We start from the raw sequence: 54,990 nt of genomic DNA on the forward strand, positions 1-54,990 counted from the left end.
AGGGCCAGGCAGCCGGGGTCGACGGTGTCCGGACCGTCTGCCCGGCAGTGGGTATCGGCCATGTACTGGTTGGGGTCAGCGGCGAGCGACGTGGTTCCGAGAGTTGGCTGGGATTCTCCCGTCTCAGGGTTAAAAACGAAGGTTCCTCCGACAGCCAGTGCGGTTTCGCCTCGTCCAACGCTGATCTGCCCACCATCATCCGGCAATGCATGTGCAGAACTATCGACTGTCGTGATGAAAGTGAAGAGCATGATGAGACAGACAACGCGTAATCGTCTCATGTCTAGCCAACGATCATTCCGTTGTCGGTAATCCGCCAAGAACCAGAGGCATATTCCGCGAAGACGGCTTCGGCTATGTTGGACAGAGGGGTTGATTCCTTGCCCATGGTCCCGTCGGCATTGATGTACTGGATCTCTTCCTGAACAACTTGAACTTTGGCTTCCTGAGTGCTCGCTCCTGGCGTCCAGAGTATTTCGATAGCTGGTGTCGTAATCTTCCCTCCGACCATCCACCTTCCTTGGGCGTAGTTGCGTTCCAGCGCATCCTTGTAGGCGGCGGCGACGACGTTTGTCGTATCCGTTATTGCCACCCATGCATCGATGTCTCCACTTTCCGTGGCATACGAGAAAGTGGCGTACCAATACCGTATAAACGCCTCAAGCCCTTCCTTGGAGTTCTCCTTCGCCAACTCCGGCATGACGGGGACGGGCACGTTCTGCGCTTTGCCCTTAGCATCCGCGGGCTTGTAGACACCGGAGGGAGCCGTGGTCGCGGAATGACCAACGGGAGAAGGTGAGCCGGTCGCGCCGGAGGTGGGGGACGCCGTCGTCGAGCTTGATTCCGAAGGTGGGCTGCCCGGTGGGTTGCCGCCCAGGCAACCGCTCAGAAGCAACGAAACCCCGGCGCCAGCAGCGGCGACGCGGACGGCAGCAACAGAAAAAGAGGCAAACGAAAGGCGTGGCATGACAGGCTCCCCAGCGGCTGTTTGGTGATGTGTCGGCCAGTCTAGGTGGCGCGGGCTCCAGGGACCCTCTCGAAGAGAACCGCCTGTGGATAACTCAACCTCTGTTCACTGCCTTCCACCCGGCGTATTCTTGCCCTCGCCGGTTCGTCATCGCACGCAATCCAACGGGGGACACCATGATTGAAACCACACGCTTCAGCACGTCCAGACTTCTTGGGCGAAATCGCGGAAAAGGTGCCCACCAGCGGCCCGTTAGCCCGCTGTTGCTTGGGTGTCTTCTCTCCGGAACCTTGGCGCTCAGTGCCTGCTCTTTCCCGCTGCCGGTTGCACAGCCCACGCCAATAGCGTCGTCGAACGCCGCAACAGCCAGCGCCCCACAATCCAATGCCGAGCCCTCCGCGGAGATCACAAACCCGGATGCGACCACAGGCACGGGCGGCGTCTATGGCGAATTCACATCGTTGTCTGAAGCGTGCATCTCCGTCAGTGCCACCATGCTGAGCGTAACCATCCTTCCGTTGGCGGCCTTGGTGGGCGGCAACCCGGAAGATATCAAGAAGGCCAAGGAAGAACTGTCGCAGATGCAGGGCAAAGTGCCTGACGAACTGAAGCCGAGCTTTGAGAAGCTGAGGGCGTATACGGAGTCGGCGGGGACGGATTTCCGCAAGTACGGGGAGCCCGAATTCGAGGAACTCATGAAGCCGATCCAGGACTGGATGGATAAGAACTGCAAGTAGCCGCCGCACACACTCGCTTCTCTCACAAAGCGTCGGAGCTAGACGCTAGGGTGGTACTCAAGAGAAGGGGAGTGCTTCGATGTCAGATCAGAACTTGCAGATCGACCCTGCGCCTGAGGGCGAGGTTCTCGGTACCGGACGCACCATCATCTCCGAGGCGGCAGTGGCAAAGGTAGCTGGCATCGCTGCACGCGCGGTTCCAGGTGTCTACTCCCTGGGCTCAGGTCCATCCCGTGCGCTTGGCGCTATCCGTGACGCTGTTGGCAGTTCGGACCATGCCGCGGGTGTTCGCGCCGAAGTGGGCGAGACCCAGGTAGCGGTGGACATCAACCTTGTGGCTGTCTACGGGCACCCTCTGCATGGGGTCGCCAACCAGGTCCGCGCTGCCGTTTACCGGGCTGTTGAGGAACTCGTCGGGCTCCAGGTCATCGAGGTCAACATCGAGATCAACGATGTCTATGTGGCCCCGCCACCCAAGCCCAAAACCGTCGTGGTCGAAAGGGATGCACTGCAATGAGCATGACTGTTGTGGGAATCGCGATTGGCGCCTTCGTGGCGTTCATGTCCTTCCAGTTCGGGCTGTGGGGCTTCCTTATCTCGCTGCTCTTTATGGGCATAGGCGCCCTTCTGGGCCGTGCAGCCGAAGGCAAACTTGATCTTCGCAGCGTCCTGGACGCCATTACGGGCCGGCGCTCTTCGTCATGAGCGTGGCTGAGGCTGTGGAACCCACCACCAGCCTGGCCGGCCATAACCGGATCAGTACCCAGGCTTTGACATCGCTGGCACAGGCCGCGGCCGCCGAGGCTCTCGGCGTGGAACCCAGCGACATCCGCGCCGATTGGTCGGACGACGACGGCATGCTGGCTTTATCCATCGTGGCACCTATCAGCATCCCCGCCTTGAGTGAGGTACTGCGAAATCCGCAGCGTGTCCAAGGCTTCGGTGGCTCCATCTGGGACCGTGCCGTGGCCGCAAAGGCAACAGTATTGGAGCGTGTCACCCGGCTCAGTGGTTTCCGCCTAAGCAGGGTGGACATCAGAATCAGTGGAGCCCACGTTTCAGAGGGAGGCCGCGTCCGGTGACACAAGACCAGGAAACAACCATTGAACCGTCTGACGCGGGCTCCGGAGCCAGCCCCATCGCCGGCGAAGACCCAGCCATGAGCCGTGTCCTGCGCAGGGAAACGCACTCGTCCCGGGCAGGAGCAGCCAGCATCGCCGCCGTGCTGGTGATCATTTTCTGTGTCATCGCGCTTCTGGAATCTGCGCTCCGGGCCATCGGGCAACCGCCATGGCTTGTTGACCCAAGCACGGCAGCGGAGCGCATCATCGCACTTCCGGCGGGCATCCCGCCGCTTCTGCTTGGCGCAAGCGGTGCTGTCATTGCCATGGTCGGACTGTTTTTTCTCCTTCACGCCGTATTACCAGGCAGACGGGCCCGGCATTTGCTGCGGGACCCACGCACCGCCGTCGTCGTTGATGACGAAGTGCTGGCCTCGGCACTTGCGCGTCGCGCGCGCACTGCCGCCAACGTGACACAGGAACAGGTCATGGTGATTGTGTCCAGGCAATCGGTGGTGGTCAACGTCCGGCCGACGTCCGGCAGCAGGGTCAGTGAAGAAGCCGTCCTAAAAGCAGTGCAGTCCGAGCTCGATGAAATGTCCCCCGTACCCATGCCCGCTGTTCGGGTGAACCTCTCAACGTCGGGGGTGGTGGGCGCATGAACGAAACACCGCGTGCCCTTAACCGGGTGCTTCTCTTCATCATTGGCGTGAAACTCCTGGCCATTGGGCTACTTCTTCTCCTGCTGGCGACTGTCCCGGCCGTAGCAACGTGGTGGCATGGTTGGGCCGCGGACATGTGGGCCCGTGCGGAGGATGCATTCCAGCAAACCCGGTTCCCGGGCCGTGAGGAAAGCTGGCTGTGGATTGTGGCCGGGGTGGTTTTGGTGGCCATCATAATTGCGATGGTCGCGTGGCTGTCGCAACAGGGTAAAGGCAGGGCCAACCTTCTGGTGGCCAGCGACGACGAGAGCCATGTGGAGGGTGAGGTCCAGATCGGTGGCGGCGTCGCAGAACAGGCCCTCCGGGCAGCTTTGGCAGATCGGCCGGACCTGGCGGGCGCGTCTGTGGCCACGTATGAGGTCAAAGGCCAGCCCGGATTAAGGGTGCGCATCCAGCCCCGGCAGGGAGTGGCGCCGCACCTCCTTGCTGCCGAAATTTCACGCCTGGTTGAAGCCTTGGACCTGGTGATCGGTAAGAAGACCCCCGTATTGGTCCATATGGCATCAGGGGCCCGTGCGAAATTTACAAAAGCTGAGCGGGTTCGCTGACTGCCCTGGCTAATTTTGCCGAATATTTCACTCCGGGTGTTTTGCGTTGCTTAACCCGCGCGTATGCCAATAGTTTGAAAGTAGAGGGGGAAAGCTCCCTGATGCGATTGATTGCTTTGCAGGACAAATGCCTCGAGCGATCAGCGTTCCAACCGTCACGAAGGAGAGCACCATGAGTGAAGAAACCACGGGAGCGGAAGCAGTAGAAGGCGCTGCGGGCAAGGCCAAGGATGTAGCTGGCGAGACGCTTGAAAATGCCAAGGAATTTGCCGGCGAGGCTGCGGAAAACGTCAAGGAGTTCGCCGGTGCGGCTGCCGAAAACGTTAAGGAATTCGCTGGAGATGCCGCAGAAAATGTCAAGGAATTCTTCTCCGGTGACGTTGGGGAAAATGCCAAGGAACTGGTTGGTGACGTTGCGGAGAAATCCAAGGAAATCGCCGGAGATGTTACCGAAAATGTGAAGGGCCTCGGCTCCAAGATCGCAGGCCTGTTCAAGGGCGGGAAGTAGCCCTACCCGCATAGCGCGAGGATTGCAGTTCAGGAACGTGCGGGAGCGCACCCCCTGAGCTGCAATCCCGCTTGCGGTTAAAAGGCGATCCATCACGTCCACGCCTACGCCTAGTAGGCTGAGCTTCACACGCGATGGACGGGAGGCTGCAGTGGCCGGGAAAACTGCGACTGGTACAACTGCACCTGGGACCACGCTGGCTGGAGTGATGGCCGAGTTGACCGCCTTGGAAGACCCGAGGTCGCGCGAGGTGAACGAAAAACACGGTGACGATCACGGTGTGAACCTCAGCAAGTTGCGCGCGATTGCCAAGCGGTTGAAGATACAGCCGGAACTTTCACGCGAGCTTTGGGAGACGGATGACACCGCGGCGAAGCTGCTGGCGCTGCTGATCTGCCGGCCTAAGTCCTATGGATCCGACGATCTTGACACCATGCTGCGCGAGGCCCGAACCCCCAAAGTCCATGACTGGCTGGTGAACTACGTGGTCAAGAAAAATCCGCACGCCGAAGAGCTGCGGGTCGCCTGGTTTGCGGACAAGGATCCCTTGGTGGCGAGTGCCGGTTGGGCGCTGACATCAGAGCGTGTCGTCAAGGACCCGGCCGGCCTGGACCTCACCGGGCTGCTGGACACTATCGAGGCCGGGATGAGGGAAGCCCCGGACCGCCTCCAGTGGGCGATGAACACCTGTCTTGCCCAGATCGGCATCGAACATCCGGAGCATCGCGCCCGCGCATTGAGTATTGGTGAGCGCCTGGAGGTGCTGAAGGATTACCCAACTCCGCCCAACTGCACCTCTCCGTTCGCGCCTGTCTGGATCAACGAGATGGTGCGCCGGCAGCAACTGTCAGCAACCAGCTAGCCCCTGTTGCGGTGCATCATCCGGTACGTCAGTTCGGCGAGCAGTTCCTCGTCTGAAAGATGCGAGGCCCGGGCTATAGGGGCTGCCGGCACTGTGACGTGAGGCCCCGGGTACTGGCGTGGCTCGCCGCTGCTCCGCATGTCGTCCGGGGTGATTTGGTCTGGAGCGAAGCTGGATTTTCCCTTGAGAACTTCAGACATTGATCCAGCGCGCCACCCCAGGGCGTGCTCGAGCTTGCGCTGATTGATTTCCTGGGTGCGCCGCGTGCCGGATTCCAGCGTCCGTACGGTCTTGATTGCCGTTCCAGCCTGCTTGGCCAACTGCACTTGGCTCAACCCCTGGGCCAGCCGTTCTTCTTTGATCAGGCGGCCGATAGTCTGGAGTGCTTCAAGTTCATCCACACTTCCCACTGTTGCATAGGCAATACTGGGCAACCAAATCTCATGACGTGCCTACTGGACCGGTCGCGGCTGATGAAAGCTGCGGATCCGAGACGTCGACGGCGGGTGGTTCCGACCCAGCCTAGCGACCCAGTGCGATGCAAAGGTTACTTTGTATCGTTGTGGTTACGTTAGGTGTAAGCGCTTGCATTCCTGCCCCGATCATGACTAGTGTGAGGGCCACCACATCAATTGCGCCACGATTTTCTTGTACTCAGCGAGGAGTCTTCAGCATGAAAAAAACCAAGTACCTGCTCCCGGTCGCAGCGGCCGGCGTTCTGGCACTTACCATGTCCGCATGTAGCGGAAACAGCGGCGGCGGCGGGGGAAGCACCGCGTCGGACGACTGTTCCGCATACGATACCTACGGCAAGCACGACGGCAAGACAGTCTCCGTGTACTCCACCATCGTCGACGTCGAAGCGACGAACCTCGAGGAATCCTGGGCACAGTTCGAAAAGTGCACGGGCATTACCGTCAAGTACGAGGGCAGCAAGGAGTTCGAGACCCAGATCGGTGTCCGGGCCCAGTCCGGTACAGCCCCTGACGTCGCGATCTTCCCGCAGCCCGGTCTTCTGGCCACGCAGGCCAAAGCCGGCTACCTGAAGCCCGCTCCCAAGGCTGTGTCCGATCTTGTGGACAAGAACTGGTCCGCAGACTGGAAGAAGTACGGCACGGTGGACGGCACCTTCTACGCCGCCCCGATGCTTGCGAACGTCAAGGGATACGTCTGGTACTCGCCCAAGACCTTCAAGGACAAGGGTTGGCAGGTCCCCAAGACGTGGGACGAAATGATGGACCTGACCAAGAAGATCGCCGACGACAAGACCATGAAGCCGTGGTGTGCGGGATTTGAATCGGGCGAAGCCACAGGTTGGCCGGGTACTGACTGGATCGAGGACGTTGTCCTGCGTGCCGAAGGCCCGGAAGTCTATGACCAGTGGATCACACACCAGATTCCGTTCAATGACCCCAAGATCGTCAACTCCTTCAATAAGGTTGGCGACATCCTGCTCAACCCGGATTATGTCAACGGCGGCTTTGGTGACCCCCGGTCGATCCTGAGCACCGCCTTTGCCCAGGCTGGTCAGCCGGTTCTGGACGGACAGTGCGCCATGCACCACCAGGCATCGTTCCAGGCGGCCAACTGGCCTGCTGGTACCAACGTGGCTGAGGACGGCGACGTCTGGGCATTCATGACACCTCCGGTGGATGAATCCAAGGGCACAGCCATCACCGGTGGTGGCGAGTCGGTTGCCGCTTACAAGGACACCCCTGAAGTCCAGGCATACCTGGCATTCATGGCTAGCGCGGACTTCGCCAACAACCGTGTGAAGCTCGGCGGGGCCATCAGTGCAAACAAGGGCCTTGACCCGAACAATGCACAGTCGGCCCTGGATAAGCAGTCCATCAAGCTCCTTCAGGATCCCAAGACCGTCTTCCGGTTTGACGGTTCGGACCTGATGCCGAGCGCCGTGGGTTCCAACTCGTTCTGGAAGGGCATCGTTGCTTGGATCAACGGCAGCTCCGCCCAGCAGGTAACTGACAGCATCGAGTCCAGCTGGCCCAAGGGCTAACTCCGAAAGCGCTGCCTCCCCTGGCTGGTTTGCCCAGCCGGGGAGGCAGCGTTTTTCCCGGAACTTAGTGATTCACTCACGCCCCGGAGGTTGGGTATGGAATTTATCGGAGGAAAGCTCCTTCAAGTAGTGATCGCCCTGGCGATCTTTGCCGCTATCATCGGCATCCTCATGCTGGTGGTGGATAGGGCACCGAAATCAGTCAAGGACAAAGTTACGGTGGCAGGATTCCTGGCTCCGGCTGGAATCCTGATGCTGGTGGGCCTTGTCTATCCCGCGGTCCGAACGTCAATGTTGGCATTCACGGACGCCAGCGGCCAAGGCAACGGATTCGACAACTTTGTTTGGATGTTTACGCAGCCTGAAGCTTTGACCACGCTGCGGAACACGGTCATCTGGACTATCCTGGTTCCCCTGTTGTCAACGGGATTCGGGCTGGCCTACGCGGTCTTCATCGATAAGGCCCGCGGCGAGCGGGTGCTGAAGTCCTTGGTCTTTATGCCGATGGCCATCTCCTTTGTAGGCGCCGGTATCATCTGGAAGCTCGTGTACGACTACCGCGGCCCCGGTATTGAACAGACGGGTGTCATCAACTTTATCCGTGACGCGCTGGGAATGAACCCCAAGCAGTTCCTCCTGGACGCCCCGGAAAACACGGTGTTCCTGATCATCGTCATGGTCTGGATCCAAACCGGTTTTGCCATGGTGATTCTCTCCGCGGCCATCAAGGGTGTCCCGGTGGAACTCATCGAGGCAGCCCGTTTGGATGGGGCCAACGCCTGGCAGCAGTTCCGCAACGTCACGGTCCCGGGCATCCGCGGGGCCTTGGTAGTGGTCCTGACGACCATCACGATCGCCACGCTGAAGGTCTTCGACATTGTCCGAACCATGACCGCCGGAAACTACGACACATCGGTAGTGGCCAATGAAATGTATACGCAGGCCTTCCGTGCCGGTGAGCCAGGACGAGGTGCCGCGTTGGCCCTGATCCTGTTCCTCATGGTGCTGCCCATCGTCGTGTACAACGCTCGAGTCCTTCGCAAGCAAAGGGAGATCCATTGACAGCCACGCCAGCCCCGAAAGAGGCCTCCAAGGCCGCAACCCGGCAGCGTCCTGGATCCGATCCCACGGAGGACGCCCAGCCGATCATGCGCCGGGTCAAGACCAAGCTCACTTCCAAGTGGGCAACAGCGGCAGCGATCATCATCGCCGTCGTGTGGTCTGTTCCGACTTTTGGCCTCTTTGTTACCTCGTTCAGGCCCGCAGCCAAGCAGGTTGGCCCCCGCTCAAACGGCTGGTGGAATGCCTTCGTTGACTGGGACTTCACCTTCAAGAACTACACGGACGTTCTTACCCCGGCAGGCTCTCAGTCTGCGAACCTTTCCCAGTACTTCATCAACTCCGTGGCGATCGTCATTCCAGTCACCATCTTTGTGCTGGTGCTGGCGTCGATGGCCGCCTATGTTTTCGCCTGGGGCAAGTTCAAGGGCCGGGACGCACTCTTCATTTTCGTTTTTGCCCTCCAGATCATCCCGCTCCAGATGGCACTGATTCCGCTCCTGCAACTCTTTACGCAAACCCTGCATTTGCCGGCGGGTTCGTATGCGCAGTTGTGGATCGCCCACACCATGTTCGGCCTTCCCCTGGGTATCTTCCTCCTCCACAACTTCATCTCCGAGATCCCTGGTGAAGTTATCGAGGCGGCAAGGGTGGATGGTGCGGGACACAGCACCATTTTCTGGCGGATCATCCTGCCGCTTTCCGTTCCGGCCCTGGCTTCGCTGGCGATCTTCCAGTTCCTGTGGGTCTGGAACGATCTGCTGGTTGCCCTGGTGTTCTCCGGCGGAACGGCCGATGTAGCACCTATTACCCAGCGTCTGGCCGAGATTTCCGGTACACGCGGTGCCAGGGACTACTTGAACCCGGCAGCGGCCTTCGTTTCGATCATCATCCCGCTTCTGGTGTTCTTCGGCCTGCAGCGGTACTTCGTCCGAGGCCTGCTGTCCGGCGGTCTCAAGGGCTAGACAATTGCAGCGTTGGTTACGCAGCGGACGACTCCGCTGCGTAACCAAGGCCTGCACAAAATAGACTGATTCTTCGCCGTGGGACAGAAAACGGCGAAGTGAAGGCAGCCGGAGAGGGGGGCCTGTGACACGAACAACGGGTAGGTCCCAGCGCGGTGGTCATACAGGCGTCAGCATCGAGGACGTCGCAGCAGCAGCAGGAGTGTCCACGGCCACCGTCTCCAGGGCCGTCAGGGGATTGCCTCGGGTTTCGCCAGCAACGCGTGAAAAGATCCTGGAAGTCGCGGCGTCACTGGGTTATGTGGCGTCGTCGTCGGCTTCGGGACTGGCCACTGGTCGCACGCGCACCATCGGGGTCCTGGCGCCCTTCGTCAGCCGTTGGTTCTTCTCCAAAGCAATCGAAGGCGCGGACAGGGAACTGCACTCACGCAAGTACAACCTCTCCCTGTTCAACCTCGGTGGCCATGGCAGCAACCGCGAGCGGCTCTTTAGCTCCACCATGGTTTACAAACAGATCGACGCGCTGCTGGTGCTGTGTATGGCACTCAGCGAGGACGAGCTGGAACACCTCCACAAGATCGACATTCCGCTGGTGGTGGTTGGCGGACACGTTGAGGATTGCGCCTACATCGGCATCAATGATTACGACGCCGCGACCACCGCAGTGCGGCACCTGCTGGACCTGGGACACAAGGACATTGCCTTGCTCCATGGCGACGACGAGACAGACCTGAACTTCGACGTTCCCCGCGTCCGGATCCGCGCCTTCCAGGACGTCATGACCGATGCCGGCTTGGAAGTCCGTCCCGAATGGGACGAATGGGGTGACTTCACGGTTGCCAGCGGGCAGCAGGCATTCAACCGGCTCTGGAACCAGCCCGGCCGAAAGCCTACGGCCATTTTCTGTTCCTCCGATGAGATGGCCATGGGGGTCATCTTCGAAGCCACGCGTCACGGCGTTCGCGTGCCAGAGGACCTCTCAGTCATCGGAATCGATGATCACGACTTCTCCGAGGCATTGGGCCTGACAACGGTGGGTCAGCGGCCGGACGACCAAGCCGAACTGGGCACCAAGATGCTTTTGGACGAACTCGATGGCATTGCCGGTGCCGTGCATTCGGAGGTAGCACCGCACAAGCTGATTGTCCGGGAGACAACAGCACCACCATGCCGGTGATGACAGCCTACGAGGCCCGCGCCAACTGCCGGATGGGGATCCAGCGCGAGGCCAGCCGGCGATAAGCTGCGGCCGCGCCCGTCATATCACCCTCGGCCAGGCATTCGATTCCGAGGCGCACATCCATGGGGGATTCGTCCGGGTACACCTTGTCCGCCACGGCCCCGTAATCCAGCTCCACCATGGACTGGACATGGAACAACTCCAGCCACTCGGTGAGCTGCGTGAGATCGTCCAGCATGTCCAGGTCCGGGGCTGCCAAGGCCAGATGGGCTACGGCAAAGCGCGCCCTGTCCAGGGCCTCCGTCAACGGCGTCCACACGCGGACAGTGAGGATATGCCCATCCGACTCCACCACATCCTTGCGGTCAGACTCAGCGAAAAGCGAGAACCAACTGAAGGGGATACCCCAGGTGGAGGCCCGGGTGTGAACACGCTTGGCTTCTTCCCCGGCGTTGATGCGATCGATCCTGGCTTGATGCTTGTCCCGCTGCGATACCGGAATCAGCAGATCGGCCAGCGGGCTGTGGACACCATCCATGAGGGCATTCGCTGCCAACCCGGCCCGAATCACCAGCTGGCTGGGGCAGTAAAGCAGCCGTCCGGCGTCGGGGGTGTCCTTATCCTGGGCCGACGCGCCAGTGGTCACGTCTGTGGCACCGTCCGCCGCGGCGTGCCGCCCGCCAGGGACCCGCGTCATTCTCACCAAATCAGTCCGGCCGGTGGGGAACGGGTCCCCGCCGGTCCGGGTGATGCGGCCCAGTGAGGCCTGGAGCTCCGCATTTTCGACGGCGGCCCGGGAACGTATCTTGCTGCTGTCCGCCACGAGTTGGCGCTGCTGCTCAGGCGGAAACGCCTCAAGGGGCTCGTAAACGCGCAGGGACGAAGAGAACGGCAGTCCTGCCTGGCCCCTATACAGGTTTCCAGTCATCTCCAGCCGGCCCCTTTCGTCCATCAGCGGTGATTAGTCTGCAAGCTCCACGATCACGGGAGCGTGGTCTGAAGCGCCCTTGCCCTTACGCTCCTCGCGGTCGATGGAGGCACCGGTGACCCGGGCCGCAAGGGCGGGGGAAGCGAGGCAGAAGTCGATGCGCATGCCTTCCTTCTTGGGGAAGCGCAGCTGCGTGTAGTCCCAGTAGGTATAGACGCCAGGGCCGGGTGTGTAGGGTCGAACGACGTCGGTGTAACCGGCAGCTTCGAAGGCGTGGAAAGCGGCGCGCTCGGGTTCGCTGACGTGCGTGAAGTTGTTGTTGCGGAACAGCTCGATGTCCCAGACGTCTTCATCGAAGGGAGCAATGTTCCAGTCGCCCATCAGCGCCACCTGGGCGGTGGGCTCGGACTTCAGCCACTCCGCGGCGTTGCCTTGAAGGACATCAAGCCACTTGATCTTGTACGGCATGTGTTCGTCGTCCAGCGAGCGGCCATTGGGAACATAGAGGCTCCAGATGCGGATGCCGCCGCAGGTGGCGGCGATAGCGCGGGCTTCCTGCGCGGGGTCCTTGCCGGCCTTACCGAACATCGGCTGGTCCAGGAAGGTGCGTTCTACGTCCTCCAGCCCAACGCGGGACGCAATGGCGACGCCGTTCCACTGGTTCACGCCGAAGTGCGCAACCTCGTAGCCCATGCGCTCAAAGAGCTCCCACGGGAAGTTATCGTCCTTGCACTTGGTCTCCTGGATGGCCAGGACATCACAGTCACTGCGCTCAAGCCACGCTTCCACGCGGTCGGCACGGGCACGGAGGGAGTTCACATTCCAGGTAGCTATCTTCACAGCCACTAACTTACCGAACTTGGCGCCAAGCGCATCCCCTCATGAAGGATTGCTGGGCGTGACGTCCGTGGTGAGGCAAGTATTAGTGGGCGTACATGAAGGAAGACGATGCGCCCCTGCGCATCTTGACGCCGCAGACGATCAGCAGCAGCCCTGCAACAACGGAGAAGGCTGCCAGCAAACCCACAACACCCAGGAACCCAAAGCCGGGATTGACCAGGACAAAGAGGCCAAAAACCGCAGTCACAAGACCGGTCAGCAACCAGACTCCCCAACCATTGACGGAGTTCCTTGCAGCAAACGCGAAGACGATCTCGGAAAGCCCGAGGACCAAGGCCCAGAGCCCGATCAGGATGCCAAGTGCTGCAGCCGTGATTCCCGGCCACGCGAGCGCCACCAAACCGGCGGCAATGGAGATGAAGCCTCCCACCATCGTCCAGCCGGAATGGCGTGAAGGGTCATAGAAGTAGTGGGCCACGTTGGTGAGGCCGTCAACGAGTGCGAAGACGCCGAAGACGAAAACCAGCCCGAAAACCGTAGCGACGGGCAAAGATGCGACTAAAAGACCAAAGAGCACGGCAAGGATTCCGCGGAACAGGAGGGCAGTTCCGGAATGTTTAAACATCTTGCGTTCCGAAGCGTCGGACATAGTGCCAGCTTAACGGAATGCGGGCTGAGGATATATAGCAATGAGCCCTGAATCGCCAGGCGCGGCTGGCCTACCGCATGCCCTCGCGACGGATCGCGGTTGCGATGGCCGCCGCCCGCGTCTCCACGCCGAGCTTGGCATAGATGTGGGCCAGATGGGTTTTGACTGTTGCTTCCGAAATGAAGAGGCGTTTGCCCAGATCGCGGTTGCTGAGGCCCTCCGTCAGGAGGCTCAGGAGCTCCGCCTCCCGGGGTGTAAGGATTTCGTCCGGGTTCCGCAGCTGTTGGAAAAGCCGGGACGCAACCGGCGCGCTCATCACGCTTTTGCCCTGCACCGCGCCTCTCACAGCTGCGAAAATCTCTTCCGGTGCGGCGTCCTTGAGCAGGTACCCCATGGCGCCGGCATCGACGGCACGGACGATGTCGGCGTCGGAATCGTAAGTGGTGAAAACGATCACGGCCTGCTTGGGATTGCGCTGCCGCAACTGCTTGATGGCCTCGATGCCGTCCATTCCTGCACCCATGGCCAGGTCCATGAGAACCACTGCCGGTGAGTGCTGTTGTGCCGCTTCCAACGCTTCCTCACCGGACGCCGCTTCGCCGACGACGACGATATCGGCCTGAGTGCCCAACAGCGCCTTCAGCCCGCTCCGGACCACCGTGTGATCGTCCACAAGGAGTACGGAAATGGTGGTCACAGGGACTCCTTCGATGGATATGAGGGCGACGTAGCTTCGGGCAGAGCTGGCAGCGGCAGCTGGGCCGCGATGATCGTACCTTCGCCCGGAGTGCTCTCCACGGACAATTCTCCGCCCAGCTGCTCAATGCGTTGCCGCATGGCGCGCAGACCGTATCCTCCCGTTTCTGACGGCGGAGGTACCGCTCCGGGATCAAAGCCGCGGCCGTCGTCGAACACGTCAAGGGTGATCGCGTCCGGCAAGTACCCAAGTGTCACGCTGGCGTTGTCCGCGTGGGCATGAAGTTTGATGTTGGCTACGGCGCTCTGGGTCACGCGGAGCAGGGCGTGCCGAACCTCGGACGGGATGGGACGGGTCTCGCCGGTGACTTGCACAAGGACGTGGTCCAGATACTGCCGGGCGGCGCGTTCCAAGGCCTCGTGAAGGGGCGCGGTTTCCAGGCCAGGCGCCGAGAGCTCGTGCACCAGGCTCCGGGTTTCGGCGAGATTTCCGCGGAGGAGGCTGGCTGCTTTGTTGACTTCCTGCTGCGCCGCAGGATCGGGCCAGGAACGTTGGGCTGCCTCAAGAAGGAGCAAGCCGCTCGCGAGGCCTTGGGTGATGGTGTCGTGGATTTCACGTGAAACGCGCTCGCGTTCCGCCGCGATTCCTGCTGTCCGTTCACTCGCAGCCAGCCGTTCCTGAGCTTGGGTTACATCTTCGAAGAGCTTTCGCTGGAGGGCGGCGTCGCGCTCGATCTTGTCGTAAATCAACGTGAGCAGGGCGCCGGCAGCGAGCGGTCCGAGCAGCATGGCGACGTCCGTCCAACCGCTCATACGGAAAAGCCCGACGGCGGTGGCCGCCGCCGTCGCGCCGCCGGCCAGATACGCGGCCCACCCCCGGAATGCGGTGCGGCTGAGGAAGAAAATGGCGAAGGAGCACCATGCGAAGCTGGGCGCCGCGATCACCAGAGCCGCCCAGGCCGCTACCAGGGCAAACAACCATAGCTCGCGGTTTTGGGTCTGTTGGCGCTGCATGGGATTGCGGTGCTGGGTGGGCCGGGGGTGTTGGGTCAGCAACGCAGTCGTGACGTACAGAGCACACACGGCGACCGCCAAGGCCGCGGTCCACAGGTTGTCCGCGGGGGAGTGGCGCATGACGTAACGGACGGCAGAAGCCACCATCAGCACGGCAAAGCCCAGGTGCACCACCGCATCGATGCGGGTATCGATCCGGCTGCTGGGATCCGGCCGTTGAGGGGCTGCTGGCATTGGGTGGTTCCTGTTTCCGTTTCTGTCCGTGGTAGGCGCTCTTTCCATGCTAGATCCCGCGTGGTTGCTGGTCTCTCCACCTTTTGGCTGATACGGCTGACGGAAAGGCTGAGCTTGGAACCGGCGCACGGCCGATGCGTCTTGGGGGCCGCCCCCGGAAGCATGGATATGTACCCGAGATTGCCACTGCTTGCCACGAGGAGAACTCCATGAAGAAGTCCAACAAGATGATTGCCGCCGCCGCTGCTGGAGCACTGTTGCTTACTGGCGGGGTTACCGCAGTAGCCAATGCCGTGGCCCCTGGTGCCGCGCCTGTTAACGTTCCCGCAGCGCCGGTGACTGCCGAAGTGCAACCGGCTCCTGAGAATGTGGTGGCCCAGAACCGGATCACAGTGGGTGCTTCCAGCAAGGCCGTCAATGCCGCGCTTGCCAAGTGCCAGGCAGACAAGCTGCCGTTCGTGACCGTGGCCCTGGTGGATCGCTTCGGCACCGTCCAGGCCCTCCTCCGCGGTGACAACGCCGCCGAGCACACCATCGAGGCCGCCAAGCAGAAGGCTTACACTGCGGCTGCCTTTGGTGCCCCGACAAGCGAGCTCGCCAAGCGCATCAACGGCACCGGCCCGTCCATCGCGGACCTTCCCGGCACGCTTTTCCTGGCTGGCGGCGTCCCGTTGAAGGTCAACGGCGTATCCGTGGCTGGCATCGGCGTCGGTGGCGCTCCCGACGGCGCCTTGGACGAGGCATGCGCGACTGCTGGTGCCGAAGCCCTGGGCGTAGATGCAAAGTAGCCTCGAAGCCATGAGCTTGTGGAAGGTGCGCGGCGTGGCTGCGGGATCGGCGCTGCTAATCGCCGGACTGGTGGCTGGCTGCGCACCGGGTTCGCCGACTCAAGCAGCCCCCACCCCAGCTGTGGCGTCGAGCGCGAGTCCGGACCCGTCGTCGTCCCCGTCCCCAACGAGACTGTCCCCGGAGGCCCAACTGGAAACCGACCGGCTCCTGATCCTCGCCGCAAAAGCCAACGATCCCGTGCGGGTGCGGGAACTGATCGCGGCAGGTGGCGACGTCAACGCCAAGGATGACATCCAGGACTCCGCGTTCCTCTACGCGGGTGCGGAGGGCTTCAATGAGGTGCTTCAACTGACATTGGCGGCAGGGGCCGACGTCGCCAGCATCAACAGATACGGTGGCACGGCCCTGATCCCCGCGAGCGAGCACGGGCATACGGACACCGTTCGCATCCTGATCGCCGCGGGCGTGCCAGTGAACCACGTGAACAACCTGGGCTGGACGGCCATGCAGGAGGCCATCCTGCTCAACAACGGCGGGCAGAACCAGCAGGACGTGGTCCGGCAGCTGCTGGCCGCGGGAGCCGATCCGGATATCCGTGACCCCCAAGGCCGAACCGCCCTGCAGAACGCAGAGCGGCTCGGGTTCACGGAGATCGCGGCGCTGATTCGGAACCGCTAACCGAACTGAGTCGCAGTTGTGCGCGTTTAGACGCCTCAAAACGCGCACTGCTGCGACTCAGTTGGGTGGGTTAGACCGCCTCGAGCACGCTGACGTAGTTGGCGATGCCCACGCCGCCCATGTTCTGGACGGCGCCTCGCCGGGCATTGGGAAGCTGCATGTCTCCCGCGGTCCCGGTGAGCTGCATGGCCGCAATCACATGCTGGGACACTCCAGTTGCGCCCACAGGATGCCCCTTGGCCTTCAGACCGCCGGATACGTTCACGGGTAGTTTGCCGTCCTTGTATACCCAGCCCTCTTGGACGGCGCGCGACCCCTCGCCGCGGGGAGTCAGGCCCATCGCTTCGTACATGATGAGCTCGGCGATGGTGAAGCAGTCGTGGACTTCGGCGAAGTCCAGTCCGTCGATGCCCACTCCCGCCATGCCCAGGGCACGCTCCCACGATGCGCGGGTAGCGGCGAACTCGGTGGGATCGCGCTTCTCCGCCGGGAAGAAATCATTCGCGTGACCGAATCCGGCCAGGCGCACAGGTGCGGTTGCGCCGCCGGTAGCCGACGTTGAAATCACGACGGCGGCCGCACCGTCCGAGACCGGCGAACAGTCCGTACGGCGCAAGGGGTCCGCGACCATGGGGTTCTTGTCCGAGATAGTCCGGCAGAATTCCTCGCCAAAGTCGCGGTGCATCTGGGCGTAGGGATTGTCCATGCCGTTGTGGTGGTTCTTGGCTGCAATGGAACCGAGGACATCGCCGAGGCCTCCGGGGTAGTTGGCTGCGTCTATGCCCGTGCCGTAGCGCTTCCCGTAATGCTTCGCCACCTCCGCGAACAACCCCGTGAACCCTGTGGTGGACGCCTTGCCGGCCATTTCGTACGAGGCACCAAGCAAGGCAGCCCCCACAACGTCTGCTCCGGCGTCGGTCATCTTTTCCGCGCCGATCACCAAAACATTGCGGGCCGTTCCGGCGAGCACAGCCTTCACGCCTTGCTGGAACGCTGCAGAACCGGATGCGCACGCGTTCTCCGTGCGCGTTGCAGGGACATTGGCCAGGTCCGCAGAGAGTTGCAGTGCAAGCGACGACGTGAACCCCAGCGGCTGCATACCTGAGTTGAACTGGCCGAGATAGACCTCGTCGATGTCCTTGGCCTCAAGCCCGGAATTGCGGATCGCTTCACCGACCACTTGGACAATCAGTGATTCGAGGGTGTGATCCGTCAGCTTGCCGAATTTGCTGTGCCCCCACCCGGTGAGCAGGATGTCTTTGCCGAACTGGTCTTTCAGGCTCATGCGTTTGCTCCTTCGAAAGTGTTTGTTTCTGCAGGGTCCGGAGCGTCGGTGCTGATCGCCACCGTAAACTCCGCCTCTGTCTTGGTGCGGACCTCTTCCACCGTGACGCCCGGGGCGAGGCGGGCCAGCAGGAGGCGGGTGCCGCCGTCGTGCTTTTCTGCGTCCGGACCAAACGTTTCAGCGTCCGGCACGATGTCGAAGACCGCGAGGTCTGTGATGATCCGGTCAACGCACTTCAGCCCGGTGAGGGGCAGCGTGCATTCCGTGACGATCTTGGCCGAGCCGTCCTTGGCGTTGTGCTCGGTGAGGACCACGACCCGCGGTGTCCCGGCTACCAAATCCATGGCGCCGCCCATACCCTTGACCATCTTTCCCGGGATGGTCCAATTGGCCAGGTCCCCGCGGCCGGACACCTGCATGGCACCCAGGATCGCCACCTTTACATGCCCGCCGCGGATCATGCCGAAAGACGTAGCAGAATCGAAAATACTTCCACCCGACGTGATGGTGACGGTCTGCTTGCCGGCATTGATCAGGTCCGCGTCCTCCTCGCCCTCATAAGGGAACGGGCCCATGCCGAGCAACCCGTTCTCGCTCTGGAGAACCACCCGCACGCCGTCGCGCAGGTTGTTGGCCACCAACGTGGGGATGCCGATGCCGAGGTTGACGTAGTCGCCGTCGTTCAATTCTTCAGCCGCAATGGCGGCCATCTGGTCTCGTGTCCAGCCCATGATGTGTGCTCCTTGTTCTATAAACCGATATCGCTTCTTTAGGCCCTTACCGCTTCGCGTGGCCGGACGGTTCGCTGTTCGATGTCCTTAACCCGCGCGGTGGCCTGCACCAGCCTCTGGACGTAGACGCCGGGAGTGACGATGTGGTTGGGATCCAGCTCGCCCGGCTGAACGATGACCTCTGCTTCGGCGATGGTGACTTTGCCGGCAGTGGCGACGACCGGGTTGAAATTCCTCGCCGTGTAGCGGTAGATCAGGTTTCCGTCCGTGTCCGCGGTGTGGGCGTGGACAAGCGCGACGTCGGCGGTGATGGCGCGCTCGCGGACGTACGTCACGCCGTCGAACTCTTCCAGTGGCTTGCCTTCGGCAACCAAGGTGCCCACGCCGGTCCGCGTGTAGAAGGCAGGGATGCCGGCGCCACCTGCGCGAAGGCGCTCGGCGAGGGTGCCTTGCGGAGTGAATTCGACGTCGAGCTTGCCCGCCAGATACTGCTCGGCAAACAGTTTGTTCTCGCCGACGTAGGAAGCGATGACCTTCCTGACCTGGCCTGCCTCGATCAGGACGCCGAGCCCCTTGCCATCCACGCCCATGTTGTTGGAGACGATGGTGAGATCCTTGGCGCCCGACTCCCGCACGGCATCGATCAGGTCGGCAGGGATGCCACTCAGGCCAAAACCCCCGACGGCGATGGTCAGGCCGTCTGCCATCAAGTCCTGGAGCGCTTGGGTTGCGCTAGTGTGCATCTTCGACATTGGAACTCCTCTTTGAGCCTTCGTGGTGGACATATCCACGTTGTGGACTTGTGACCTGTAGAGGAGCCTAGGTTTGATTCTTAACGAGGTCAATGGCGCTACTGCTTGGCTACTCACGGTGTGGACTGTAGGCTCAATGGCGTCCATATTGTGGATGAAAGTTCGTGTGGAGGCTGTTTTGGTGGCAGAGAAGACAAGTACAAACCCCGTGCAGGGTGCCCAAGTTGTGGGCCGTGTTGCCCTGCTGCTGAGGCTTGTTGGGCGCAAACCCGAGGGAACATCGTTAGCCGGATTGGTTCGCGAGTCAGGGCTGACGCGGCCCACCGTGCACCGGCTCCTAACGTCCCTGGCCGCGGAGGGTCTGCTGGAACACGATTCGGCCGCCGGGAAGTGGGTTCTGGGGCCGGAGATCTTCCTCCTTGGATCGGTAGCGGCGGCACGCTTCCCCATGGAGGACATCGCCAGGCCGTCCCTGCGCAGGCTCGCTGCCGAGACGGGCGAGAGCGCCTTCTTCTCGATCCGCCGCGGCAATGAAACCGTCTGCGTGTTGCGCGAGGAAGGTTCGTTTCCGGTGAGGTCCTTCGTACTGCATGAGGGGGTACGTTTTCCGCTGGGTGTTGCCTCTGCAGGGACTGCGATTATGGCCTTTCTTTCTCCTGAGGAGCAGGAAGGGCTGCTGGAGGACTGGCCAGCGCATGCTGGCGACTTTGCCGTGGGGCATCCGGCCGATGTGGTGCGGGACAACCTTGAACGGACCCGGCTGACGGGCTACTCGGTGAATCCGGGGCTGATCCTTGAAGGAAGTTGGGGGATGGGCGCGGCCGTTTTTGACCAACAAGGGCGGCCCGCATGGGCCCTTTCCCTAACGGGGATCGAACCTCGGTTCCGCCCTGATCGACAGGAATTCCTCGGCAAGTTGCTGCTTGAGGAAGCTCACCGGATGACCGCGAAACTGCAAGGCTGACCCAAGTAAGTAGCAGATGATGCCGTTTTGAGCGTTCTAAACGGCATCATCTGCTACTCAGTTGGGCTAGCGCAGCTCCAGTCGCATGAGCACTCTCGGGAAACCGTTGAGGACGGACGTTGTCTCTGCGACTTTTGTGAATCCGGCCTTCTCGAAGAGCCGGCGCGTGCCCACGTACGCCATGGTCAGGTCCACTTTGTTGCCTTTGTTGTCCACGGGGTAGCCCTCAATGGCCGGCGCGCCATGGCTCTTTGCGAAGTCGATCGCACCCTGGAGCAGTGTATGGGAGATGCCCTTTCCGCGATGCCCGGGCCGCACGCGAATGCACCACACGGACCAGACCTCGGCGTCGTCCACGTGCGGGATCTTCCTATTCGTAGCGAAGCTCGTGTCGGCGCGGGGGTGGACGGCAGCCCACCCAACTACTTCGCCGCCGTCGTAAGCGAGAACGCCTGGCGGCGGATCCTCCGCAACCAGCTTTTCCACGAACTTTCCCCGCTCCTCCCGCTGGAGCGCAAGGTTCTGCTTCGAGGGAATCCGGTAACTCAGGCACCAGCACACGTTGGCGTCAGGACGTTTGGGGCCGACGATGGTTTTCACGTCCTCGAACACCGCTGCGGGCCGAACTTCGATTGCCATGCGGCCTATCCTGTCATCCGCCCCGACGCGCCGGACCTTAATTCCTGATAATTTCCAGGACAGCGTCACGCACGAGGGTCATAGTCCCGGCAGTCTTAGCCTCGACGTTGAGCCGCAGCAGTTCTTCCGTGTTTGAAGCCCGGACGTTGAACCACCAGTCTCCTGATTCCGCGGTCACGGTTAGACCATCCAAATCATCAATGAGAGATCCGTCCACCTGTTCGTAGAGTGCCTGGATGTCTGCAATCAACCGGACACCGTCCGTCACGGCTGAGTTGATTTCACCGCTTGAGGAGTACGGTTCGTACTGCCGTGCAAGGCTGGAAAGCGGCGAGGGCTGTTCGCCAAGGGCGGCGAGGACGTGCATTGCGGCGAGCATGCCGGTGTCCGCGTTGTAGAAGTCGCGGAAGTAGTAGTGGGCGGAATGTTCACCACCGAACACAGCCTCCTCTTCGGCCATGCGGGCCTTGATGAACGAGTGGCCCACCCGTGTACGTACCGGACGACCGCCAGCGGCTTGAATGAACTCTGGAACCGACTGCGACGTAATCAGGTTGTGGATCACGGCGGGCTCCACCTCCCCGGCCGCTCGAGCCTTGGAAATTTCACGCACTGCAATCATGGACGTTATGGCGGAGGGTGTGACGGGTTGTCCGGTCTCATCGACAACAAAGCAGCGGTCCGCATCGCCGTCGAACGCCAGCCCAAGGTCGGCGCCGTGGGCGAGTACGGCTGCCTGCAGATCGCGGAGGTTCTCCGGTTCCAGGGGGTTGGCCGGGTGGTTGGGGAAGTTGCCGTCCAACTGAAAATACAGGGGGACAATGGTCAGCGGCAGTGCCTGTAGAACTTGGCTGTCCAGCACCGCGGGAACTGTCATTCCCGCCATTCCGTTTCCGGCGTCGACAACAACCTTGAGCGGACGAATGCCGGAAAGATCTACGAGGGAACGCAGCTTGCGGGCATACTCTTTAAGGACGTCGAGTGAGCTCACAGTCCCCACTGATTCGGCCTCGGGAATACCTTCATTCAGGTAGCGCTGGGCGAGATCCCTGATATCGAACAGTCCTGAATCGGATGAGATGGGGATGGCTCCAGCCTTGGCCATTTTGATTCCGTTGTACTGCGCTGGGTTGTGGCTGGCCGTAAAGATGGCGCCCGCCGCGTCGAGCGATCCGCAGGCAAAGTAGAGTTCGTCGGTCGAAATCAATCCGAGGTCGTACACATCGGCACCCCGGGTGGAGGCGCCCTGCGAAAATGCCTCGACAAACCCGGGGGATGAACGACGCATGTCACCGCCGCAGAACACGGTCTTCCCCGCAAGGCCCAGAACGTCGACGAACGCGGCACCGATGGCTCGTGCGATCTGATCGGTCAGTGTAGTGCCGACTATGCCGCGGACATCGTAGGCCTTGAATGACGAGGACAGATCCATAAGTCTCCTTGAGGGCACCTTTTGAGAGGAAGCGAACGCTTAATGTTCGAATAACAACAAAAGCCTATCGGATGCCGAAGTCCGTATCCGTATATGAACCGACGCGTCGGCCAGGGACTTCGCTGCAACCGCAAGTAGTGGCGATTTCAAGCCGGACGGACTTTGGGGCCGTTGCATCGAGTGTGAGGGAGACGGTTTCGCCGCTATTGGTGGAAACCCGCAGGGTGCTTTCTTCGGATGAAACGTCAAACATGGTGGTCCTCTTGGTCGGTTATGGGTTGGCGAGCGGGCTCAGCCGACGGCGTCCAGGACGCCTCGAACAATGGTGGCGGCTGCGCCGAGGTAGGCCAGCACGATCAGCAGTATCTGCGCGGCTCGCGCTGACACCCGCTTGGACGCGAGGTCGCCCAGGACGAGTCCCACGACGCACGCAGCGGCCACAGCCAGCCACATGGTGATCGGCAGAACGGGAAACGATTCCGGCGCGGTGACCGCCTTGGAGATGAGCGATAACGAGCCGATGGTGAAAAAATACGGCTGCATCGTGGCTGCGAACGACTTGTGCTGCCACCGCGTCGCTATCGAGTACATACTGACGGCCGGTCCTCCCACTCCTGCCGCAGTATTCATGAAACCGCTGAGACCTCCGGCGGTGAAGAGGTATCGGCGCCGTTTAGGCAGGACTGCCGACTTCATGACAAGAAGTACCGTGAGCCCGACAGCGAGGATGACGCCTATCGAGATCTCCAGGACAGCGGGCGGCATGAACCGTATGAGGATGGCCGCGGGGACAATCCCCAGGAGTGCTGATGCGGCCAGTGCCATGTATCGCTTCCAGTCAATATCCCGCACGACGCGGAAGATGATGGCACCGGCCGTCACGGCTCCACAGACGTTGACCAGCACCACACCCTCCACCGGGCCCAGCAGCAGAACCAGGAAGGGGGCCGCCACCAGTGCGAATCCCATCCCGGTCACGCGCTGCATCCCGGCGCCCATGACGACGGCGCCCAGCACCAGCCCGGTGGTCAGCATTTACGCCTTCCAGGCAATGTACTGAACCTCCTCGAATTCCTCGAGGCCGAGGCTCGATCCTTCCCGGCCCAGGCCGGACTGCTTGGCGCCGCCCATGGGTGCGAAAGCCACAGACGGAAGGGGATCGTTGACTCCGACAATGCCGGCTTCCAGCTGCTCGGGAATGTCCCAGCCGCGCTTTGGGCTGTTGGTCCACACGTACGCGGCGAGCCCCATTTCTGTGGCATTTGCTTTGCGGATTGCTTCCTCTTCCGATGAGAAGGTGACCACCCCGGCGGCGGGTCCAAAGACTTCTTCGCTCACCAGTGGGGCGTCGTCGGGAACGTCTGCCAGGAGCGTGGGGGCCATAAAGGAACCTTGTCCAGGAACGTGGGTTCGCTCGGTGACCCGGCGGGCGCCGCGACTGAGGGCATCGTCCACCAAAGCCTGTACGGCAGCCGCCCTTTCGGCGTCGATCACCGGACCAAGATCCGGAACGGGAGTGTCATCGTCGGGAACGCCGTGCCCAATGGTCATCGCATCAAATCGCGCAGCCAACTTGCGGGCGAATTCGTCTGCCACGCAGTCCTGGACCAGGAAACGGTTGGCAGCTACGCAGGACTGGCCAGTGTTACGGAGCCTGCCAAGCACTGCGCCCTCAACCGCGGCATCAAGGTCGGCGTCCTCGAAGACGATGAACGGTGCGTTGCCGCCCAGTTCGAGCAGCGGCCTCACCACCCGTTCGGAGGCAGACGCCATGATTTGCCGGCCGACGCCGGTGGAGCCGGTGAAGCTGACCGCCCGCACTGCGGGGTGCTTAAGCAGCGCTCCGGTAATGTCCCGGGATGGTCCGTGGACCAGATTTACGACGCCGGCCGGGAACCCTGCATCGTGCAGGATCTCGAACAGTCCAGTAGCGGCGAGGGGTGCCTTTTCGGAGACTCGACCCACCACGGTGCAGCCTGCTGCGAGCATGGCTGCGAGCTTTCGGGCTTGGATGGAAACCGGGAAGTTCCACGGCGTGAGGCTGAGGGCGACGCCGATTGGCTTGCGGCTGCTGAGATGATGGCGGCCCCGGAGTTCCGGTGGGTTGACCGTTCCGGTGGTGCGGCGTGCTTCCTCAGCAAACCACCGGAGGTATTCCACCGAGAATTCCACTTCGCCCTGAGCTTCAGGGAGTCGTTTGCCGGCTTCCAGCGCCAAGGTGTGGGCCAGTTCGTCACGGCGCTCGGCCAGTAGACCTGCGGCGTTGTGGAGCAGGTCGGCCCGGGTGCGGGCTGTGGTCCGGGACCAGCTGCTGAACGCCTCTGCAGCGGCATCCGCGGCTTTGGTCGCTTCCTCCGTGCCTCCCCAAGCCACCTCGCCCACGGTGGTCCCGTTTCCGGGATCGGTGACGTCCTTGAACGTTCCGGCCGAGTGCCAGGTCCCATTGATCAGATGCTGTGCCGATTTCAGGTTCACGTGTATTGCCTTTCGTTGGCTGGAAGAAGTTTGGAGGTGTTCATCCCTTGCTGGCACCGGCGGTGATGCCCGCCACGAAGTAGCGCTGCAGGAAGATGTAGGCCACCACCACCGGCAGGGAGGCAAGGATGACTCCTGCGAACAACAGCGGGTAGTTGGTTTGGAATTCGCCTTGGAAGCTCAGCAAAGCCAACGGGAGGGTGCGGTTTCCGGGGGACTGGATGAACAAGAGGGGGTAAAGCAGCTCATTCCAGTGAATGACGAACAAGAAGATGGCCGCCGCCGCGATTGATGGTGTGGAGAGCGGCAGTGCGATCGAGGCGTAGGTCTTCCACAGGCCGGTTCCGTCGATGGAGGACGCTTCGTAGAGTTCTTTTGGAAGTGTGCGCATGAAACCGCCAAGGATGAACACGGCGATCGGCAGCGTGGAGACCACGTTGGCCAAGATCAATCCCTGGAGGTTGTCCAGCAGTCCGAGCCGTCCGAAGAGTACGTAAAGCGGGACCATGTTGGCCTGGGCGGGGATGGCCATACCGAGCACGAGGAAGCCGAAGATGGCCCAGGACACGAAGCCCTTGAGGCGGGACACGGCGTAACCGGCCAGGCTGGCAATAAAGAGCGTGACTGGTACGGAGACGGCGGTGACGATGACGCTGTTCCAGAAGGAGGAACCCAGGTCCTGGCCGCCGATCACCTCGGCGTAGTTGGCGGGGGAGAGGGAACGCGGCAGGCTGAACGGGCCTTCGAACAATTCCTGCGTGGATTTGAAGCTGCCGAAACCTACCACGGTCAGCGGAATGATGATGATTAGCGCGTAGATGCCGAGGATGGCGCGGCGGCTTATTGAAGCGAGCATGCTGTCATTCCCCCTTTGGGGTCAGCCGGAGCAACCGGCGCTGAATCCACGTGACCAAGGCAATCATCGCCATGAAGATGATCGACTGGGCGGCGGCGTAGCCGAACTCCGAGTTGGCAAAAGTGCTGTAGATGCGGGTGGAGAGTATGTCCAGCGAGCTCTTCGGCGGGTTGCCCGCGATGCCCAGGATCAGGTCGAAAGCCTTGAACGATTGCACGGTGGTGTAGGCCACGACGATGGATGTTGCAGGGGCCACGAAAGGCCAGGTGATGGACTTGAATTGCTGCCATTTGTTGGCACCGTCCATTTCCGCTGCCTCGTAGAGTTCCCGCGGTATGGACTGCAGGCCTGCGATGTAGACCACCATCATCTGTCCGGCATGGAACCAGACCTGGGTAACGGCTACCCAGTAGAGCGCCTGGTTGCTGTCACCGAGGTAGGACCCTTGGAGTCCTTGGAGTCCCGTGGCACCCAGCACCGAGTTGGCCAGGCCGAAGTTGGGATCGTAGATGAACTTCCAAATGAAGGCCACGGACACTGAGGACAGGATGGTTGGGAAGAAGAACAACGCCCGCAGCAGGATGCCGCCACGCGAGTTCTTTGTCAGGAGCAGGGCCAGCACAAGCGAGAACGCCGTTTGGGCTATGACTACCAGCAGTACGAACTTCAGGTTGTTGGTCAGCGCGTTGGTGAACAACGAGTCCTTGGTGAACGCCCGGATGAAGTTGTCCACGCCCACGTAGTCGAACGCCGCCGAGAAGCCGTTCCAGTCCGTAACGGCATACTGGAAAGCCTGAAGGGTGGGCATCACGAGGAAGAATGCGATGACCGCGACGGCGGGGAGCGGGAAGAGGTACAGCGCAGGATTAACGCGGGTAGGGGACCGGCGCTTCTTCGTCGCACTTTCCATCCTTCTGTCCGGCGCCTTTCGCTTGGCAGCCATTCCGGTGTGGGTGCTCATAGCCGTTCATCCACAATCTTCTGGGCAGCTTCGGCCGCTTGCTCAGGGCTCGTGCCGGAGATGACAGCCGTTGCGCTGGCCTCCACGGCGTTACGTACGTCCAGGTTCTGGAACTGGAAGCGGGCTGCCAGCGCCGTCCTCTTATCCAGCCATGGGCTCAAACGCTTGAGGTCCGCGTTGGTGTATTCGACGTCCTTGACGGAAACGTGCTGAGCCGTCTGGTTGGCGTAGTAGGCGGCATTTTCAGGTTCGGACAGGAAATCAATCCATGCTGCCGCCGCGGCCTGGTGCTTGCTTGCAGAATTGACGCCGAGGATGAACGTGGCGTTGTAGGCGCCCTCGTACTTGGCTTTCCCGTCGGTGGACGTGTTGGGGAATACCAGCTCGATGGGGAATTTAGCCCCCAGGTTGCGGACCGCGGCAATGTGGTAGGACCCCGTGGCCAGCATGGCCGCCTTGCCTTGTGAGAACAGGTTCTGGGCGGGCTCTACCGCGGTGCCCGTGGCGTTGGGCTGCAGGAAGGGGGCCAAGTCCTTGTACTGGTTCAGCATCTTGATGAACCAGTCGTCAGTGCACTTGAGCTTACCCTGCTCGATTTGGGAACACATATCATCCACGGGCGCGTTGTTGGCGATCATGCAATTGAAGAGCTGGCCACCGTTTCCTACATCGCCGCCGGGCCATGAGATGGGCGTTACGCCGGAGGCCGCCAGCTTCTCACACATGTTGAGGAAGGCATTCCAGTCCTTCGGAGCGAGCTCGGCCCCGGCTTTGTCGAACAGGTCCGTGTTGGCCATGGGCATGGGGAAGACCACTTGATAGGGCAAGCCCAATTGGCTGTCTCCAGACTGCCCGGCCGTGAGCAAGCCTTTCTGGTAGTTGCCAACGGCCTTGCTGTTCTTAAGCTCGGTGTAGATTCCGGCCTCGCCGAAGTTCTTGAACTGAGCGCCCCGGAACGTGGCAAACGCGTCCCCGATGGCCGCGCCTCGGACCTTCTGCAAACCCTGGGCGTTGTAGTCGTTGGAAGTCGAGATGTCCTGGGCGACCTCCACGCCGTTATTCTTTGCAACGAAGCGCTTGATCAGCTCGTCGAACACTGCTTTGTCTTCGCCACGCCAGTGAGCGAAGGACACCTTGCCGGTGATATCACCGGTTGCCGGAGCAACCGGCCCGGTGGAGCCACCCGGGGTTGTGGAACCGCCAGGTCCTGCGCATGCCGCGGCGGTGGCGCCGAGACCCAGGGCACCAAGAACGGCCATTGCCTGCCTGCGTGAAATCTGACTCACAAAATTCTCCTCATTGAGTGTTGCTGTGCCTAGTTTTTTGGAACGGGGGGGGGGGCGCCTTCACGGCCTCCGGGACGGATCAAGCGGTGGTTCGTTGTGCGGATACCACCTCATCGACCACGGCGCAGAGCCGCTGCAGCCGACTGACAGCATCGGTGGACAAGGATTCGACCACGTCGGCGGAGCCGATGCAGGACGCCCACACGGCTCGTCCGGACAGGAACCCGCTGGCCCCTTCCAGACATGCCCATCGGACGGCGTCAGGGAATATGTCCTCCGGTACGCCGGATGAGAGAACCACCCAGGGGCCGTCGATGGCTTTAGTCAGTTCGGCGCAAGCTGCACGGACCTCCGCCTCAGGGGCTTGGCCTTTGAACGGGACCTCCGCCTTGTAAAGATCGGCACCCAGGCGGCCGAGTTCCTTGGCCGCGGCCAGGATGCCGGCGTTCCAGTCGAAGTCTCCCCCCTCCAGAGGCTTACGGGAGACGGGTTCGATGATGCTGAGCAACCCCGCGGACTTGCAGCTCTCCACGAATTCACGGACCATCGCCACCCGCCCCTCGGCGGGTTCGTCCGGGCGGTAGAGCACCAGGAGCTTTAGTGCCTTGGCGCCAAGGGCAGCGTACTTCGCTGGATCAACCAGTTTGTCGATGGTCACTTCACCCACCAGTTCGCCATGGGCAGACTCGAAGTGGTCGGCGGAGGCGATGAGTCCGCAGCTGGGGTCCACCACGTTCTCTTCAATGGCCTGATCCAGTGCGAATTGGCGATCGATGAGCACGCCGGAGGCGTACGGAGTGAGGATCCGGGCCGCAGCGAGTTTGAAGTCGCGGAGATCCTGGTCGGTTACAGGCCGGTCAGTGTGCTCGGCGAACATGTTCCGCATGGCTTCGCGCTGATCGACAGCGAGCATGGCGAACGCACCTGACGGACGCTGGAGGGAGGAAAGATCGGTAACGCTCATGGGCTGCTTCTTTCAGCTAGACAGTGTGATTGGTGGTCAAAGCGGGGGTTATGGCCTGGCGGGGAATCATGGAGCGCCCGTCCAGGCCTGCGCAGGATGCCGAGGCCGTGCGGCTTGCGAATGCCGAGGCCTCGCGTAGGGGGAGCCCTGCCGCAACGGCGGCGAGGATGGCGCCGTGGTAAACGTCGCCTGCGCCGAGCGTCGAAACGATCTCCGCAGGTGTTGCCGGTACGTGGAACGGAATGCCGCCCCGTTCCAGCCCCCAGGCTCCTTCGGAGCCTGCCGTGGCCACGACGGCGGAAGCTCCGCCGTCGACGGCTTTTTGCACGAGGGCCTCCGGGGACAAATCGTCACCGTACTCGGCACGCAAGCGTTCGATCGTTGGCACGTACAGTGCTACACCTTCCGGGCTGAAGGAAGGGATGGGGTTTCCGGCGTCCACACTGATCCGCAGGCCTGGCAGATTCGCTACGGCATTCCAGCCCAACTGGTCCACATGGACCCAGGCCGCACTGCGTACCAGTTCATGAAAGCGGCTGCCCGCGGGAAAGTGGACCGGAGGTACAGGTCGGGTGACGATCGCGCGGCTTTCGGTGGACCTGCTGACCACGATCACGCTGGCGCCCGTGCTGACGCCGGGATTCCGAATGACAGCCGACGTGTCTACGCCCTCGGCTTCGAGGCCGCTGATGATCCGGTCACCTTCCTCGTCTACCCCTACGACGCCGGCAAAAGCCGCCTTGGCTCCGGCACGGGCTGCCGCTACTGCCGCAGTGGCGGCCGGCCCGCCGCCTGCCGTTGCGAAATCGGCAGCCACGGTGCGGCTGTCGGCACTGGGGTAGTCCTGCACAAGGGCGATGGAGTCCAAAGTGGCACACCCGACGAAGAGCAGGGTTTCGGATGACTGTTGGTGCACGATCCACCTCGTTGTAGTTGGGCTGATTTGAAAAAATATACACACGCTATGTGTGAAAAACAACACATTCTGTATAGTGATGTTTGGGATGCAACGTCGGTCCCCCAACTCAACGCAGAGAAACGGAGCAGCTCATGGCATTGCCCTCTGGGGAAACAGCCCAAACCATTCGCTACGGCCTTATCGGCGCCGGCCACATGGCCCGCGAACATGTGCGTAACCTTGCTTTGATCCCAGGAAGCCGAATTACCGCGGTCTCCGATCCCACGCGCGCGTCCCTCGACCAGACGTCGGGCGAAATTGGCTACGAGGTGAAGACGTACTCCTCGCATCGGGAACTGCTGGCATCGGGGCACGTGGACGCGCTTGTGATCGCGAGCCCGAACGACACACACCTGGGAATTTTGAAGGACATTTTCGCCAGCGGCACCAACCTGCCCGTCCTGGTGGAAAAGCCCGTCTGCACCAGTGCGGAGCAGGCTGACGAGCTGGAAATCCTTGCCGCTTCGTACACCGCCCCGGTGTGGGTGGCCATGGAGTACCGCTATATGCCGCCCGTGCAGGAAATCATTCAGGCCGCACACGGTGGCAAGCTAGGGAATATCCATATGCTCTCGATCGTCGAACATCGTTTTCCGTTCCTGCACAAGGTGGGCGATTGGAACAGGTTTGCGGATCGCACCGGGGGCACTCTGGTAGAAAAATGCTGTCATTTCTTCGATCTGATGCGCCTGATCCTTCAGGACGAGCCAACCCGCGTCTACGCCAGCGGCGGACACGACGTCAACCACCTTGACGAGGTCTACGACGGCCGCACCCCGGACATGGTGGACAACGCCTACGTGATCGTCGACTTCAAGCGCGGCAGCCGCGCCATGCTGGAGCTGTCCATGTTCGCTGAGGGGTCCAAATTCCAGGAACGCATCTCGATTGTGGGCGACACGGCCAAAATCGAGACCCTCATCCCCGTCGCCGCCAACCACTGGATTGAGGGTGACGAGACTGAAGCCACGGTCGAGTTCAGTCCGCGATCACCGCTGGGACCGGAAAAGCATGAAGTTCCTGTCGATGAAGCAGTCCTTGCCGCCGGGGCACACCACGGATCCACTTACTATGAGCACCTCGGTTACCGGAAGGCCATACTGGGTGAAGGTTCGGTTGATGTGACGGTGGCAGATGGTCTTCAATCCGTCAGGATGGGCTTGGCAGCCGAGCGGTCCATTGTTGAAGGGCGCGCCATTGAACTCGACGCAGCGAAGGTTGTTGCTCGGAAGTAAGTAAGATTGTGTTGGAATTACAACACTTTGCGACACCCTTAGTCGTCCAGGTGTACACGAGGAAAGGGGAGGCCATGAGCATCGCACGGGAAGAGGCGCCGCTGACGCCCCGTCAGCGCACCATTCTGGACGAGCTCGGCCGTCGGGGGTTCCTTTCCACCGCGGACTTGGCAGGAACGTTCGATGTCTCTGACATGACAGTCCGCCGCGACACCCGGGCGCTGTCCAAGCTCGGGCTGGTCAAGGTGGTCCACGGTGGGGTAAGCGCCGTGGAGGGCCACGGGCAGAACGCTGACTTCGCGGCGCGTGCCCGCGAGGATGCCGACGCGAAGCAGCGCGTCGCCAAGGCCTGTGTGGACCTGGTGGCTGACCGTGACGCCATCATTCTTGATGCGGGAACTACGACCTACCAGATCGCCCAGGAACTGCCGACATCTTTCATGGGCACGATCATCACCCATTCGGCGCCCGCGATACAGAGGTGCCTGCAGCTGACGTCTGCACGCACCATTTGCTTGGGTGGCGAACTGTTATTGGACAGCCAGGCGTTCAACGGTCCCATGACCGTCAGCGCCGCACAAGGTCTGCGCGCCAAGACCGCATTCATTGGTGTCAGCGGGATCCACGACGAAGCGTTTTACATTGAACGGGATGTAGAACGCGCCACGAAACTCGCCCTCATGGCATCGGCCGAGCAGGTGGTGGTGGTTGCTACGCATCAGAAAATGCTGCGGTATGCGCTGGCCAAGCTGGCTGTATTTGATGCGGTTGACATTCTTGTGACGGATGCGCCCCCGCCACAGGAAATTGAAGCCGCGTTGAAAGCGGCCGACGTGAAACTCATCGTGGCGGCATGACCGCATAGTTGCGGTTCTGCCTACTGGAGCCTGAGGCTCCTGATGCGCCTTGGCCGCTCGCCGACGCTTTTTCGCGAAACCCTGTGATCCTTGGGCGCCCGCAGCCATGGATCACGACGCCCGAGCTCCCCGCTGTATTGATAGGTCGCCAATTGGCGTCCAAGTTTTTACCGTCAATGTCCGAAATCAAACTCACTCTGGTGGAATTCGATCATCGGGCGTTAGGATCAGAACAGGCCCGTTTCGGTGGCCGCAAAACTTATTGAGGAGATGCACATGACGTGGCTGAACAGCGCCGCTCACGCACGTTGGCTCGAAGCAGAAACGGATCGGCTCATCAATTTCGCAGCCGGTTCAAAGGTCGCCACCGGGTTCGGCTGGCTCGACAACTACGGCAAAGTGATCGCCGACAAGCCGACCCATCTGTGGATCACCGCCCGAATGGTTCATAGCTTTGCCGTCGCAGCATTGATGGGACGCCCTGGTGCTGCTGCCATGGTGGACCACGGCATTGCTGCGCTCAACGGAGTCTTCCGTGACAGCGAGCATGGCGGCTGGTACGCGGAGGTCGACGAGAACGGGGCCGTAAACGACACAAAGTCCGGTTATCAGCATTCCTTTGTACTGCTGGCTGCAGCCAGCGCCGTCGCGGCCCGGCGGCCAGGCGCCCGCGAGTTGCTCGACGAGGCGTTGCACATAGCTGACTCGAAATTTTGGGACCATGAAGCCAATATGTGCTTCGACTCCTGGAACCGCGACTTCATGGAAACCGAGGCATACCGCGGCGGAAACGCCAGCATGCATTCAGTTGAGGCGTACCTCATTGTTAGCGATGTGACCGGCGAGAACCGCTGGATTGAACGCGCACTCCACATCGCTGAAGTGCTCATTCATCAGTTCGCACGGAACAACAACTACCGCGTTTTCGAGCACTTTGACCCGGAATGGAATCCGATTCCCGAGTACAACACCGACGACCGCGCCAGCCAGTTCCGTGCTTACGGCGGAACTCCTGGCCACTGGGTCGAGTGGGCGCGCTTGCTCTTGCACCTTCGTGCCGGCCTTGAGGCTCGGGGCATGGAGGTCCCAGCGTGGCTGACGGAGGATGCGAGGGGCCTTTTCGATGCTGCCATCCGCGATGCCTGGGAGCCGGATGGTCATCCTGGATTCGTCTACTCGGTCGACTGGGACGGGAAGCCTGTTGTCACGTCCCGCATTCGTTGGGTGCCGGTTGAAGCGATCGGGGGCGCTGCTGCGCTCTATATGGCAACGGGAGACCAGACCTACGCGGACTGGTATGAGCGAATCTGGGATCACGCCCGCGATTGGTTCATCGACTACGAGCATGGCTCTTGGAAGCAAGAACTCGACGAGCGAGGCAACGTTGCCTCAACTGTCTGGTCAGGAAAAGCAGACATTTACCACTTGTGGCACTGCCTGGTGGTTCCCCGGTTGCCCTTGGCGCCGGGACTCGCGCCTGCACTTGCCGCAGGCTTGCTGGACGTTCGCCTTCGTACAGCCCAGGAAGCTGAGACGCCGCGCGCTGGTTGAACCGTGCGCCTGGCAAATTGACCAAAAGGCGGGGCGGTTCTGGCCCCGCCTAAAGGCTGCTGCGTCAACTCCAAGCAACGACATCAATACGGGGAAGGCGGACCGGGGGATCATTTTGACTTACCCCTGTCAAGGGACGACCTGCGCAGCAGAACCGGGGCACCAGCAACAGGCTGGTGCCCCGGCTGTCCGGGCTTGGCTCTCCTACTCGCGCTGGTTCGGTTAGACTGGCGGACGTGATGACCGGATCGGGCACCTGCCCTGCACGGATTGGCTACCCGGCCGACCTCTGAAGCCTTGCTGCGTCATAGGCGCGGCTGCCCCGCGGGCACCTCCTTGTGGATCGATGAACTGATGCCATCGAACGAAATCCACACAACAAGGAGTTATGCATGCCCGCACTTTTCAACCACACCATCATCGCGTCCATCGATCGCGCCGTCTCTGCCGAGTTCTACCGGTCCATCCTCGAAGCCGACGAAGCTCCCAATTGGGGCCCCTTCACCAACCTGACCTTGGATGGCGGCGTAATGCTCCAATTCGCTGAGCCCCCGGTCGAGATCCAGATGCAGCATTACGCCTTCCTCGTTGACGACCAGCATTTTGACCGCGCCTATCAGCGTCTGGTGAGCGCCGGCGTCGAGCATTGGGCGGACCCGCAGATGATCCGTCCGGGCGAGACCAACACGGAGCACGGTGGCCGGGGTGTCTACTTCAAGGACCCCTCTGGCCACGCGCTGGAGCTGATCACGAAGCCGTATTTTTAAGCCACCCGAGGCAAGGAGTCCCGGTCTTGTTCGCACATCCCCGCGTACAACGTTGGGTAGAGCGAACAAGACCGGGCCTCCCAAGGCGCAGGGGTTATCCGAACGTGAAGGAGTACGCCTGGATGCCCTGGGGGATCTTGACCTCGAGTTTGCCCTCGCGGATTCCGGGGTCGTCCACGATCTGATAAAGCGTCGGCGTCCCTGAGACCGCTACGGACGTGGTCTTGGCATCGCGGACAACTTCGATCATGCCTTCACCACTGACCACGATGTACACCTGCTTGGCGTGGTAGTTCAGGGCAACGGAAGAGCCAGCGCCGGCAGGGGTTATGGATTGGGTTCCGAGATCCCACGAACCCTTCAAGGAAAAGCTGTCAGCGGGCTGATTCGCTGGCGTTGAATATAGGCCAACCCCTGCTTTATAGGGTTCCTCGCCCGCATAGTTGACCTTCTTGGTGGTGCCCAAGTACGTCTCCGGAGTGGTGGCACCTGCTACCGGGCCGTCGTCGGACGCTTCAATGGGTGCCGGCAGCGCCGCTGAAGGGTTGGCCTCTTGCAGGAGTTTGCGGATCAGTTTCTCCGTGGTCTGGTAACCGCCCTCGCCGAACTTGATGTGCCGAACTGTTCCCTCGGAATCGATCAAGTAGTGGGCCGGCCAGTAGCGGTTCCGGTAGTTGGTCCAGGTGGAGAGGTTGTTGTCGATGGCCACGGGGTAGGTGATGCCTATGTCCTGCGCACCGGACATGACGTTGGGGATCTCCTTCTCGAAGGCGTACTCGGGGGAGTGGACGCCGATGATTTCCAAGCCGGAATCCTTGTACTTGCTGTACCAATCGGTGAGGTGCGGAACGGTGCGCTGGCAGTTGATGCAGGAGTAGGCCCAGAAATCCACCAGAACCACCTTGCCGTTGAGGTCCTTCAAGTTCACGGCCTGGCCGCCAGGGGTGTTGAACCATTCCTGGATGCCCTTGATGTCCGGGGCGGTGCCGCACGATTCAAGCTCGGTGGCACCGTTGCTGCACTTGTCCAGATCACGGTTCTGCTCGTTCACCAGGCCGCCCAGGTCCAGTGCCTTCTTCACAGCCTCGTTGTCCTGGACCTGTTCCTGGAGTGTGGAGGTGTAGTCGGGCACGAGTTTCTGTAGCAGCTGGGGAAGGTTGAACACCAACCCGATTGCCAGGGCGATCATCATGACGCCACCGGCAATACGGATCTTGCGCTGGTTCTTGCGGAACGCCTTGACCCGCTCTGCGACGCGGCGCCCAGCCAACGCGAACACCAGCAGCGGAACGGCCGCACCCACGGCAAACGTCAACGTGAGGACTATGGTTTCCGGGCCCACCTGTCCGGTGGCACCGGCCACGGCAATGGCGGCAAGCACTGGTCCTGCACAGGGGACATAGACGACGCCGAGCGCCAGTCCCAGCACCAGCCCGCCATTTTCGGTGCCTACCTTTCGCTGCGGGATCCACGAGAACGGCTTCTCCAGGATGTGCTGGAAACGATCGAAAATCAGGCCGCAACCAATCAGCACCAGCACCACCAGCCCGATCCATCGAAGCAGGTCCTGCGGCAGGTTCACCAAGGTCAGCAGGAACGAGCCAACCAACGTGAATGTGCTGAAGCTGATCACCAGGCCCAGGATCACCAGGTAGGGGCGCAACCCTGCCCGCCGACGCTGGCGGGATTGGGCCTTAAGCTCGACGGCGGTCCGCGGCACCTCTGTTGCCGCGGAACTGCTCACAGGGCCTTTCCGCGCACCCTGTACGCCTCCGGAAAGAAAGATGACGGGCAGGACGGGCAGGATGCAGGGCGAGATGCCTGTAATCAACCCGCCGAGCAGCCCGATTAGTGCTAATTGCAGCATTGCGTCTCCCAACGTTCGCCGGACCGGCCATGAAGGGTGCCGGCTCCGGATATCTGTAGGCAGTTCGGAGCCGAAGCCGCGATGGCTTGGTTTAAAAACTTTTTCAATCCGTACCCATCCACGCCGCTGCGACCTCCGAATAGCTGGTGAGGCACAAACCGCCGGCGACGCAGATGCAGCGCCGGGGAGCCAGTGCCCACACCCAATGGACCCAACGCCCTGGTTCCACGAACAAGGAGAATGACATGCTGTCCACAAAGCGCCCCGCCCTCGCCTTCGTTGGCCTCACTGCAGCCGCCCTTCTCGGACTCACCGCTTGTGGTGGTTCAAGCAGTTCCAGCACACCTTCGTCGTCGTCAGCCGCCCCGGAGATGACGTCCGCGGCACCGTCGCCGTCGGCTTCAGCCATGACCAGCGCCGCCATGGATCCCGCCCGTGATCTTGTTGGCCCGGGCTGTGCCGGTTATGCCGCGCAGGTTCCGGATGGTGCCGGTTCGGTAGTGGGAATGGCCCAGGACCCGGTTGCCGTTGCCGCTTCGAACAACCCGCTCCTCAAGACTTTGACTGCCGCTGTTTCAGGCAAGCTCAACCCGAAAGTGGACTTGGTCTCCACCCTCAATGGCAGCGAATTCACAGTCTTTGCACCTGTTGATGATGCTTTCGCGAAGATTGACCCCGCAACCATTGAGACGCTGAAGACGGACGATGCCCTGCTGAGCAAGATCCTCACTTACCACGTAGTCCCCGGCCAGCTGAGCCCTGACCAGATCGTCGGAACGCACAAGACGGTCCAGGGTGGCGAAGTGACCGTTGGCGGCAGCAAAGATGCACTCACAGTTGACGGCGCCAACGTGATTTGCGGTGGTGTCCACACGGCCAACGCAACGGTTTACCTCATCGACTCCGTGCTGATGCCCAAGTAAGGTTGCCCGTCCGCGAACAAAAAAGTCCGCAAACAAAAAAGCAGGCGCCGAGATCCGGCGCCTGCTTTTTTGTTGGAAATGAAGGGTTATCGCTGGCCTAGGTCGCTATCAACGTAGGAGCCCTGGACCGTGGCGGTGGTTCCGCAAGTGCAACCACCGTCAACCTGGAGCTTGACCGTTACGGGCTTCGTGGCATCCAAGGTGAAGCTCACGGTGTCCCCGGAATCGGTGGAGACACGGAGAATGCTTTCTTGTTCATGGGTTTGCGTCATTGCGGGACACCTTACTTGTCGGTTGGCTGGGGGCGGGGAGACTGAACGGTGGGGACGGTTCCGGTCGGAGTTCCGCCGGGACAGTCGGAATCCGGGCAGTCCTCCGCACACTCGTGCCTGGTCACCAGGTCGAATTGAACGCCCCGATGTTGTTCCACGCCCGTACGAATCGCGCGTTCAACAACGGATGTCGCCAAGCGCCTACGCAGTGACAGAGGATCACGGCGCAGGTCCTTCGTGAGGGCGAAACAGAGCAGCAGCATGACGAGGACGAACGGCAACGCGGCAACGATGGTGACTCTTTGGAGTCCGGCCAAGGCCTCGGATGGCTCGTCGCCGCCGGCTAGAAGCATAACGGCGGCGACTGCACCGGTGAGGCTTCCCCAGAAGATGACGACTGCACGGCGGGGGTGTTCCGCTCCATTGGAGCTGAGCGAGCCCATGACAATGGACGCAGCATCGGCGCCGGTGATGAAGAAGATCGCCACCAGAACCATGGCAAGTACGATCACCGCGGCCGTGAGCCAGCCAGGCATACCAAGGTTCTTGACGAGGTCAAAGAGCGCACCGTCGAAATTGACGGACGGTACACCGTTGGTCATGGTTACCAAGCCTGCCGTGCCGGCTTTGTCCGCTTCCTGCTGCACGTGGAAGGCAGCTCCGCCGAAGATGCCGAACCAGATCACACTGACCACGCTGGGTACCAGCAACACGCCGGTGACGAATTGGCGGATGGTGCGGCCTCGGCTGATGCGTGCGATGAAAAGACCGACGAAGGGCGTCCAGGAGATCCACCAGGCCCAGTAGAAGATGGTCCAGCTGGTCATCCAGCTGCGCAACGCTTCGTCGCCCACCGCTTCGGTCCGGGACGACATCTCTGCCAGGTCCCTTGCGTAGTCACCGATCGCGGAAGGGATCAGGTTGAGGATGAACAGGGTGGGCCCGGCAACGAACACGATGAGGGCAAGGACGACTGCCAGGACCATGTTGATGTTGGAAAGCCACTGAATGCCGCGGCTGATGCCGGAGACAGCTGAGGCGACGAAGCAGAAGGTCAGGACGGCCACGATCACCACGAGTACCGGGGTGCCGATTTCGCCTACCCAGCCGTTGGAGGTCATGCCGCTGCCGATCTGCAGGGCACCAAGGCCCAGGGAGGCGGCCGTTCCGAAGAGGGTGGCAAAGATGGCCAGGATGTTGATGAATTTCCCGATCGGACCTTCAACCATCCTTATCCCGAACAGGGACGTGAACGCGGTGGAGATCAGTTGCCTGCGGCCCAAACGGTAGGTGCCGTAGGCCATTGCAATGCCCACCACTGCGTACATGGCCCATGGGTGCAGGGTCCAGTGGAAGATCGAGGTGGCCATGGCCGTCTGGATGGCGGCAGGAGTGCGGCCGTCCACGGTGCCTGGCGGCGGTGAGATGTAGTGGTAGAGCGGTTCAGCCACGCCGTAGAACATGAGCCCGATGCCCATGCCGGCGGCGAACATCATCGCTACCCAGGAGACGGTCCGGAATTCAGGCTTCTCGCCGTCCTTGCCCAGAGGGATGTTGCCGAATTTGCCCAGGGCGAGCCAGAGGACGAAGACGACGAACAAGGAGGCAAGAACCATGAAGAGCCAGCCGGTGTATTCCATGACCCAGTTCAGGGCGCCTTTGGAAGTTTCGGAAAGGCTGTCCCGGCCGACGAAACCCCAGACCACGAAGGCGACGGCGATGGCGCCCGTGATACCGAAGGTGACTTTGTCGAGCGTAAGTTTGCGGTTCCGGCGAGCCGAAACGGCTTGCTCGGTCTTGGCGTTGCGGAGTTCTTCCAGGATCTGTTCGTATTCTTCAACATCCGGCAGAACTTCCGGCCCTCCGTCCTCATCGTCGAGGACTGCGGGGTTGGTTTCGTCCGGGGAGACGCTGATGACGTCCCCAGAGTTCTCCAGGCGGTTCGTTTTAGGTGATGAAGGAGTGTCAGCCAGGCTATCGTTGGCGGGCACTTCCTCGGGTGTTAGGGGCTTTAAATCACTATTTATAGCCATGAGCGGGTCCTTTGCTCGGCGAGTCATGGGCTTGGGTTTATACATGGCCCTGGAGGGCAGGGTTGGAGGGAAGGATGGGGGCTTCCTCCGATTCGAGGATCATGATGTTGCGATTGTTGGAGCAGTATCGGGCCGTAGCGCTTCCCCGGGAGCGAGCTCACTGGTGGGGCAAGCGTTACGCATGTTGCACCTCTTTTGTTGGGGAACGGGGTTCGGGTCTATTAGGCAGAATCGCCTTCTGACGTTTCGCAAGGATCAACAGTTCTCGCGCTATGCAACAGAGTGCGCCCCGTCACAGGCCAATGTCAAGGAATTTCTTTTCCATTTCCGACGCCTTGACACCCATGCACCTTGTTGCACATCGTGGTTACTGTTGCGTAACAAGCGACAAACAAGGCGAAAAATGGCCATGCTGACGACGGCAGTTAGCTGTACTCACAGGCGTGGATTACGCCAACGGACCGCGCGGATCGCGCCGCCGGGAAGGACTGGATTGGACGGGGCAGCGCCTAGCGGCGTCGGTAGCCCATCTTGGCACTGATGGTGAAGCCGGCCTCACGGAGGGCGTCTATGAGCCCTGGATGCTCCTCCGGGGCAAAGCGGAAGGCAGGGCCCGAGATACTCACCGCAGCGATGACAATGCCCATGTGGTTAAAAATTGGCACAGCTACCGCCGTCAGGCCGATCTCGAACTCTTCATGGACTATTGCGTAGCCGTTCCGCGCGACGTCGAGCAATTGCTTCTCCAGCTCCGCGCGGTTGGTGATGGTGCGGGGCGTGCGGGCAGGAAGTCCGACTGTCTTGAGGACCTGGCTCCGCTCATCGGCCGTCAGTGCGGCCAAGAGCACTTTGCCGCTGGACGTGGCATGCAGGGGCGTCAGGCTCCCCACCCAGTCGTAGGTGGCAAGCGTTGAGGGGCCCATGGCCTGATCCACGTTGACTGCGTAGTTGGATCGGAGCACCGCAAGGTTGACCGTTTCCTTGTACTCACCCGCGAGTGCTTCCAGTACTTCCCTGGCCTCGTGCACGACGCTCAGCCTGCCGGGGATGGAGGTTGCCAGCCGAAGGATTCCGAAGCCCAGCTGGTACTTGCCCCGCTCACTGTTCTGCCGGACAAGCTCGCGGTTAACCAGCGAACCCACAAGCCGGGACACTGTGGATTTATGGACGCCCATCTCGTCAGCGATTTCACTGACGCCGGCGTCCCCTTCGCGTGCAAGGATTTCCAGGATTTGCAGCGCGCGGTCCACTGATTGGACGCCGCCGCCTTGGGCGTCTGCGTCCTTCTCGATGTCCGGATTGTTGCGTGGGGCCATGATGCCTCGTGTCGTTGTCCCAAGCAGGCGGTCGGGACTGTAAAGCCCAGCCTGCTCCTCGTCTTTCCTCATCCTAGTCCGACACGGACACGGGCCCTGAAACGCGGGGGGAGTTTGGGCACAGTAAATGCTCCCTATCGGGCATCAACAGGGCTTTAGCTGCACGCAAACCGGCAGAAATGGCGGGTCAGAGCCCGGCGAAGACCTCCTCACGTGCTGCTTTGCGGGGGCGGACCAATCTGTCGCGGCCGGCGTAGACGTTGAGGCTGTGGCCGCGGCTGAAGCCAACCAGGGTCACACCGGTCTCAGTGGCGAGGTCCGCGGCAAGGCTGGAGGGCGCGCTCACGGCGGACAGGACGGGGATGCCGGCCAGGGCGGCCTTTTGGACCAGTTCGAACGACGCCCGTCCCGAGACCTGCAGGACCAGACCTTTCAGGGGCAGCAGATCCTGGCGCAATGCCCAACCCACCACCTTGTCCACGGCGTTGTGGCGGCCCACATCCTCCCGCAAACAGAGGAGTTCGGGGGTGGTTCCGTCCACCCTGAAGAGACCGGCGGCGTGGACGCCACCGGTCCTGTCGAACACCGCCTGGGCTTCCCGGAGGCGTTCGGGCAGTTCGGCCAGGATGTCAACGGGAACCCGAAGCCCGTCCTGGGCAGGATCGAAGTGGAGGGTCTTGCGGACGGCCTCGATGGAGTCCGTTCCACAGATGCCGCACGAGCTGGAGGTGTAGACGTGGCGCATGGTGTCCGGCATTTGTACGTCGGAGCGAAGCTGCGCCTCCACCACATTGAACGTCTGCGTCCCGTCCTTCTCGCCGGAACAAAAACGCAGGGAGACCAGCTCGGATTGGCTGCGGATGATGCCCTCGGACACCAGGAACCCGGCTACCAGGTCAAAGTCGTCTCCCGGAGTCCTCATGGTTACCGCGAATGAGCGGCCGCCGATCCTGATTTCCAGGGGCTCCTCTGCAGCCAGGACGTCTTCCTTGAACCGCACCGGATATTCGGTACCTGTCCCGTCGAGATGGAAGCGGTGGATCTTCCGGCGCTGTGTCATCCGTGCCATGGGGCGTACCTTCCTGCCGGGTTGGGGAAATCGATGGTTGCTTGCGCCTGCGACCAGGCGCTTGTCCAGGTTCTTGACCAGGCGCTTGTCCAGGGCAGCGGCATGACGGGGACGGGTTTCCCTGCTTCCACTCCGCCAGGGGGAACGGCCATGAAGCCGTCGGCCCAAGCCAAGCCACGCATCATGCCGGGGCCTGTATGCGAAGCAGGAAAAGCGAGGCCGTGGACAAAGGTGCAGGGAATGAGTTGTGTCCGGCCCGGGCTCGGATCTACGTCCGCCCCGGACGTGAGGTGGCCAGCTGTCCGGAAAGGCTGATTTTGGAGGGCAGCCAACAGTGGTTCGCCGATTGTCATGAGGGCCATCATGGCGGCCAGGGGGTTGCCTGGAAGGCCGATGATGAAGCGGCCGTCCGGAAGCCCAGCCAATACGGCAGGATGACCGGGGCGCATAGCGACGCCGTCGAGCAGCAGGTGCCCACCGAGCGCGGCCACTGCAGCGCGGAAGTGGTCAGTTCCGGATTTGCCGGTGCCGCCGGTGGTAATCGTGACATCGGGGCGTTCGGCTCCGGGCGGGCCGCCAAGTGCGGACAGCCACTCTTCATACGAGTCGCCGATCCGTTGCTGGCTGCCTGGAATCCCGCCAAGCTGGGAGATCACTGCGCCGAGTTGCGGGCCGAAGGTGTCGCGCACCTGCCCCGCTGTCGGCTGACCCGAGGTCACCACCTCGGAACCGGTAAGTACGACGGCGACCCGAGGCTTGCGTTGTACCTGCAGTTCGTCGTGGCCTGCTACGGCAGCGAGGGCAATGTGGGCAGGATTGAGGAGTGTGCCGGCGGGTACGAGGACGTCGCCGGCCCGGGCTTCTTCACCGGCTGGCCGTATATGCCGGCCGGGTAGCGTCTCGCCGGGTTTCGCGTCGGGTTTCAGTGAGAGCTGCAGCCCATATCCGGCGTCGAGGACCTGTCCGCTCTCTTTGCGAAGTACCGCTCCGGCACCTTCTGGAACCAGGCCACCGGTGGCAATGACGCTGGCTTGCCCCGGTGATAGCGGCAGCCCCGGCGTCGTGATCTCCCACGGTCCTCCGCCATGAATGGCCCAGCCATCCATGGCAGAGGACGCGTAGTGCGGAAGGTTCTGATACGCCGTCACATCAGTGGTGAGCACGTATCCGATCGCGTCCGCCAGTGGCACTGACGCTGAGGCGAGCGGGATAGCGCAATCGAAGGCCAGTTGCCGGGCTTCAGACCACGTTGGGGCAGGCATCCGCTCGCACGGCACATGGGATGTTGGCGAAGTGCCGCAGACGATTTCCTGCGCGAGCATGGATGCCCCCCTTCCTGGTGTTTTTGCCTGTTAGGCCTTCACGTAGCCGTTCGGGTTCAGTACGAACTTTGTTGCCGCTCCGGCGTCGAACTCTGCGTAGCCGCGGGGAGCGTCCTCGAGGGGGATGGCTTGGGCATTGACTGCCTTGGCGATCTGGACCTTGTCGTGGAGGATGGCCATCATCAATTGGCGGTTGTACTTCATCACCGGGCACTGGCCTGTGGTGAAGGACAGGGACTTTGCCCAGCCGGTGCCCAGCGAGAGCGAGAGGGAGCCGTGCTTGGCTGCTTCATCGATTCCACCCGGATCGCCCGTGACGTAGAGGCCGGGGATACCCAGGGAGCCGCCGGCGGCGGTGATGTCCATAAGGGAGTTCAGCACGGTGGCTGGAGCCTCGTGCGAGGCGTCCCTTCCGTGTCCGCGGGCTTCGAAACCAACGGCGTCCACGCCGCAATCCACTTCCGGCACCCCGAGGATCTGCGCGATCTGCTCCTTCGGGTCGCCGTTGGAGACGTTGACGGTTTCACAGCCGAACGAACGCGCCTGTGCCAGCCGGTCTTCGTTCATGTCGCCCACAATCACGACGGCGGCGCCAAGCAACTGGGCGCCGACTGCGGCAGCCAGACCCACGGGGCCGGCACCAGCGACGTACACCGTGGAGCCTACGCCCACTCCGGCCGTAACGGCGCCGTGGAAGCCAGTGGGGAAGATGTCCGAGAGCATGGTCAGGTCCATGATCTTTTCCAGGGCCTGGTCGCGGTCCGGGAAGCGGAGCAGGTTCCAGTCGGCGTAGGGGACCAGTACGTACTCGGCCTGTCCGCCTACCCAGCCGCCCATGTCCACATACCCGTAAGCGCTGCCCGGGCGGTCAGGGTTGACGTTGAGGCAGATACCGGTTTTTTGCTCTTTGCAGTTCCGGCAGCGGCCACAGGAAATGTTGAACGGCACCGAGACGATGTCGCCCACCTTGATGAACTCGACGTCGGGACCCACCTCCACCACTTCACCGGTGATTTCGTGGCCGAGCACCAGGTTCTGTGGGGCTGTGGTGCGGCCACGGACCATGTGCTGGTCCGAACCGCAGATGTTGGTTGTCACAGTGCGGAGGATCGCGCCATGCGGTACCTTCCGGCCGACGTTGGCCGGGTTTACGCCCGGTCCGTCCTTGAGTTCGAACGTCGGGTAGTCGGTGTTGATGATTTCGACGACACCGGGTTCCTTGTAGGCGACTGCTCGGTTTCCAGACATGGACACTCCTTGGACATGTGGTGATACGGAAAATGAATGCTGCCCAATTGCCCGAGAGCGGTGCTTCGATGAGGAAATACCTCCCCAGGTTTCAGGCCACCGAAGCACCATTCACGGACAATTGGACAGTTTTTCTTTGCTTACGGCCGGGCCGCGCCCTGAAGCTCTACTGCTGCTCCTGCGGACGCCACGGTGTGGTCGTTCTCCACCGTGCTGCCACTGACGCCGATCGCCCCGATTACGGTGCCGTCCTCCCCTCGCAGGGGGATGCCACCCGGGAACGTAATGAGTCCGCCATTGGAAACCTCGATGTTGTACAAGGGTCCCCCCGGCTGCGAAAGCTCGCCGATTGCGCCCGTGGGCATGTCGAAGTAGCGGGCTGTGCGTGCTTTCTTGATGGAGATATCGATGCTGCCGAGCCAAGCCCCGTCCATGCGGGTGAAGGCCTTGAGGTTGCCTCCGGCGTCCACCACGGCGATGTTCATTGCTGTCTCGGTTCCGCGTGCGGCGTCGCGGGCCGCGGCTAATACGGCATCTGCTTGGACTTGGGTGATATCAGACATTGTTTCTCCATTGATAGATGTCTTCATGAGGGCAAATTGCTCTTGGTGGGCGCGGGCTTTAGGCGCCAGGTCTCCTAATATCTTTGACTCGATAGGAAAGATATATCAGTCACATACTATGGCATGTATCACACCGTGTCCAGACTCTTTCAAGCCCGTTCGAGTCGCACGATGACGGATTTGGACGTCGGCGTTCCACTGGTATCCGCAACCGAGTCCAGCGGTACAAGGACGTTGGTCTCCGGGTAGTAGGCAGCGGCGCACCCCTTGGGAGTGGAGTACGAAACGATGCGGAAGTCTTCTGCTTTGCGCTCAACTCCTTGGAATTCTGAAATCAGGTGGACCATCTCACCATCAGCAAAGCCCAGCTCGGCGATATCGGACTCGTTAATGAGGACCACCCTCCGCCCGCCGTGGATGCCGCGGTAGCGATCGTCCTTGCCGTAGATGGTGGTGTTGTACTGGTCGTGCGACCGCAGCGTTTGGAGCACCAGCCGGCCAGGCGGGACCTTGATGTATTCAAGCTCGTTGCCTGTGAAGTGTGCTTTGCCTGACGCGGTATCGAACTTCCTGGCATCGCGCGGCGGGTGCGGCAACACGAAGCCGCCCGGGTGCTGGATCCGCTCTTCGAAGTTCTCGAAGCCATCGAAGACCGCCTCGATGTGTTTGCGGATCAGCGAGTAGTCATCACGCATCGACAGCCACGCGGCCTTGGGGGCGTTGGGCAGGCGCACGGTACCGTCGGTGAAGAGCCGGTGGGCAAGATTGCAGACAATGGCAACTTCCGAGTGGAGGTGCTCGCTGGCGGGCTTGAGGCGTCCCCGGGATGCGTGGACCGCGCTCATGGAGTCTTCCACCGTGACCCTCTGGTCACCGGTCCGCTGGGTGTCCTTCTCCGTGCGTCCGAGTGTTGGGAGAATCAAAGCCCGACGACCCGTGGATAGATGCGAGTGGTTCAACTTTGTGGAGATCTGGACGCTCAACCCGGTGTTGGCGAGCGCTTGTTCCGTAACCTCCGAGTCAGGGGCGGCACGAACAAAGTTTCCACCCATCCCCATGAAGAAGCGGACTTTTCCGTCCCTCATTGCGCGGATGGCGGCAACAGTGTCATAGCCGTGCTCCCGTGGTGACAGGAACGCGAACTCGTTGTCCAGCCGGTCATGGAATTTCTCCGGCATCTTCTCGAAGATGCCCATGGTGCGGTCGCCCTGGACGTTCGAGTGGCCGCGGACCGGGCAAACTCCAGCGCCGGGCTTGCCGATGTTTCCCTGAAGCAGCAGGACGTTTACGACGTCACGGAGCGTGGGTACCGAGTGTTTGTGCTGGGTCAGTCCCATGGCCCAGCACACGATGGTGGCGTTCGAGGCCAGGAGCCGTTCGCCTGTGGCGTGGATCTGCTCCAGGGTGAGACCTGTTGCTTCCACGATGTCGTCCCACTCCACCTTCTCCAGGAAACGCAGGTATTCGTCGATGCCCACGGTGTGGTCCTCGATGAACTTGTGGTCAAGGACGGTTTCCAGGCCCGGAGTCTTGCGACCGGCGGCTTCGGCCTCCAGGAGGTACTTACCCAGGCCCTGGAAGAGGGCTTGATCGCCGCCGGCACGGATCTGCAGGAAGTCATCCGTCAGCTGGGTTCCCACCACCATGCCTGCTACGTGCTGCGGGTTTTCAAAGTGCAGGAGTCCGGCTTCGGGAAGTGGATTGACGGACACGATGATCGCGCCATTCTTCTTGGCTTTCTCCAAGGCGCTGAGCATGCGCGGATGGTTGGTACCTGGATTCTGACCGGCTACGAAGATGAGTGACGCCGTCTCCAGGTCGGTCAGGCTTACCGAACCCTTGCCGATGCCGATGGTTTCCACCAGCGCGGAGCCTGAGGACTCGTGGCACATGTTGGAGCAGTCCGGCAGGTTGTTGGTGCCAAGGCCGCGCACCAGGAGCTGGTAGACGAAGGCGGCCTCGTTCGAAGTGCGGCCAGAGGTGTAGAAGACGGCCTGATCGGGATGGTCCATGCCCCGGAGTTCCTCGGCCATGAGGTCATAGGCCTTGTCCCATTCGATGGGCGTGTAGTGGGTGGCGCCTTCATCGAGGAACATGGGGTGGGTCAGCCGGCCCTGCTGGCCCAGCCAGTAGTCATCGCGGGTCTTCAATTCAGCAATGGAGTGCTGGGCAAAGAACTCTGGCGTGACGCGACGCCGGGTAGCTTCCTCGGCGACGGCCTTGGCTCCGTTTTCGCAGAACTCTGCTGCGTTGCGCTTCTCGTGTTCCGGCCATGCGCAGCCCATGCAGTCGAAGCCATCGAGCTGGTTGACTGCCAGCAGCGTTTGCACGCTTCGCACCGGGCCCATTTGCTCCAGCGAGATCTTCAGTGCGTTGGCAACGGCTGGAATGCCGACAGCCTTTGTCTTGGGTTTGGTGACGGTCAGCTTTGACTCGTCGATGTTTTCACGGGGGGCTTTGGAAGCCATGCGATCTTCCCTTCAAATCTCGGTAAGCGGCTGAGGTCGTTGAAGCTGTAGACGTGGATGCCGGCAAACAGCGGATGGCCGTCGAGGGCCTGGTGAACTTCCCGGATCAGGCCGGAGCTGTCATAGCGCATGACATCACCACCGTGCAGGAGTGCCTTGGCCATTCCTGTGCCGCGGGCAAGCTTGAGTGAGCGTCCCACACCCAATCGTGCACCCATGGCCAGCAGCTTCTGCACGGACACGGGCCCGGGAACGCCCACCCACACCGGAAGCCGCGACCCGGCCTGGTGCAGCTCCTGCAGGTATGAGCTGATGGATTCCGTCGAAAAGCACATTTGCGTGACCATGGAGGACGCCAGGGGTGACTTGCCGGCCAAGCCGCTCCGCAACTGTTCTGCGCTCAGTTGTGGGTGGCCTTCCGGATAGCCGGCGATGCCAAGGGAGAATTCTTCCGAGAAAGCCTTGACGTCTTCCATGAGTTGGCCGCTCCAGGAATACGGGCCGGCAGGCGCACCGCGGTCCCCGGCAATGAGGAAAAGCTCCCGGACGCCCTCGTCGCGCAATTGCTGCAGGAACAGGTGCAGCTCTGCCTGGCTGGCGATGCTCCGGGCTGCCAGGTGGGGGACCACGCGGTAGCCCAGCCGGGCAAGCTCAATCGAGGCAGCGACCGTCCTGGCCGGACCGTGATGCGGCAGGCAGGTCACGCTGACCGTCCCCGGCGCCGCGTAGGCGCGAGGCAGTTGCCGGGCAAGGTCAGCGGAGGGACTCACCTCCAGGCGGATCGCCGTTTCCATGGCTAGCCAGCGGTTCCCGAAACCAAGGCTGGCTTCTCCAGAAGCCGTGCTTGTGCCCGGGCCGCTTCAGCGGTGTGGAGGAGCAGCAACGCCGTGGTTACTGAGCCCACCCCGCCGGGCACCGGCGTCAGGGCAGCCGCCACACCGGTGACACTGGCTTCGTCCACGTCTCCCACCAGGGAACCGTCGGGAAGGACGTTCGTACCGACGTCGATCACTACAGACGCCGGCGAAACGTGGCTGCCGGTCAGCAGTCCGGTCCGCCCTGCGGCTACAACCACGACGTCGGCGGGCCGGGTGTAGCGCTCAAGCGCCCCTGACTTGGAGTGGCAGATGGTGACCGTGGCGTCCTTTTCGAGCAGCAGCAGGGACAGCGGCTTTCCCACCACAGCGGAACGCCCGACGACGGCGACGTTCCGTCCCGCGAGCGGAACCTGGGAATGCTCAAGCAGTTCCACCACGGCCTGTGCGGTTGCAGGGGCGAAAGCGGGCTGACCCACAGCCAGGCGGCCAAGGCTGAGCGGGTTGGCGCCGTCAATGTCCTTTTCGGGAGCGATCAGCCCCACGAGTCCGTCTGTTCGAACGCCCGCGGGCAACGGAGTTTGAAGAATAATGCCGTTGACGGTTGGCTCCGCACTGAGGTCTTTCAACACGCTCGCCAGCACCTGTTCCGTGGCATCATGCCCAAGGTCCAGGATCCGGCAGCCTATTCCGGCGCGCTCCGCGGCGCGCTCAATGGACCGGACGTACCAGTGCGTGGACTCGTCGTCGGTTGCCACCACCACGGCCAAGGAAGGGCGCTGGCCCTCATACTCGAGGAGGCGGGCCTCATCCTGCGCACGCTGCTGGATGAGGGCGGCCAACCCTTTTCCGGAAAGGACTTCAGTACTCACGCGAGGATCCTTTCGCGTACGCGCTTAACGAGGGAATCAGCTGCGAGGACCACCTTTTCTTCAAGGCCGTCCGTCTGTTCTGCCAAGCGTGAGCGGGCGTCGCCATCTTTGATGGCTACTACGTTGATGTCGATGTTGACACGGGCAGTCGTGGCTGCGGCACGTGCAGCATCGGCTGCTGCCGCGACGTCGCTGATGACATTGGGGTTGGCCATGTCAAAGAGTTCCGTGGCGAGTTCCACTACCTCACCGGCCAGCTTGATCAGCTGGGCAGGTGTGTGGGCTGCCTGGACCAGGGCATCCTGGATGCCTGCGGCGCGCATGGCCTTGAGTTCCTCGGTCCCGGACGGGAGTTTGTACGAATCAATAACTCGTTGGAAGGCGTGCTCATCGGCGTCTGCAAGGCGCAGCGCTTCAACAATCAAATGGTCTGCAGCGCTGGTGATGCGGGCGACGGGTTCTGCATGCTGCGCATACTTTTCACCCGTGGTGTACCTGGCGACCATGGCCACCAAGGCTGCGCCCTGGGCAGCGTGAAGGGCGGCGGCGGCTCCTCCGCCGGGGGTGGGCTGCCGCGAAGCGAGCCTGGCAAGGTAGTCGTTGATGGTTTCTGAACTGATCATGTGTCTTCCTGGACTGGTTGACGAAGTAAGGCCGGGCTGAAGTGGAACGGGGTAAGACAGCGGCCCGGACACCGTTGCGAGGGGATGAGTCCGGGCCGCTGGCCAACCAAAGCGTCCGTCAGCCTTAGCCGCGGAGCCTGCTCATGGTGGGGTCGTACAGCGGGTCCTGGGTGACTGTCGCCTGGATACGGCGTCCGAAGTATTCGATCTCTACGGAATCACCAATCGAAACAGCGGCAGGAAGGTACGCGTACGCAATTGGCTTTTTCACCGAGTAGCCGTAGGCGGCGCTGGTGACGTAGCCGACCGCTTGGTCCTTGTAGAACACAGGTTCCTTGCCCAGCACCAGGCTGCGGCCGTCGTCGACCGTCAAGCAGCGCAAGCGCCGCGCAGAGCTTTCCTCAGTGCGTCCCTCAAGGGCGGCTTTGCCGACGAAGTTCTCCTTGGCCATCTTTACTGCGAAGCCGAGGCCTGCTTCGAAGGGGTCGTGCTCCGTGGTCATGTCACTGCCCCACGAGCGGTAGCCCTTTTCGAGGCGCAGTGCGCTAAAGGCGGCGCGTCCTGCGGCAATGACGCCGAACGGCTGGCCGGCCTTCCAGAGCGCATCCCACAGGCGCTGGCCGTTGTCCGCGCTGGTGTAAAGCTCCCAGCCCAGTTCACCAACGTAGGAAAGCCGCATGGCGGTAACGGTGACGCCGCCGATGGTGACCTGCTTGGAGCGGAAGTACTTCAGGCCGTCATTAGTGAAGTCGTCGCTGCTGGCGTTGCTCATGAGGTCGCGGGCCAGCGGACCCCACAGGCCGATGCAGCAAGTGCCACCGGTGGTGTCCCGAACCTGGACCCAATCGCCGGCGCTGCCGTTTTCAGTCTGGTGACGGGCAGCGCGCTCAAAGTAGGCGGTGTCAATGTTGCCATTGGCACCCAACTGGAACGTGTCCTCACTCAGCCGGGCCACGGTGATATCGCTTCGGATTCCACCGGCCTCATCCAGGAGCAGCGTGTAGGTGACCGCGCCGGGCTTCTTGGCCAGATCACCCGTGGTCAGTTCCTGCAGCAACTTCAGGGCACCGGGACCGGATACCTCAAGGCGCTTGAGGGGAGTCATGTCATACATGGCAACTGCGGTACGGGTCTTCCACGCCTCGGCTGCGGCGATGGGGGAGCTGAACATCCCGGACCAGGCGTCGCGGGCAGGCGGCTGCCACTCGTCAGGCATTTCCTTCAAAAGTTCAGCGTTGGCCTCGAACCAGTACGGGCGCTCCCATCCGCCACCCTCAAGGAAGTAGCCACCCAACTGCTTGTGCCGGGCATGGAAGGGGCTGACGCGAAGGTTGCGGGGGGAGAGCTTGGGCTGGAGCGGGTGCAGGACATCGTAGATTTCCACGAAGTTCTGCTGCGAAGTTTCGCTGACGTATTCAGGCGTCAGCTGGACTTCTTCGAAGCGGTGGATGTCGCAGTCTCCCAGGTCGATCTGCGACTTGCCGTCAACCAGTACCTCGGCAACGGCGCGGGCGATGCCGGCAGAGTGGGTGACCCACACGGCCTCGGCAACGAAGAAGCCGTCAACTTCCTTGGATTCGCCCACCAGGGAGCCGCCGTCCGGGGTGAAGGAGAAGATGCCGTTGAAGCCGTCTTCGATTTCGCTCTCACGCAGGGCCGGAAGGATCTGCTTGGTGGCTTCCCACGCCGGCAGGAAGTCCTCGAGCGTGAAGTCGAGGCGGGAGGGCATGTTGTGTTCGCTGATGCTGGAGGGCTCGTACTTGCCGAGTTCATCAAGATCCACGGGCATGGGGCGGTGGGCGTAGGAGCCAATACCGTAACGGTCACCGTGCTCGCGGTAGTAGAGGTCCTGATCCTGATGGCGCAGGATCGGCAGCTGGGCGCCGTTGGGAAGTTCGTTCTTGCCCTTCTGGGCGGGAACCGGCGTCGTCTTTACGTATTGGTGAGCCAGCGGCAGGAGCGGTACGGACATGCCGATCAATTCGCCGACCTTGGCGCCCCAGAAGCCGGCGCAGGAGACCACGATGTCCGCGGGGATGACGCCATCGGCGGTCTCGACGCCGGTCACGCGGCGGTTTGACTGCTCGATTCCAGTCACCTCGGTGTTGCCGATGTACTTCACGCCGGCGGCTTCAGTGCGCTTGATGAGCAACTGCACCGCGCGGGCTGCAAGCGCCAGGCCATCTGTGGGAACGTGAAGGCCACCAAGGATGTCTTCCTCGTTGATCAGGGGGTAGAGCTCCTTGCATTCCTCGCGGGAGAGGATCTTGCCGTCGATGCCCCACGACTGTGCGTAGCCGAGCTTGCGCTTCAGGTCAGCCAGGCGGGTCTCCGTAGTGGCGACTTCCAGGCCTCCCACCTGGTTGAAGCAGCTCTGGCCATCTTCGGTGAGGGAGAGCAGCTTTTCCACCGTGTACTTGGCGAACAGGGCCATGGACTTGGAAGGGTTCGTCTGGAAGACCAGGCCCGGTGCGTGGGACGTGGACCCTCCGGGCATGTTCAGCGGCCCCTGATCCAGGACGGTGATGTTGTTCCAACCGCGGGTGACCAGTTCGTCGGCGAGGTTGGTGCCGACAATCCCAGCGCCGATGATGACAATGCGAGGCGTCGATGTCATGAAAGTTTCTCCTGCTGAAGTTCGTGTGTGTGGACGGTGGGAGGGTGGCTTACCGGAAAACCACTGTGCTGGTCTGATCCAGCAGCACGCGGTGTTCGCAGTGCCAGCGGACTGCCCTGGACAGTGCCAGTGCTTCGGCATCCTGGCCCACTGTTGAGAGTGCGTTGGGGCCGTAGCTGTGGTCCACGCGGATGACCTCCTGCTCGATGATCGGGCCCTCGTCGAGGTCCGCGGTCACGTAGTGCGCGGTTGCTCCAACGAGCTTCACGCCACGGTCATAGGCCTGGTGGTAGGGGCGGGCGCCCTTGAATCCAGGCAGGAACGAGTGATGGATATTGATGGCCCGGCCCTCGAGGGAGCGGCACAGGTTATCGGAGAGTACCTGCATGTAGCGGGCGAGCACCACCAGGTCAGCCTTGTATTCATCCACGAGTTCCAAGAGCTTTTGCTCAGCCTCAGCCTTGGTGTCAGGGGTGACCGGGATGTGGATGAAGGGCAGTCCGGCTGCCTCGGCCATGGCGCGGTGGGTCTCGTGGTTGGAAACGACAGCCACGAGGTCTCCGCCCAGGCTGCCGCCACGCCAGCGGAAGATGAGATCGTTAAGGCAGTGTCCAAACTTGGACACCATGACCAGCACGCGCTTCTTGGTCTGGTCATGGAAGCTGAATTTCATGTCGAAGCGGTCAGCTATTGCACTGAACTCTTCCTCAAGCCGGTCCGCCGAGTATTCGGGGGAGCCGGAAAAGGCGGTGCGAAGGTGCAGCGTCTGGCGGATGCCGTCGTCGAACTGCTGGTGTTCGTCAATGTTGAAGCCGCGCTCAAACAGGAAGGTTGTGACCGCCTGCACGATTCCGGCGCGTTCGACGCACGACAATGTGAGTACGAACTTCTGTGCCTGCTCGTCTTTGAGCTCCGCGGGCTGCGGCAGGGTGCTTGTTGGTGAGTCTGTCGCCACGAGGGTCATGTCTCCTCCTTTAGATATATTCTTGGGTCCTGTACTGATATATTAGGATTGAGAAACAGCGTATACTGGTCTCAAGGACAGGTCAATAGGTTTTTCGGGAACTGCGGAAGGGGCTGGCACTGTGGCATTCGGAACTCTGGCAATCGCGGAGGACACGAGTAGGAAATCCTTGGCCGACGTCGCGTATGAGCGCTTGCGCGATCGGCTTTTGATGCTGGAGATCAAGCCCGGGGACCTCCTCAATGATGAACAGCTGGCGAAGGACCTCGGGATCGGGCGCACTCCGGTGCGCGAAGCCTTGAAGCGGTTGGAACTGGACCGCCTCGTGGTCACCTATCCGCGCCGTGGAACATTTGCCACCCGGGTTGAGGTAACGGACTTGGCCTTTATTTCCGAGATCCGCACGCAACTGGAGCCGCTGGCGGCAGCACGCGCGGCGCGGGTGGCTTCTGCAGCTACGAGGGAGCACCTGCGGGACGTCATGAAGGCCGTGGAGGCCTTTGACGTGGCCGGCGCCTCGGTTGTGGAAACCCTGCGCCTGGATGCCAGTGTCCATCAGGGCATCTACGCGGCCGCCGCAAATCCTCATCTCGAGGATGTCCTGATCCGCTATGACAACCTGGCCACGCGAATTTGGTGCATGGTCCTGGATCGACTGCCGGACCTCGAGCATCACGTCCGCGAACACCTGGACCTCCTGCGTGCGGTCATTGATGGTGACGAGGAAAGAGCGGCGGAGTTGGCAAAGGAGCACGTCACGGGCTTTGAGCACGCCGTCCGCACGGCGCTCTTCGCCGCCTAGGAATCTGGCTAGCGTTATGGCGGGATTGACTCCCCGCTTCGGCGATTGCATACTGAACTCTAACTAATATATCACCCGGATATCAGGCGTCTCCTGGCTCATAGCCGGGCGTGCAGTTCCGGGCGCTTGTGATGAAATCGCAGGCTTCAGTCCCTTGGAGTATCACGTGACCTTTAGACCACGCCCTTTCGAACCCATCACGCTCACTGGCTCCGGCCGCGTTAAGCGGGGCATGGCGGAGATGCTCAAGGGCGGCGTCATCATGGACGTCGTCAACGCCGAGCAGGCCCGCATCGCCGAGGACGCCGGTGCCGTCGCCGTGATGGCGCTTGAGCGCGTACCCGCCGATATCCGCGCCCAGGGTGGCGTGTCCCGCATGTCCGATCCGGACATGATCGATCAGATCATCGCCGCCGTGTCCATCCCGGTGATGGCCAAGGCCCGCATCGGCCACTTTGTCGAAGCCCAGGTCCTGCAGGCCTTGGGCGTGGACTACATCGACGAGTCCGAGGTCCTGACCCCGGCCGACTACGTGAACCACATCGACAAGTGGAACTTCACCGTCCCGTTCGTCTGTGGCGCCACCAACCTTGGTGAGGCGCTGCGCCGCATCAACGAAGGCGCGGCGATGATCCGTTCCAAGGGCGAAGCCGGCACCGGTGATGTTTCCAACGCCACCCGGCACATGCGCAAGATCCGCGCGGAGATCGCCAAGCTCGCAGCCCTTCCCGAGGACGAGCTGTATGTTGCGGCCAAGGAGCTGCAGGCCCCGTACGAGCTCGTCAAGGAAGTAGCCGCCACGGGCAAGCTCCCCGTGGTGCTGTTCACCGCTGGTGGCATCGCGACCCCGGCTGACGCTGCGATGATGATGCAGCTCGGCGCTGATGGCGTGTTTGTTGGTTCGGGGATCTTCAAGTCCGGCAACCCTGCAGAGCGCGCTGCCGCCGTCGTGAAGGCCACCGCCTACTATGACGACCCCGATGTCATCGCCAAGGTCTCCCGCGGCCTGGGCGAAGCCATGGTCGGCATCAACGTCGACGAAATCCCGC

Annotated in this window: 56 protein-coding genes and 1 pseudogene (1 of these 57 only partly in view); 22 read left to right on the forward strand and 35 right to left on the reverse strand. The window is 61.8% G+C overall.

Going from position 1 to position 54,990, the window contains the following annotated elements:
* Positions 1-281 (reverse strand): annotated as a pseudogene (locus ACFX4T_RS14835) (hypothetical protein); the annotation flags it as partial.
* A gap of 2 nt (positions 282-283) precedes the next feature.
* Complete coding sequence (locus ACFX4T_RS14840) at positions 284-967, reverse strand: DUF6318 family protein (protein WP_377652530.1); 684 nt, start codon at positions 965-967, stop codon at positions 284-286.
* Between the two features lie 176 nt (positions 968-1,143).
* Between ACFX4T_RS14840 and ACFX4T_RS14845 the strand changes: the two genes are divergently transcribed.
* From ACFX4T_RS14845 to ACFX4T_RS14880, 8 genes are all read left to right on the forward strand, one after another.
* Positions 1,144-1,704, forward strand: coding sequence for a hypothetical protein (locus ACFX4T_RS14845; RefSeq protein ID WP_377652531.1), 561 nt, complete (start codon positions 1,144-1,146; stop codon positions 1,702-1,704).
* Between the two features lie 79 nt (positions 1,705-1,783).
* Complete coding sequence (locus ACFX4T_RS14850; protein ID WP_216922305.1) at positions 1,784-2,221, forward strand: Asp23/Gls24 family envelope stress response protein; 438 nt, start codon at positions 1,784-1,786, stop codon at positions 2,219-2,221.
* Positions 2,218-2,409, forward strand: coding sequence for a hypothetical protein (locus tag ACFX4T_RS14855; RefSeq protein WP_216922303.1), 192 nt, complete (start codon positions 2,218-2,220; stop codon positions 2,407-2,409). The genes ACFX4T_RS14850 and ACFX4T_RS14855 overlap by 4 nt, the downstream gene beginning before the upstream one ends.
* Complete coding sequence (locus tag ACFX4T_RS14860) at positions 2,406-2,786, forward strand: hypothetical protein (RefSeq protein WP_216922301.1); 381 nt, start codon at positions 2,406-2,408, stop codon at positions 2,784-2,786. Before ACFX4T_RS14855 ends, ACFX4T_RS14860 begins: the two co-directional genes overlap by 4 nt.
* Positions 2,783-3,427, forward strand: a complete 645-nt coding sequence (locus tag ACFX4T_RS14865; RefSeq protein ID WP_377652532.1) for a DUF6286 domain-containing protein — start codon at positions 2,783-2,785, stop codon at positions 3,425-3,427. Before ACFX4T_RS14860 ends, ACFX4T_RS14865 begins: the two co-directional genes overlap by 4 nt.
* Positions 3,424-4,035 carry a hypothetical protein gene (locus ACFX4T_RS14870; RefSeq protein WP_223947703.1) on the forward strand — a complete coding sequence of 204 codons (612 nt, stop codon included), beginning with the start codon at positions 3,424-3,426 and terminating at the stop codon, positions 4,033-4,035. The genes ACFX4T_RS14865 and ACFX4T_RS14870 overlap by 4 nt, the downstream gene beginning before the upstream one ends.
* Positions 4,036-4,207: 172 nt before the next feature.
* Positions 4,208-4,543: a hypothetical protein gene (locus ACFX4T_RS14875; RefSeq protein WP_216922295.1), complete on the forward strand. Its 336-nt coding sequence runs from the start codon at positions 4,208-4,210 to the stop codon at positions 4,541-4,543.
* 208 nt (positions 4,544-4,751) lie between these two features.
* Complete coding sequence (locus tag ACFX4T_RS14880) at positions 4,752-5,405, forward strand: DNA alkylation repair protein (RefSeq protein ID WP_223947704.1); 654 nt, start codon at positions 4,752-4,754, stop codon at positions 5,403-5,405.
* Here the strand turns inward: ACFX4T_RS14880 and ACFX4T_RS14885 are convergent.
* Positions 5,402-5,806, reverse strand: a complete 405-nt coding sequence (locus tag ACFX4T_RS14885) for a helix-turn-helix transcriptional regulator (protein ID WP_223947705.1) — start codon at positions 5,804-5,806, stop codon at positions 5,402-5,404. The genes ACFX4T_RS14880 and ACFX4T_RS14885 overlap by 4 nt on opposite strands.
* Before the next feature lie 272 nt (positions 5,807-6,078).
* Here ACFX4T_RS14885 and ACFX4T_RS14890 point away from each other — a divergent pair, with 272 nt between their 5' ends.
* The 4 genes from ACFX4T_RS14890 to ACFX4T_RS14905 all read left to right on the forward strand — a co-directional run bounded on the left by ACFX4T_RS14890 (position 6,079) and on the right by ACFX4T_RS14905 (position 10,623).
* A complete protein-coding gene (locus tag ACFX4T_RS14890; protein ID WP_216922291.1) occupies positions 6,079-7,422 on the forward strand; it encodes an ABC transporter substrate-binding protein in 1,344 nt (447 codons plus the stop codon).
* A gap of 96 nt (positions 7,423-7,518) precedes the next feature.
* Positions 7,519-8,484: a carbohydrate ABC transporter permease gene (locus ACFX4T_RS14895; protein ID WP_216922289.1), complete on the forward strand. Its 966-nt coding sequence runs from the start codon at positions 7,519-7,521 to the stop codon at positions 8,482-8,484.
* On the forward strand, positions 8,481-9,446 hold the full coding sequence (locus ACFX4T_RS14900; protein ID WP_377652533.1) for a carbohydrate ABC transporter permease: 966 nt from the start codon (positions 8,481-8,483) through the stop codon (positions 9,444-9,446). Before ACFX4T_RS14895 ends, ACFX4T_RS14900 begins: the two co-directional genes overlap by 4 nt.
* A 124-nt stretch (positions 9,447-9,570) precedes the next feature.
* The gene (locus ACFX4T_RS14905; protein WP_223947706.1) at positions 9,571-10,623 is read left to right on the forward strand and encodes a LacI family DNA-binding transcriptional regulator; all 1,053 of its coding nucleotides are present in this window, start codon (positions 9,571-9,573) and stop codon (positions 10,621-10,623) included.
* Between the two features lie 7 nt (positions 10,624-10,630).
* Here ACFX4T_RS14905 and ACFX4T_RS14910 read toward each other — a convergent pair whose 3' ends face one another.
* From ACFX4T_RS14910 to ACFX4T_RS14930, 5 genes are all read right to left on the reverse strand, one after another.
* Entirely contained in the window at positions 10,631-11,554 is a 924-nt protein-coding gene (locus tag ACFX4T_RS14910; RefSeq protein WP_377652534.1) for a hypothetical protein, read from the reverse strand.
* Positions 11,555-11,587: 33 nt separating this feature from the next.
* Positions 11,588-12,394: an exodeoxyribonuclease III gene (locus ACFX4T_RS14915; RefSeq protein ID WP_377652535.1), complete on the reverse strand. Its 807-nt coding sequence runs from the start codon at positions 12,392-12,394 to the stop codon at positions 11,588-11,590.
* 82 nt (positions 12,395-12,476) lie between these two features.
* The gene (locus ACFX4T_RS14920) at positions 12,477-13,043 is read right to left on the reverse strand and encodes an HdeD family acid-resistance protein (RefSeq protein WP_216922279.1); all 567 of its coding nucleotides are present in this window, start codon (positions 13,041-13,043) and stop codon (positions 12,477-12,479) included.
* A gap of 70 nt (positions 13,044-13,113) precedes the next feature.
* Positions 13,114-13,740, reverse strand: coding sequence for a response regulator transcription factor (locus tag ACFX4T_RS14925; RefSeq protein ID WP_223947708.1), 627 nt, complete (start codon positions 13,738-13,740; stop codon positions 13,114-13,116).
* Positions 13,737-14,987: a sensor histidine kinase gene (locus ACFX4T_RS14930; protein ID WP_377652536.1), complete on the reverse strand. Its 1,251-nt coding sequence runs from the start codon at positions 14,985-14,987 to the stop codon at positions 13,737-13,739. Before ACFX4T_RS14930 ends, ACFX4T_RS14925 begins: the two co-directional genes overlap by 4 nt.
* A 209-nt stretch (positions 14,988-15,196) precedes the next feature.
* Here ACFX4T_RS14930 and ACFX4T_RS14935 point away from each other — a divergent pair, with 209 nt between their 5' ends.
* Positions 15,197-15,775 (forward strand): heme-binding protein, encoded by a 579-nt coding sequence (locus tag ACFX4T_RS14935; RefSeq protein ID WP_216922273.1) that lies wholly within the window; start codon positions 15,197-15,199, stop codon positions 15,773-15,775.
* Positions 15,776-15,785: 10 nt separating this feature from the next.
* A complete protein-coding gene (locus tag ACFX4T_RS14940; protein WP_377652537.1) occupies positions 15,786-16,454 on the forward strand; it encodes an ankyrin repeat domain-containing protein in 669 nt (222 codons plus the stop codon).
* A gap of 70 nt (positions 16,455-16,524) precedes the next feature.
* Here ACFX4T_RS14940 and ACFX4T_RS14945 read toward each other — a convergent pair whose 3' ends face one another.
* From ACFX4T_RS14945 to ACFX4T_RS14955, 3 genes are read right to left on the reverse strand one after another with little or no spacing between them, the layout of a single operon-like run.
* Entirely contained in the window at positions 16,525-17,739 is a 1,215-nt protein-coding gene (locus tag ACFX4T_RS14945) for an acetyl-CoA acetyltransferase (protein WP_377652538.1), read from the reverse strand.
* A complete protein-coding gene (locus tag ACFX4T_RS14950) occupies positions 17,736-18,470 on the reverse strand; it encodes a 3-oxoacid CoA-transferase subunit B (RefSeq protein WP_216922267.1) in 735 nt (244 codons plus the stop codon). The genes ACFX4T_RS14945 and ACFX4T_RS14950 overlap by 4 nt, the downstream gene beginning before the upstream one ends.
* 38 nt (positions 18,471-18,508) lie before the next feature.
* Positions 18,509-19,222 carry a CoA transferase subunit A gene (locus tag ACFX4T_RS14955; RefSeq protein WP_377652539.1) on the reverse strand — a complete coding sequence of 238 codons (714 nt, stop codon included), beginning with the start codon at positions 19,220-19,222 and terminating at the stop codon, positions 18,509-18,511.
* A 181-nt stretch (positions 19,223-19,403) separates the two neighbouring features.
* On the opposite strand from ACFX4T_RS14955, the gene ACFX4T_RS14960 reads away from it, so the two are divergent.
* Positions 19,404-20,186 carry an IclR family transcriptional regulator gene (locus ACFX4T_RS14960; protein ID WP_377652540.1) on the forward strand — a complete coding sequence of 261 codons (783 nt, stop codon included), beginning with the start codon at positions 19,404-19,406 and terminating at the stop codon, positions 20,184-20,186.
* Between the two features lie 66 nt (positions 20,187-20,252).
* Here the strand turns inward: ACFX4T_RS14960 and ACFX4T_RS14965 are convergent, their stop codons facing one another.
* The 10 genes from ACFX4T_RS14965 to ACFX4T_RS15010 form a co-directional block, all read right to left on the reverse strand.
* On the reverse strand, positions 20,253-20,825 hold the full coding sequence (locus ACFX4T_RS14965) for a GNAT family N-acetyltransferase (RefSeq protein ID WP_377652541.1): 573 nt from the start codon (positions 20,823-20,825) through the stop codon (positions 20,253-20,255).
* Between the two features lie 37 nt (positions 20,826-20,862).
* Positions 20,863-22,257: a phosphomannomutase/phosphoglucomutase gene (locus tag ACFX4T_RS14970; protein ID WP_377652542.1), complete on the reverse strand. Its 1,395-nt coding sequence runs from the start codon at positions 22,255-22,257 to the stop codon at positions 20,863-20,865.
* A 64-nt stretch (positions 22,258-22,321) separates the two neighbouring features.
* A complete protein-coding gene (locus tag ACFX4T_RS14975) occupies positions 22,322-22,510 on the reverse strand; it encodes a hypothetical protein (protein WP_223947718.1) in 189 nt (62 codons plus the stop codon).
* A gap of 38 nt (positions 22,511-22,548) precedes the next feature.
* Positions 22,549-23,292: a sulfite exporter TauE/SafE family protein gene (locus ACFX4T_RS14980; protein WP_223947719.1), complete on the reverse strand. Its 744-nt coding sequence runs from the start codon at positions 23,290-23,292 to the stop codon at positions 22,549-22,551.
* Complete coding sequence (locus tag ACFX4T_RS14985; protein WP_223947720.1) at positions 23,293-24,732, reverse strand: NAD-dependent succinate-semialdehyde dehydrogenase; 1,440 nt, start codon at positions 24,730-24,732, stop codon at positions 23,293-23,295.
* 40 nt (positions 24,733-24,772) lie between these two features.
* On the reverse strand, positions 24,773-25,588 hold the full coding sequence (locus tag ACFX4T_RS14990; RefSeq protein WP_377652543.1) for a carbohydrate ABC transporter permease: 816 nt from the start codon (positions 25,586-25,588) through the stop codon (positions 24,773-24,775).
* 4 nt (positions 25,589-25,592) lie between these two features.
* Positions 25,593-26,549 (reverse strand): carbohydrate ABC transporter permease, encoded by a 957-nt coding sequence (locus ACFX4T_RS14995; RefSeq protein WP_223947722.1) that lies wholly within the window; start codon positions 26,547-26,549, stop codon positions 25,593-25,595.
* Positions 26,546-27,835 carry an ABC transporter substrate-binding protein gene (locus ACFX4T_RS15000; RefSeq protein ID WP_377652544.1) on the reverse strand — a complete coding sequence of 430 codons (1,290 nt, stop codon included), beginning with the start codon at positions 27,833-27,835 and terminating at the stop codon, positions 26,546-26,548. The genes ACFX4T_RS14995 and ACFX4T_RS15000 overlap by 4 nt, the downstream gene beginning before the upstream one ends.
* A gap of 79 nt (positions 27,836-27,914) precedes the next feature.
* Complete coding sequence (locus ACFX4T_RS15005) at positions 27,915-28,799, reverse strand: aldolase (RefSeq protein ID WP_377652545.1); 885 nt, start codon at positions 28,797-28,799, stop codon at positions 27,915-27,917.
* Positions 28,800-28,815: 16 nt separating this feature from the next.
* Positions 28,816-29,715, reverse strand: coding sequence for a carbohydrate kinase family protein (locus ACFX4T_RS15010; protein WP_377652546.1), 900 nt, complete (start codon positions 29,713-29,715; stop codon positions 28,816-28,818).
* 134 nt (positions 29,716-29,849) lie between these two features.
* Here ACFX4T_RS15010 and ACFX4T_RS15015 point away from each other — a divergent pair, with 134 nt between their 5' ends.
* The 4 genes from ACFX4T_RS15015 (at position 29,850) to ACFX4T_RS15030 (ending at position 34,167) form a co-directional block, all read left to right on the forward strand.
* Entirely contained in the window at positions 29,850-30,992 is a 1,143-nt protein-coding gene (locus tag ACFX4T_RS15015) for a Gfo/Idh/MocA family protein (protein ID WP_223947726.1), read from the forward strand.
* 74 nt (positions 30,993-31,066) lie between these two features.
* On the forward strand, positions 31,067-31,849 hold the full coding sequence (locus ACFX4T_RS15020) for a DeoR/GlpR family DNA-binding transcription regulator (protein ID WP_223947727.1): 783 nt from the start codon (positions 31,067-31,069) through the stop codon (positions 31,847-31,849).
* A gap of 276 nt (positions 31,850-32,125) precedes the next feature.
* Positions 32,126-33,400, forward strand: coding sequence for an AGE family epimerase/isomerase (locus ACFX4T_RS15025; protein ID WP_223947728.1), 1,275 nt, complete (start codon positions 32,126-32,128; stop codon positions 33,398-33,400).
* Positions 33,401-33,792: 392 nt separating this feature from the next.
* The gene (locus ACFX4T_RS15030; RefSeq protein WP_377652547.1) at positions 33,793-34,167 is read left to right on the forward strand and encodes a VOC family protein; all 375 of its coding nucleotides are present in this window, start codon (positions 33,793-33,795) and stop codon (positions 34,165-34,167) included.
* Positions 34,168-34,261: 94 nt separating this feature from the next.
* On the opposite strand, the gene ACFX4T_RS15035 is transcribed toward ACFX4T_RS15030, so the two are convergent.
* Positions 34,262-36,034, reverse strand: a complete 1,773-nt coding sequence (locus ACFX4T_RS15035; protein ID WP_377652548.1) for a cytochrome c biogenesis protein DipZ — start codon at positions 36,032-36,034, stop codon at positions 34,262-34,264.
* Positions 36,035-36,279: 245 nt separating this feature from the next.
* On the opposite strand from ACFX4T_RS15035, the gene ACFX4T_RS15040 reads away from it, so the two are divergent.
* On the forward strand, positions 36,280-36,957 hold the full coding sequence (locus ACFX4T_RS15040; protein ID WP_377652549.1) for a fasciclin domain-containing protein: 678 nt from the start codon (positions 36,280-36,282) through the stop codon (positions 36,955-36,957).
* An 86-nt stretch (positions 36,958-37,043) separates the two neighbouring features.
* Here ACFX4T_RS15040 and ACFX4T_RS15045 read toward each other — a convergent pair whose 3' ends face one another.
* The 13 genes from ACFX4T_RS15045 to purU form a co-directional block, all read right to left on the reverse strand.
* A complete protein-coding gene (locus tag ACFX4T_RS15045) occupies positions 37,044-37,229 on the reverse strand; it encodes a hypothetical protein (RefSeq protein WP_216922249.1) in 186 nt (61 codons plus the stop codon).
* Between the two features lie 11 nt (positions 37,230-37,240).
* On the reverse strand, positions 37,241-39,262 hold the full coding sequence (locus tag ACFX4T_RS15050; RefSeq protein WP_223947732.1) for a BCCT family transporter: 2,022 nt from the start codon (positions 39,260-39,262) through the stop codon (positions 37,241-37,243).
* Between the two features lie 509 nt (positions 39,263-39,771).
* Positions 39,772-40,578, reverse strand: coding sequence for an IclR family transcriptional regulator (locus tag ACFX4T_RS15055; RefSeq protein WP_377652550.1), 807 nt, complete (start codon positions 40,576-40,578; stop codon positions 39,772-39,774).
* A gap of 187 nt (positions 40,579-40,765) precedes the next feature.
* The gene (gene fdhD / locus ACFX4T_RS15060; protein WP_377652551.1) at positions 40,766-41,647 is read right to left on the reverse strand and encodes a formate dehydrogenase accessory sulfurtransferase FdhD; all 882 of its coding nucleotides are present in this window, start codon (positions 41,645-41,647) and stop codon (positions 40,766-40,768) included.
* Positions 41,635-42,969, reverse strand: coding sequence for a molybdopterin molybdotransferase MoeA (locus ACFX4T_RS15065; RefSeq protein WP_377652552.1), 1,335 nt, complete (start codon positions 42,967-42,969; stop codon positions 41,635-41,637). Before ACFX4T_RS15065 ends, fdhD begins: the two co-directional genes overlap by 13 nt.
* Positions 42,970-42,999: 30 nt before the next feature.
* Positions 43,000-44,217 carry a formaldehyde dehydrogenase, glutathione-independent gene (gene fdhA / locus ACFX4T_RS15070; protein ID WP_216922239.1) on the reverse strand — a complete coding sequence of 406 codons (1,218 nt, stop codon included), beginning with the start codon at positions 44,215-44,217 and terminating at the stop codon, positions 43,000-43,002.
* Positions 44,218-44,357: 140 nt separating this feature from the next.
* Positions 44,358-44,780 carry a heme-binding protein gene (locus ACFX4T_RS15075; RefSeq protein WP_223947734.1) on the reverse strand — a complete coding sequence of 141 codons (423 nt, stop codon included), beginning with the start codon at positions 44,778-44,780 and terminating at the stop codon, positions 44,358-44,360.
* 149 nt (positions 44,781-44,929) lie between these two features.
* Positions 44,930-47,248, reverse strand: a complete 2,319-nt coding sequence (locus ACFX4T_RS15080; protein ID WP_216922235.1) for an FdhF/YdeP family oxidoreductase — start codon at positions 47,246-47,248, stop codon at positions 44,930-44,932.
* A complete protein-coding gene (locus tag ACFX4T_RS15085) occupies positions 47,203-48,042 on the reverse strand; it encodes a methylenetetrahydrofolate reductase (RefSeq protein WP_377652553.1) in 840 nt (279 codons plus the stop codon). The genes ACFX4T_RS15080 and ACFX4T_RS15085 overlap by 46 nt, the downstream gene beginning before the upstream one ends.
* A gap of 2 nt (positions 48,043-48,044) precedes the next feature.
* The gene (locus tag ACFX4T_RS15090) at positions 48,045-48,935 is read right to left on the reverse strand and encodes a bifunctional 5,10-methylenetetrahydrofolate dehydrogenase/5,10-methenyltetrahydrofolate cyclohydrolase (RefSeq protein WP_377652554.1); all 891 of its coding nucleotides are present in this window, start codon (positions 48,933-48,935) and stop codon (positions 48,045-48,047) included.
* Positions 48,932-49,558, reverse strand: a complete 627-nt coding sequence (locus ACFX4T_RS15095; RefSeq protein ID WP_377652555.1) for a cyclodeaminase/cyclohydrolase family protein — start codon at positions 49,556-49,558, stop codon at positions 48,932-48,934. The genes ACFX4T_RS15090 and ACFX4T_RS15095 overlap by 4 nt, the downstream gene beginning before the upstream one ends.
* Positions 49,559-49,682: 124 nt before the next feature.
* The gene (locus tag ACFX4T_RS15100) at positions 49,683-52,175 is read right to left on the reverse strand and encodes an FAD-dependent oxidoreductase (RefSeq protein ID WP_216922227.1); all 2,493 of its coding nucleotides are present in this window, start codon (positions 52,173-52,175) and stop codon (positions 49,683-49,685) included.
* 49 nt (positions 52,176-52,224) lie between these two features.
* Positions 52,225-53,139, reverse strand: coding sequence for a formyltetrahydrofolate deformylase (gene purU, locus ACFX4T_RS15105; protein WP_223947737.1), 915 nt, complete (start codon positions 53,137-53,139; stop codon positions 52,225-52,227).
* A 121-nt stretch (positions 53,140-53,260) separates the two neighbouring features.
* Between purU and ACFX4T_RS15110 the strand changes: the two genes are divergently transcribed.
* Both ACFX4T_RS15110 and pdxS read left to right on the forward strand, forming a co-directional pair.
* Positions 53,261-53,941 (forward strand): GntR family transcriptional regulator, encoded by a 681-nt coding sequence (locus ACFX4T_RS15110; RefSeq protein ID WP_377652556.1) that lies wholly within the window; start codon positions 53,261-53,263, stop codon positions 53,939-53,941.
* A 166-nt stretch (positions 53,942-54,107) separates the two neighbouring features.
* Positions 54,108-54,990: the 5' portion of a pyridoxal 5'-phosphate synthase lyase subunit PdxS gene (gene pdxS / locus ACFX4T_RS15115; RefSeq protein WP_377652557.1), read on the forward strand. Its footprint extends 32 nt past the window's final position; only the first 883 of its 915 coding nucleotides appear in the window; it begins with the start codon at positions 54,108-54,110; its stop codon lies beyond the right edge, outside the window.

Source organism: Paenarthrobacter sp. YIM B13468, assembly GCF_042788025.1.
GTDB lineage: Bacteria > Actinomycetota > Actinomycetes > Actinomycetales > Micrococcaceae > Arthrobacter > Arthrobacter aromaticivorans.

Excerpts from the sequence above, each read along its gene's own strand:
- ACFX4T_RS14840 (WP_377652530.1), bottom strand. The coding sequence starts at position 967 with ATGCCACGCCTTTCGTTTGCCTCTTTTTCTGTTGCTGCCGTCCGCGTC.
- ACFX4T_RS14845 (WP_377652531.1), top strand. The coding sequence starts at position 1,144 with ATGATTGAAACCACACGCTTCAGCACGTCCAGACTTCTTGGGCGAAAT.
- ACFX4T_RS14850 (WP_216922305.1), top strand. The coding sequence starts at position 1,784 with ATGTCAGATCAGAACTTGCAGATCGACCCTGCGCCTGAGGGCGAGGTT.
- ACFX4T_RS14855 (WP_216922303.1), top strand. The coding sequence starts at position 2,218 with ATGAGCATGACTGTTGTGGGAATCGCGATTGGCGCCTTCGTGGCGTTC.
- ACFX4T_RS14860 (WP_216922301.1), top strand. The coding sequence starts at position 2,406 with ATGAGCGTGGCTGAGGCTGTGGAACCCACCACCAGCCTGGCCGGCCAT.
- ACFX4T_RS14870 (WP_223947703.1), top strand. The coding sequence starts at position 3,424 with ATGAACGAAACACCGCGTGCCCTTAACCGGGTGCTTCTCTTCATCATT.
- ACFX4T_RS14875 (WP_216922295.1), top strand. The coding sequence starts at position 4,208 with ATGAGTGAAGAAACCACGGGAGCGGAAGCAGTAGAAGGCGCTGCGGGC.
- ACFX4T_RS14880 (WP_223947704.1), top strand. The coding sequence starts at position 4,752 with ATGGCCGAGTTGACCGCCTTGGAAGACCCGAGGTCGCGCGAGGTGAAC.
- ACFX4T_RS14890 (WP_216922291.1), top strand. The coding sequence starts at position 6,079 with ATGAAAAAAACCAAGTACCTGCTCCCGGTCGCAGCGGCCGGCGTTCTG.
- ACFX4T_RS14895 (WP_216922289.1), top strand. The coding sequence starts at position 7,519 with ATGGAATTTATCGGAGGAAAGCTCCTTCAAGTAGTGATCGCCCTGGCG.
- ACFX4T_RS14910 (WP_377652534.1), bottom strand. The coding sequence starts at position 11,554 with ATGACTGGAAACCTGTATAGGGGCCAGGCAGGACTGCCGTTCTCTTCG.
- ACFX4T_RS14920 (WP_216922279.1), bottom strand. The coding sequence starts at position 13,043 with ATGTCCGACGCTTCGGAACGCAAGATGTTTAAACATTCCGGAACTGCC.
- ACFX4T_RS14930 (WP_377652536.1), bottom strand. The coding sequence starts at position 14,987 with ATGCCAGCAGCCCCTCAACGGCCGGATCCCAGCAGCCGGATCGATACC.
- ACFX4T_RS14935 (WP_216922273.1), top strand. The coding sequence starts at position 15,197 with ATGAAGAAGTCCAACAAGATGATTGCCGCCGCCGCTGCTGGAGCACTG.
- ACFX4T_RS14940 (WP_377652537.1), top strand. The coding sequence starts at position 15,786 with ATGAGCTTGTGGAAGGTGCGCGGCGTGGCTGCGGGATCGGCGCTGCTA.
- ACFX4T_RS14945 (WP_377652538.1), bottom strand. The coding sequence starts at position 17,739 with ATGAGCCTGAAAGACCAGTTCGGCAAAGACATCCTGCTCACCGGGTGG.
- ACFX4T_RS14950 (WP_216922267.1), bottom strand. The coding sequence starts at position 18,470 with ATGGGCTGGACACGAGACCAGATGGCCGCCATTGCGGCTGAAGAATTG.
- ACFX4T_RS14955 (WP_377652539.1), bottom strand. The coding sequence starts at position 19,222 with ATGTCGAAGATGCACACTAGCGCAACCCAAGCGCTCCAGGACTTGATG.
- ACFX4T_RS14965 (WP_377652541.1), bottom strand. The coding sequence starts at position 20,825 with ATGGCAATCGAAGTTCGGCCCGCAGCGGTGTTCGAGGACGTGAAAACC.
- ACFX4T_RS14970 (WP_377652542.1), bottom strand. The coding sequence starts at position 22,257 with ATGGATCTGTCCTCGTCATTCAAGGCCTACGATGTCCGCGGCATAGTC.
- ACFX4T_RS14975 (WP_223947718.1), bottom strand. The coding sequence starts at position 22,510 with ATGTTTGACGTTTCATCCGAAGAAAGCACCCTGCGGGTTTCCACCAAT.
- ACFX4T_RS14980 (WP_223947719.1), bottom strand. The coding sequence starts at position 23,292 with ATGCTGACCACCGGGCTGGTGCTGGGCGCCGTCGTCATGGGCGCCGGG.
- ACFX4T_RS14990 (WP_377652543.1), bottom strand. The coding sequence starts at position 25,588 with ATGCTCGCTTCAATAAGCCGCCGCGCCATCCTCGGCATCTACGCGCTA.
- ACFX4T_RS14995 (WP_223947722.1), bottom strand. The coding sequence starts at position 26,549 with ATGAGCACCCACACCGGAATGGCTGCCAAGCGAAAGGCGCCGGACAGA.
- ACFX4T_RS15005 (WP_377652545.1), bottom strand. The coding sequence starts at position 28,799 with ATGAGCGTTACCGATCTTTCCTCCCTCCAGCGTCCGTCAGGTGCGTTC.
- ACFX4T_RS15015 (WP_223947726.1), top strand. The coding sequence starts at position 29,850 with ATGGCATTGCCCTCTGGGGAAACAGCCCAAACCATTCGCTACGGCCTT.
- ACFX4T_RS15020 (WP_223947727.1), top strand. The coding sequence starts at position 31,067 with ATGAGCATCGCACGGGAAGAGGCGCCGCTGACGCCCCGTCAGCGCACC.
- ACFX4T_RS15025 (WP_223947728.1), top strand. The coding sequence starts at position 32,126 with ATGACGTGGCTGAACAGCGCCGCTCACGCACGTTGGCTCGAAGCAGAA.
- ACFX4T_RS15030 (WP_377652547.1), top strand. The coding sequence starts at position 33,793 with ATGCCCGCACTTTTCAACCACACCATCATCGCGTCCATCGATCGCGCC.
- ACFX4T_RS15035 (WP_377652548.1), bottom strand. The coding sequence starts at position 36,034 with ATGCTGCAATTAGCACTAATCGGGCTGCTCGGCGGGTTGATTACAGGC.
- ACFX4T_RS15040 (WP_377652549.1), top strand. The coding sequence starts at position 36,280 with ATGCTGTCCACAAAGCGCCCCGCCCTCGCCTTCGTTGGCCTCACTGCA.
- ACFX4T_RS15045 (WP_216922249.1), bottom strand. The coding sequence starts at position 37,229 with ATGACGCAAACCCATGAACAAGAAAGCATTCTCCGTGTCTCCACCGAT.
- ACFX4T_RS15050 (WP_223947732.1), bottom strand. The coding sequence starts at position 39,262 with ATGGCTATAAATAGTGATTTAAAGCCCCTAACACCCGAGGAAGTGCCC.
- ACFX4T_RS15055 (WP_377652550.1), bottom strand. The coding sequence starts at position 40,578 with ATGGCCCCACGCAACAATCCGGACATCGAGAAGGACGCAGACGCCCAA.
- fdhD (WP_377652551.1), bottom strand. The coding sequence starts at position 41,647 with ATGGCACGGATGACACAGCGCCGGAAGATCCACCGCTTCCATCTCGAC.
- ACFX4T_RS15065 (WP_377652552.1), bottom strand. The coding sequence starts at position 42,969 with ATGCTCGCGCAGGAAATCGTCTGCGGCACTTCGCCAACATCCCATGTG.
- fdhA (WP_216922239.1), bottom strand. The coding sequence starts at position 44,217 with ATGTCTGGAAACCGAGCAGTCGCCTACAAGGAACCCGGTGTCGTCGAA.
- ACFX4T_RS15075 (WP_223947734.1), bottom strand. The coding sequence starts at position 44,780 with ATGTCTGATATCACCCAAGTCCAAGCAGATGCCGTATTAGCCGCGGCC.
- ACFX4T_RS15080 (WP_216922235.1), bottom strand. The coding sequence starts at position 47,248 with ATGGCTTCCAAAGCCCCCCGTGAAAACATCGACGAGTCAAAGCTGACC.
- ACFX4T_RS15085 (WP_377652553.1), bottom strand. The coding sequence starts at position 48,042 with ATGGAAACGGCGATCCGCCTGGAGGTGAGTCCCTCCGCTGACCTTGCC.
- ACFX4T_RS15095 (WP_377652555.1), bottom strand. The coding sequence starts at position 49,558 with ATGATCAGTTCAGAAACCATCAACGACTACCTTGCCAGGCTCGCTTCG.
- ACFX4T_RS15100 (WP_216922227.1), bottom strand. The coding sequence starts at position 52,175 with ATGACATCGACGCCTCGCATTGTCATCATCGGCGCTGGGATTGTCGGC.
- purU (WP_223947737.1), bottom strand. The coding sequence starts at position 53,139 with ATGACCCTCGTGGCGACAGACTCACCAACAAGCACCCTGCCGCAGCCC.